Genomic DNA, 56,982 nt, shown 5'->3' with positions numbered 1-56,982 from the left:
AGCACGAGCACGGCATCGAGAGCGCGCTGCGGCACGTCGACGAGCTGCGCGGCGCGCTGTCCAACTCCATCCGCAACTCCGGCGCCTCGCGGGAACTGCTCGACTCGCTCGAACGCGACCTCGCGGCCCTGCCCGAGATCACGCCGCGCTACAAGCGGCTGAACGCGGAGGAGCCCTACCGGCTGAAGGTCACCTGCGTCCGGCAGAAGCTGGTCAACACCAGGGCCAGGCTCGCGGACGACGCGCCGCACGTGCCCGGCCGCGACTACCTGGGCACCGGCGAGCTGCTCGACGACCTGCGGCTGGTGCAGACCTCGCTGCGCGAGCACCGCGGCGGCCTGGTGGCCGACGGCCGCCTTGAGCGGGTGATGCGGACGCTGGCCGCGTTCGGGCTCCAGCTGTCCACGATGGACGTGCGCGAGCACGCCGACGCGCACCACCACGCGCTCGGCCAGCTGTTCGACCGGCTGGGCGAGGAGTCGTGGCGGTACGCGGACATGCCGCGCGAGTACCGCACCAAGCTGCTGGCGAGGGAGCTGCGTTCGCGGCGCCCGCTGGCCCCGACCCCGGCGCCGCTGGACGCGGCGGGCGCCAAGACGCTCGGGGTGTTCTCGACCGTGCGGCGCGCGCTCGACACGTTCGGGCCCGAGGTCATCGAGTCCTACATCATCTCGATGTGCCAGGGCGCGGACGACGTGTTCGCGGCGGCCGTTCTGGCCCGCGAGGCCGGCCTGGTCGACCTGCACGCCGGCTGGGCCCGCATCGGCATCGTTCCGCTGCTTGAGACCACGGACGAGCTGCGCATCGCCGACGAGCTGCTGGACGCGATGCTCTCCGACCCCTCCTACCGGCGCCTGGTGTCGCTGCGCGACGACGTGCAGGAGGTCATGCTCGGGTACAGCGACTCCTCCAAGTTCGGCGGCATCACCACCTCGCAGTGGGAGATCCACCGCGCGCAGCGCCGCCTGCGCGACGTCGCGCACCGGCACGGGGTGCGGCTGCGGCTGTTCCACGGCCGCGGCGGCACCGTCGGCCGCGGCGGCGGGCCGACCCACGACGCGATCCTCGCCCAGCCCTGGGGCACGCTTGAGGGCGAGATCAAGGTCACCGAGCAGGGCGAGGTCATCTCCGACAAGTACCTGGTGCCCTCGCTCGCCCGCGAGAACCTGGAGCTGACGGTGGCCGCGACGCTCCAGGCGTCCGCGCTGCACACCGCGCCCCGCCAGTCCACGGAGGCCCTGGCCCGCTGGGACGCCGCCATGGACACGGTCTCGGAGGCGGCGCACACCGCCTACCGGAAGCTGGTGGAGGACCCGGACCTGCCGGCGTACTTCTTCGCCGCCACGCCCGTGGACCAGCTCGCGGACCTGCACCTCGGCTCCCGGCCCTCGCGCCGCCCGGACAGCGGCGCGGGCCTGGACGGGCTGCGCGCCATCCCGTGGGTGTTCGGCTGGACGCAGTCCCGGCAGATCGTGCCCGGCTGGTTCGGCGTGGGCTCGGGGCTGCGGGCGGCCCGCGAGGCCGGTCTCGACGACGTGCTCGGGGAGGCGTTCGAGCACTGGCACTTCTTCCGCAACTTCCTGTCGAACGTCGAGATGACGCTCGCCAAGACGGACCTGCGCATCGCCAGGCACTACGTGGAGACGCTGGTGCCCGAGGACCTGCGGCACGTCTTCGCCACCATCGAGGCGGAGCACGCGCTGACGGTCTCGGAGGTGCTGCGCATCACCGGCGAGCACGAACTGCTCGACGCGAACCCGGCGCTCCAGCGCACGCTGCGCATCCGGGACGCCTATCTCGACCCGATCTCCTACCTCCAGGTGACGCTCCTGCACCGGCAGCGGGAGGCCGCGGCGCGCGGCGAGGAGCCCGACCCGCTGCTGTCGCGCGCGCTGCTGCTGACGGTCAACGGCGTCGCCGCCGGCCTGCGCAACACCGGCTGACCCACCCCCACCGCCCGCCCCCCGGCCCTCGGGCCGGGGGGCGGGCGGTGCCGGGGGTGCCGGAGGGAGGTCCGGTCAACCCGACCGTGCGCCCGGGAACCACACGCCGAACCACTGCGCGGCGCCGTCCCTTCCCGCCATGAGGAGGCAGCGTGTTCGCCATGCGCCCGGCGACAGCCGATGACGTCCCCGCTGTCGAGAAGGTGATTCTCGCCCGCTCCGGTTGGCTGGAGGAGCACGGGCTCCCGAGTTGGCGGGGGAACGCGGCCCAACTCGCGCGCCAGGCGGAGAACGCCGAGGGTGACGTGTGGGACCTTGCCGAGGATGACGGGCGCGTCATCGGGTGCACCACCGTTCAGGAACAGACTCCCCCGTGGGGCTGGACGGAGGAGGAGCTGAACGAGTCGGCTCACTACCTGTACTCGACCGTCACGGACCCCGCCTACCGCGAGATGAAGCCGGGAACCGTGATGGCGCTCTGGGCTGTGAACCGGGCAGCGGGTCAGGGGCGCACATGGGTTCGCCGTGGCTGCCACTTTCCCGGGCTGGTGAGGTACTACGAGACCCAAGGGTTCGAGCTGGTGCACGAAGTGCAGCGCACGCGCACCAAGGTCTACCTCATGGGCCGCCGAGCCGAGCGCATCACGGATCTGGAAGAACGATGCGAGGCGCTGTCGGGACCCCGCTCGAATCCCCGCACGAGCGTTTGGCCCCTCATGCTCCAGCTGTGAATCGTGATCTTCATGGTCCTCGAAGACCTCGGTGTCGCAGAGGAACCTTGGCCGTGACGATGCGGATGCCCCTTGTTACTCGTGGTGAGAGCCGGAAGAATCGGACGCGGCACGGGCCCAGGAGGGGGATCCCCGTCGAGACCATCCGGAAGGCAGGACGTGGCGACATCGACCAAGACGCTGGGGGACTGGTTCAAGGACTTCGACCGGGAGGCGTTCCGGCTGGAGACCTGGGACGACTACAGCAAGTCCGGTGGCGTTGCCGCCTATCAGGCGTTCCTCGCCGGCGAGCCGCAGCCGGAGGAGTACAGGACGGCCGGGTGGGTGACCACCGTCGGGAACGCGGTCGCATCGGGCAAGCGCGTCTACCGCGTCCACATCCTCGCCCGCCCGCTCACCGACTACCTGCGGTTCGAACTCTCCTGGGGCTACCGGCGCAATCAGCAGGCCGGGGAGGAGTTCTTCATCCTGGACACCACGGGCCAGGGGAACCCGATCCCTGACGCCCCGGACTTCTGGCTGTTCGACGAGCGGGTCGTCGGTGCCATGAACTACGACGCCGAGGGCGCCTACCTGGGCGTCGACTTCCTCGAAGGCGATCAGGTGTCCCGGTTCCTGGCGTACCGGGACACGGCGCTGGCGCGGGCCGTGCCGTTCTCCGCGTGGTGGGACGAGCACGGCGAGTGAACGCCCCGGCCCGCGCCGGGGCCGGGGGCTGGGGGGCCGGGGCTTGAGGCGGCGGGTCAGGGGAGGCGCTGGGCGCGGAGCACCGTGTCGTGGGTGTGGTGGGTGCCCGGCGGAGCGGGGCGGTTGCGGGGGCGGGTCTCGTCGACCAGGACGGTCCAGCCCTCGCCGAGGAGCCCGGCGATCTCGGCCGGCTGGTAGAAGGCGTGCGGGTCGAGGTCGCCCTCGGCGCGCGGGGGCAGGTCGGCGAGGTCGTGGCCGGTGAACAGCAGGGTGCCGCCGGGCGCGACGGCGTCGAGCAGGCCGCGCAGACCGGAGTGGTCCGCTCGGCGCGGCAGCGGGAGGTAGTGGACGGACACCAGGTCGAACGCGTTCGCCGGGGGCCGCGTGACGGTCAGGTCGGCCCGCGCCCACGCCATGCCCTCCGCGAGGCCCGCGGCCTCGGCGGCGCGGGCGGCGCGCCGCAGGGCGACCTCGGAGATGTCGACCGCGGTGACCCGCCAGCCCTGCCGGGCCAGCCAGAGCGCGTCGCCGCCCTCGCCGCACCCGACGTCGAGCGCCTGCCCAGGCGGCAGGCCGGTGATCTCGGTGACGAGCACTTCGTTGGGCTCGCCGCTGAACATCTGCTCGCGGCTGCGGTACCGCTCGTCCCAGAACTGGGCGTCCATGGTTGCCTCCTCGCCAGTGACCGGCTGTGCCCCCAACGTGCCCGAGCGCGGGGCGAGTCGGCAAACTTCGTTGCGGAACCGGCAATACGCGGGGCGCGCGGCCTCAGATCCACAGGGCGAACGTGGCCGCGAGCAGCGCGAGCGCGGCGGCGGCGACCGACAGCGCGGTCCTGGCCATGCGCAGCGCGCCGCCGATCACGACGGAGGCCAGCAGCAGCGCCCCGAACAGCGGCAGGCAGCCGTACAGCGCGCCCGCCCACCCGGTGCGCACCACCTCGCCCTCGCCGTCGGGCACGAGCGCGACGGCGAGGCGTTCGCCCTCCTGCCTGGCCACCGGCTGCGGGAGGACGACCGTCCGCCCGGTCGCGTCGAACGGCCCTTCGCACGCCGTGCGGTCGCAGTCGGCGAGCAGCATGGTGCCGCGTTCGCGCCCGTCGGTGAGCACCGAGTGCCGCGCGCTGTCCCACGCGGCCAGCGCGCCGGCGCCCACGAGCAGCAGGACCAGCAGCCACACGGCGATCACGCGGGCCAGCAGCAACGCGCCGTAGGCGCTCTCCCCGGCCCTGCGGGCCCGGCTGCGCTTCACGGTGGGGGACGCGGACGGCATGCCGCAGATCCTTGGCCACGGCCTTGCGCGCGGTCAACCCTGGCGGCGGTGCCCGTCAGCCGTTGTAGGCGCTCTGCGCGCGTTCCAACCCCTGGGTGACCAGGGCCTCCGCGGCGTCGGCCGCGCGGTCGACGAAGTAGTCGAGTTCCTTGCGCTCGGTGCTGGAGAAGTCCCGCAGCACGAACGTGGCCACGTCCATGCGGCCGGGCGGGCGGCCGACGCCGAAGCGCACCCGGAAGTAGTCGCGGCCGAGCGAGGCGGTGATCGACTTCAGGCCGTTGTGCCCGTTGTCGCCGCCGCCGCGCTTGAGCCGCAGCACGCCGTACCCGATGTCCAGTTCGTCGTGGACGACGACGAGGCGTTCGGGCGGCACCCGGTAGAACGTGGACAGGGCGGTCACCGGCCCGCCCGAGACGTTCATGAACGACATCGGCTTGGCGATGACCACCCTCGGCCCGCCCCCGCCGGGCGGGCCGAGGCGCCCTTCGAGCACCATGGCCCGGGACTTGTGGGTCTTGAACGTGCCGCCGACGCGGTCGGCGAGGAGGTCGGCCGTCATGAAGCCGACGTTGTGCCGGTTGCCCGCGTACTGCGGCCCCGGGTTGCCGAGGCCGACGATCAGCCAGGGTTCGTCCACGTTCCCGCCCTCCACGTCAGCGTTCCCGCCAGCCGGCCTTCCGGCGTCAGGCGGTGGCCTCTTCCGACTCCGCGGCGCCGGCCTCGGGCTCCTCGGCCTGCGGCTGGAGCACCTGGACGACGACGTCCTCGGGGTCGACGGCGAGCGAGACGCCCGACGGCAGGGTGACGTCCTTGGCGAGCACCGAGGCGCCCGGCTCAAGGCCCTGGACGGACACCGAGACGGACTCGGGGATGTGCGTGGCCTCGGCCTCGACCGGCAGGGCGTTCAGGACGTGCTCCAGAACGCCGCCGCCCGGGGCGAGTTCGCCCTCGACCTGGACCGGGATCTCGACGGTGACCTTCTCGCCGCGCTTGACGGTCAGCAGGTCGATGTGGACGAGGAAGCCGCGGATCGCCTCGCGCTGCACGGCCTTGGGGATCACCAGCTCCTGGCGGCCCTCGACGTCCAGGGTGATCAGGACGTTGGGGGTCTTGAGGGCCATCATCAGCTCGTGGCCCGGCAGGGTCACGTGCACCGGCTCGGCGCCGTGGCCGTAGATGACGGCCGGGACCCGGCCGGCGGCGCGGACGCGGCGCGCGGCGCCCTTGCCGAACTCGGACCTGGGCTCGGCGCTGATCTTCACATCGGACATGGTGCTGCACTCCTTCACGGGCACTTCTCGGAAAGCTCTCCCGGACGCCGTGCGCGGGCCCGGAGGAGCGGTGGACCGGATGATGCGGTCTCGGCGTCACCCGGCCCGGAGAGGACCTGCCACAAGGAGCGCGTCGATAACGGATGAGCCCCGTGGGCCCTCCCTCGCCGAGCAACCCCGCGAGTGTACCCGGCGGCCGGCCCGCCGGCCCAAACGGGCGCCCGCCGGCCGGTCCGCCGCGCCCGCGCGCGTTACGCGTCGCCCTCGAAGAGGCTGGTCACCGAGCCGTCCTCGAACACCTCGCGGACCGCGCGCGCGATCGTCGGGGCCATCGAGAGGACCGTGACCTTGTCCAGGGCGACCTGCCCGGGAGTGGGCAGCGAGTTGGTGAAGATGAACTCGCTGACCTGCGAGTTCTTCAAACGGTCGGCGGCCGGGCCCGAGAGCACGCCGTGCGTGGCCGCGACGATCACGTCCTCGGCGCCGTTCGCGAACAGCGCGTCCGCCGCCGCGCAGATCGTGCCGCCGGTGTCGATCATGTCGTCCACCAGCACGCACACCCGGCCGCGGACGTCGCCGACGACCTCGTGCACCGTGACCTGGTTGGCCACGTCGGGGTCGCGCCGCTTGTGCACGATGGCCAGCGGCGCGGCGAGCCGGTCGGCCCACCGGTCGGCCACGCGGACCCGGCCCGCGTCCGGGGAGACCACGGTCAGCTTCTCCCGGTCGACCCGGCCCGCGATGTAGTCGGTCAGCACCGGCAGCGCGAACAGGTGGTCGACGGGCCCGTCGAAGTAGCCCTGCACCTGGTCGGCGTGCAGGTCCATGGTGATGATGCGGTCGGCGCCCGCCGTCTTGAGCAGGTCGGCCATCAGCCGCGCCGAGATCGGCTCCCGGCCGCGGTGCTTCTTGTCCTGCCTGGCGTACCCGTAGAAGGGGATGATCACGGAGATGCTGCGCGCGGAAGCCCGCTTCAGCGCGTCGATCATGATCAGCTGTTCCATGATCCACTTATTGATCGGCGCGGTGTGACTCTGCATCAGGAAACAGTCGGCACCGCGCACCGACTCCTGGAAGCGCACATAGATCTCGCCGTTCGCGAAGTCCCTCGCCTTGGTGGGGACCAGGCCGACACCCAATTCGGCGGCGACCTCCTCCGCCAGCTCCGGGTGCGCGCGGCCGGTGAAAAGCATCAGTTTCTTCTCGCCGGTCGTCTTGATCCCGGTCACAGTCCGTCTCCTTGCCATCCGCGTCGGCGCTCGTTCACCCCACCGGGGCACCTCTACGGTACGCGCTTATCACTCTTCCTCGGACGTGTGCTTCGTCGCAGCTAGAGCAGCATCGGCCGCCTGCGCCGCCGCCGAGCCCGGGCGCTTGCGCGCGACCCAGCCCTCGATGTTCCGCTGCTGGCCCCTGGCTACGGCGAGTGATCCCGGAGGCACGTCGCGCGTGATGACCGAGCCTGCCGCGGTGTAGGAGCCGTCTCCCACGGTGACCGGTGCCACAAACATATTGTCCGAACCCGTCTTGCAGTACGAACCAATCGTCGTGTGGTGCTTCGACTCTCCGTCGTAGTTGACGAACACGCTTGCCGCACCGATGTTCGTGTGATCGCCGATGGTGGCGTCCCCGACATACGACAGGTGCGGGACCTTCGTTCCCTCACCGATCGTCGAGTTCTTCATCTCCACGAAAGTCCCGGCCTTCGCGTCCGCCCCGAGAACCGTGCCCGGGCGCAGATACGCGTACGGCCCGACGTTCGCGCCGGGGCCGATCCGCGCGCCGTCGGCCACCGTGTTGCCCACCACGGCGCCCGCGCCGACCACCGTGTCCTTCAGCCGGCAGCCGGGGCCGACCTCGGCACCCGCCGCCACGTGCGTGGCGCCGAGCAGCTGCGTGCCCGGGTGCACCAGCGCGTCCGGCTCGAACGTCACCTGCGCGTCGATCCACGTCGTCGCCGGGTCGACCACCGTCACCCCGGCCAGCATGGCGCGTTCCAGCAGCCGGTCGTTGAGCATCCGCCGGGCCTGCGCAAGCTGCACCCGGTTGTTGATGCCGACCAGCTCCCGGTGGTCGGCGGCCCGCTCCGCGCCCACCCGGTGCCCCGCGTCCCGCAGGATGCGCAGCACGTCGGGCAGGTACTCCTCGCCCTGGCTGTTGTCCGTGCCCACCTGCCCGAGCGCCTGCGCGAGCAGACGGCCGTCGAACGCGAACACCCCCGAGCTGACCTCGCGCACCGCCAGCTGCGCCTCCGACGCGTCCCGGTGCTCGACGATCTCGGCCACCGCGCCGTCCGGGCCGCGCAGCACCCGGCCGTAGCCCGTCGCGTCGGGCAGCTCCATCGTCAGCACGGTCACCGCGTTGCCCTGCTCCTGGTGCGCGGCGGCCAGCGCCCGCAGCGTCCCGGGCGTCTGCATCGGAATGTCGCCGCACGTCACCAGCACCGTGCCCGCCAGGCCCTGCCCGCCGTCCAGTGCCTGGAGCCCGGCCCGCACGGCGTGCGCGGTCCCGCGCTGCTCGTGCTGCACCGCGGTGCGCGCCGCCGGGTCGGCCTCGGCCAGGTGCGCGGCGACCCGCTCGCGGCCGTGGCCCACCACCACGACCAGTTCCTCCGGCTCCAGTTCACGGCACGCGGTCACGACGTGCCCGAGCAGCGAACGGCCGCAGATGTCGTGCAGCACCTTGGGCGTCGCGGACTTCATGCGGGTCCCCTCACCCGCTGCGAGAACGATGACGGCTGCCGGGCGGATGAAGCTCACGAGTTTCGCGTCCTTCGGTCCAGGGATCGGGACTCCCGAGGATACCGACGCCGCCGTGCGCGCCCCTGTCCGCCGCCGTGCGCGCCCCTGTCCGCCGCCGCGCCGCCCGGCCGCCCCGCCCGCCGTCACTCCTCGCGCCCGCCGTCCCGGCTCCCGCCGTCACTCCTCGCGCCGGGGCGCGGAGTGCGGCCCGTGAGCGCGGCCAGGGTGGTGCGGATGTGCGCCAGGTGCGCGCGCACCTGCTCGGACTGCTCCGCCAGCTCCCGCGCCGCCCGTTCGCTCTCGCGCTCCGCGCGCAGGCGCCGCACGCGCGCGTCCGCGAGCAGCTCATCGCGCCGCGCCTCGGCCGCGTCCTCCCGCTCCCGCGCGTGCGTCTGCGCCTCCTCGTACGCGCGGCGCGCCTCCGCGAGCGTCCGGTCCGCCAGCTCGGACAACTCGGAGACGCGCGCGTCGGCCGCCGCCTCGTCCGCCGCGAGCCGTTCACTCAACGCCCGCTCCGCCGCCGCCTGTTCGTTCCGCTGCTGCTCGCGAAGGCGCGCGCACCGCCGTTCCACCTCGGTGAACACCGCCGCCGCCTCGGCCCGCACCGCCTCCGCCCCGCGCCGCGCCTCCCCGACGACGCGGTCCGCCTCGGCCCGCGCCCGGTCGAGCAGCTCGTCCGCCGCCGCGTCGCCCGCGGCGCGCCGGGCGGCGGCCTCGGCCGCGGCCCGTTCCCGCAGCTCGTTCGCCGCCGCGACCGCGCTGTCGAGCAGCCGCGACGCGTCCGCTTCCGCGTCCGCGCGCACCTGCGCGGCCTCGGCCTCCACCTCGCCGAGCAGTTCAGCGGCGCGCGCGCCCAGCGTGTCGAACGCGGGTGGTGGCAGCGCCGCCACCACGGCCGCGAGCCGGGCCGCCTCCTGGGTCATCTCCTCGACCCGCGCGTTCAGTTCGGCCACGCGGCGCCACGCCAGCTCCTGGTCCTCCGTCAACCGCGCGAGCGCCCGGTCCACTTGATCGGGCCGGTAACCGCGGCCCCGCGCCGTGCCGAAACCTGTCCTGGGGAACGTCATGGGGACATCGTCCCCGCCGGGGCGCGGTTTGAAAGGAACACCGTCCGCCCGAGGGGCGCGCCCCGCCGAGCGGGCGGGACGGCCGCCCCCAGTCCCCTTACAGCAGCCCGTCCCACATCTGTTCCAGCAGGACCGACCACCAGCTCTCCGGATCGGCCACCGCCGTCGGGTCGAGCGAGCCGAGCTGCACCTGGAAGTCCGTCGTCCAGCGCCCGGCCTGCTCCGAGTTCAGCCCGAGCCGCAGCCGCCACATCCGCCCGAGCAGCGCCATGCAGCGCGCGAACTGGGGCAGCGACGCGTTGACGAACTGCGGGGGCGTCGGCTGCCCGCCGGGCCCGGCCTCAAGCGGCACCGCGACGATCGCGGCCGTTCCGTACTGCACGCACAGCTGCCGCCCGAAGTCCGTGCCTATCACCAAGTAGGAGCCCGCGTCGGGGGCGGGCTGCACGCCGCGCTCCATCGCCAGCTCGCCCAGCGTCGGCACCGGGCGGCCCGGCTGCGCCTGCGCCCAGAAGAACGGGCCGATCTCCAGCGGCAGCCCCGACCACACCAGGGTCTGCGCCACGATCTCGGGAACGCCCTGCCGCGACACCGTCTGCGGCGTGTGGCGGAACACCCCCTGCGGCCCGAACGCCTGCACCAGCTCCTGGCCGATCACGTCGAGGCCCACGGCGGGCGCGGCGTGCTGCTGCGGCAGCGGCGCGCGCACCGGCGCGGAACGCGGCGGCCCGTCGGCGAACTGCTGCAACTCGTCCTGGTGCTCCACCAGATGCCGAACGCCCGCCTGCCGCGAGGCCAGGTCGCGGCCGTAGGCGGCGGTGTGCGTGATCCGCACCTGCGGCCACGTCTCACGGATCATGCGGGCGCAGTAGCCGCCGGGCAGCTCGCACGACTGGAGCTCCGTGTGCAGCTCGATGACCTGCTGCGGCGGCACGTTCATGCTGCGCAGCTCGTGCAGTATCTGCCACTCCGGGTGCGGCATGCCGGGCGCCGAACGCCTGATCAGCTGCTGCTCCGAGCCGTCGGGCGCGCGGTAGCGCAGCACCGCCATGTACCCGGAGCCCACCGCGGGCTGCCCGGGCGGCGGGTAGCCGTACCCCGCGCCCGGCGGGGGCGGCGGCGGGGGGCCGTGCCCGGCGGCGGGGCCTGGCGGCGGCGGCAGGCTGCCGGGCGGCGGCGAGGACGAGTGCCCGGGCGGCGGGCCCGGCGGGCCCGGCGGGCCCGGCGCGGCCGGCGGGGTCGGCGGGGTCGGCGTCCCGGCGTCGCGCAGCGCGGCGACCACGTCGGGGTCGACCATCCGCGTCGGCACGTACGCGGGGTCCGTGTTCTCCTCGGTGCCCGCCGTGGCCGCGCCGGGCGCCGGCGGCGGCCCGGGGGGCGGCGGCACGCCGGGCCCGCGCCCGCCCCGGGCGGGCGGCGGCGCCGGGGGGCCGGACAGGGACGCGTCCGACTCCTCCGTCGCCGCGTCCCCGGCGCCGGGCGCGCCGGGGAACGGCGGCGGGGACGGCGGGGGCGGCGTGCCGCCGGCCGGCGGCGGCGTCGCCTGGTGCGTCCTGGTCCTCGGCAGCGCGCTGCCCTGCGGCATGATCGCGGTCCGCGCCTCGGACGAGGGCGGGGTGGGCGTCGAGGGCGGGGCGTCGTCGGCGGCGCTCACGGGCGCGGAGAACACCGTGGCGGGCGGCGCGACCGACTCCGCCTCGGTGTCGCTGCCCGAGGTGTCGGTGCCCGCCCAGGGGGAGGAGTCGTCCGCCGGCTCCCGCACGTCCTTGCCCGCCCACGGGCTGCTCGCGGGCGGCGGCGTGGTGTCCTTGCCCGCCCACGGCGACGCTTCCGGCGCGTTCGCGGGCGGTTCCGGCGCGGTGCCGAGCGGTTCAGGGCCGTTCGCGGGCGGTTCGGGCGCGTTCTCCGGCAGTTCTGGACCGTTGCCGGGCGATTCGGGCGCGTTGCCGGGTAGTTCGGGTGCGTTCTCCGGCGGTTCGGGTGCGCTCCCGGGCGCTTCCGGGGCGTTCCCCAGCGGCTCAGGACCGTCCCCGGGCGGCGCGGCCGGCGCGTCCCCGCCGCCGGGCAGGCCCGCCCGGTCGGCCGCGTCCTGGAGCCACTGCGGCGGCGTCAGCAGGAACGAGGTCGCGTGCAGGTCGGCCGAGGGCTCGGGCGCGGGGGCCGCGCCGCCCGCGCGGCCGTACTCCTCCTCGTAGCAGCGGATCACGTCGCCCACCGGAAGCGCGGGCCACAGCGTCGTGTCGCCGCTGTCCCTGGCGATCACCAGCTTCGTCCCGCCGACGGCACCGCCGTCCGGGTCCTCGGCCCAGGCGACGAACCCCAGGTCGAACTCCCGCACCCGCACCTCCCGGCGCGGCCCGGGCGCGCCAGGGGCGTTCACCCACCGCTCGGCGCGGTCCTGCGCCTGTGCGAACGTGACCACGTGCTCACCCCTCCACCGGAACGGCGTGCGCGAACCCGCCGTCCACCATCAGATCGGCCACGGTCGTCAACTCCGGCGGATTGCCCGCGAGCCGCAGCAGGAAGTCGTCGAAGTCGGCGCCGCACGGCAGCAGCAGCTCGTCGACGCGCTGCGCCACGGTCAGCCCGTCCCGGTCCCTGAAGTCGTCGGACGGGCACAGCCAGACCGAGCCGGCGCCCTCGCCCTTCACCCGCACCGCGAGGATGCCGCCCTGCACGAACGCGACGGCGAGGAAGTCCTTCGTCAGGTGGTCGCGCAGGCACTTGTTGATGTAGACGAGGTCGTTGACCGCGGCCTCCTCGCGCAGCGTGAAGAACGGCTGGTCGACCAGCAGGCCGAGGTCCGCGTCCAGCGCGACGCCCACCGGGGCGCAGCCGCCGCCCGCCTTGAGGAACGACCGGTACGCCTCGGGCAGCCGGTAGCCGAGCCGGTCCTCCGCCGCGCCGAGGCGTTCCTCCGGCACCGCGTCGGTGTGCGGCACCGCGAAGTGCACCGGCCTGGTCTCGGCCAGCGGCCGGGTGCCGCGCTTGGTCCGGTCGGCCCGCGTCGTGGACAGGCCGCCGTGGTGCCGCAGCAGCGCCTTGACCTCGGCGGGCACCAGTTCGAGACGCCTCGTCCCGGCCACGTGGTGCCACGTCCAGCCGTGCGGCGTCGCCACCGGGGACAGCGCGGCCCACAGCTCGTGCCCCGCCGCGTGCAGTGCGGCGTTCGCGGACACGTAGTCCGTCAGCCGCAGCTCGTCCACGCCGAAGCCCTCGGGGGGTTCCGCGATCTCGGCCGCCGCTCTCGCGTACGGCGAGAAGTCGGGGTAGCCGTTCGCGTCGACCCGGACGCCCTGCGGATAACGAGCCGCCCGCACCGGGTCGGGGAACTGCACGGTCTGCCCGGCATAGGCCCTGTTCGGTGGCGCGGCCTGCTGTCCGAGCCGACCTGTCGTCATGGCGGTACGCCCCCTGCTGTCACGTCACGCTGTTGGCGCACAGCCTATGGGCTGACGATGACGGTGGCACGATCGTCCACGTGATATCGGATACCCACGGCCCGCCGCCTGGCGATCCCGGCCCGCGACGCGGCCCCGGAGCGGCGCCTCCCGTGCTCCTGCACCGCCGCGACGGCATCCTGCCGACCACAGCGGCTGCCCTGTCCCTGCCTGCCCGCTCCCAGGCACTGACCGGTACGGCGAGCCGCAATCCCGCCGTTCCCGACCTGCACCCGCTGGTCGCGGAGATCCTCGGCGGCCTCGGCGCCGCACAGCGCGAGCGCCACCTCGGGCGCTGCCCCGAGCCCGCCCTGCTGTCGCGCTGCCTGGTCGAGGCGGGCGCGCACACGCTGGAGGAGGCGCGTGCCGCCCTGCACGACGCGGGCATCACCACGCGGCACATCCGCGAGGACGGCGACCCGCAGCACGGCGAGTACGCGCCGCACTGCCGGTCCTGCACCGCGCTGCTCGCGCGGTTCGGCGTGCGCAGCATCAGCTCGGGCGCCCCGCAGAACGGGCCCGGCGATCCCAGGGTCCCCGACGCCGCGCCGCCCGGCGCCCGTTCGCCGGGGTCGGTCGACGAGGCGCTGGCCGCGGCCGGCTGGGAGCCGGGCCGAAGACACGCGGTGCGGGCGGAGGGCTGGGCGGACGTGCTCAGCGCCCACCGCTCTCCGCAGGGCCACCCGCACAGCCTGTTCCCGGCGGCGTTCGAGGCCTGGGCGGAACTGGGCGCGCTGCGGCTGCACCCGGTGGGCCCCGGGCGGGAGTTCGCGGCCACGACGGTGGTCGTCGACCCGCTGCGCGGCCTGCACTGGGCCCGCACACTCGGCGACCTCGGCCGCGCGCTCGACACGCGGCTGAGCCCGCTGGGCGAGGAGGGCGGCGGCACCGCGCTCCTCGCGATCGACATGGAGGGCCGGACGTACGCGGTGGACCACACCGGCGACTGGTACCTGGGTCCCGACGTGCTCAGCGGCCTGACCACCCTGCTCACCGGCGCGGCCCCGCACCGCCTGCTGCCGCCCGAGGGCTACTGACCCGGCCCGCCCCGTGCCGTTCCCGCCTCCGGCCGGGGCGGAACGGCACGGGCGGAACGGCGCGGGGCGGAACGGCCGGGGCAACGCGGGCACATGCCGCGCCCCCGCCGATCGCCTGTCCGGTCGCGGCCGTTCCGCCGGGCGTCCCGGGGCCGGTGGGAGGATGACAACATGGCATTCCTCCCCCCGCCCCGGTCGGTGGCCTGGGCGCATCAGGACGCGCGGTCAGGGTTCGAGGTGGCGTTCTTCCTCCCGCGCCGCGACGGAGGCTACGACATCGAGGGCTCGACCGCCGCCGCGGAGGACGGCCGGCACTGGATCGTCGATTACGCGATCACCCTCGACGCCGCCTGGAGGACGCGACGGGCGCGCGTCACGTCGCGGTCGGAGGCGAACGCGGCGCGTTCGACGGTGGTCGAGGCCGACGGCACGGGTCGCTGGCACGTGGACGGCGCGGTCGCACCGCACCTGGACGGATGCCTGGACATCGATCTGGAGTCCTCGGCGTTGACCAACGCGCTGCCGGTGCACCGCCTCGGCCTGCCCGTCGGCGCGCGGGCGGAGGCCCCGGCGGCGTACGTCCGCGTCCTCGACCCGGCCGTCGAGCGGCTGGCGCAGTCGTACGCCCGGGTGCAGGACGAGGGTTCCCACCAGCGGTTCGACTACACGGCTCCGGCCTTCGACTTCGCCTGCCGCCTGGTCTACGACGCGTCAGGTCTGGTACTGGCCTACCCCGGTATCGCCGTCCGCGCCGCCGATTGAGGCGGCGGTCGCGGAGCCGTTCGCGCTGTCGTTCGCGGTGCGCGGGCGATCACCGGCCCGGCGCCGCGCCTCAGCCGCCCGCCGGACCCGCCGCGCCTCAGCCGCCCGCCGGGCCCCCCGCCCGCTCCGCCGCGCGGATCGCCTCGCGGTAGGCGCGGGCCGCGGCGCGCAGCGCCGCCTCCGGGTCGACGCCTGCCGCCTCGGCCTCGACGGCGAGCGCGAGCAGCCGCGTGCCGAAGTCACCGGCCGGCCCCGGCGCGTCCGCCCCGCCGGGCAGCGGCGCGTCGAGCCCGGCCGTGCGGGCCCGCGCGGCCAGCTTCGCGGCCAGCGCGAGGCCCGGCTGCCCCAGCGGAACGCCCTCGGTCACGGACGCGCGCCGCTTTTCCGCGGCCTTCTCGCGCAGCCACAGCGCCTTGACGTCCTCCGCCGTCTCGGCGTGCTCGTCGCCGAAGACGTGCGGGTGGCGGCGGATCAGCTTGGCGACGATGGTGTCCGCCACGTCGTCGATGTCGAACGGCTGCTCCGGGTCGTCCCGCGCGATGACGGCGTGGAAGACGACCTGGAGCAGCACATCGCCCAGTTCCTCGCGCAGCTCCGCGCGGTCGCCGGTCTCGATCGCCTCGACCAGCTCGTAGACCTCCTCAAGCCCGTACCTGGCGAGATCGGCCGCGGTGCGCGTCGAGGCCCACGGGCACACGGCGCGGATGCGGTCCATCACGCCGACGAGGTCGAGCAGCCGCGCGCCCGGCAGGTCGTAGGAGCCGGGCAGCAGCTCCAGTTCCGGCATGCCGTTCGCGCGCCCCGAACCGGCGAGCAGCGCGAGGCCGCGGGTCAGGTCCGGCTCGCCGTCGGCCGCCGCGAGCACCACCACGGTGCGGCCCCCGGCGCACGCGCCGATCAGCGCGGGCGCGTCCGCCAGTTCGGGCGCCCCCGTCTCCACCGTCACGCCGGCCTCGGCGAGGTAGGGCAGCTGCGGGTGGGCGGATGCGCGGCACAGGACGCGGTCGGCGCCGTGCAGCGCCTGCCAGGCGGCGTAGGACAGCAGTCCCGGCGCCACCCGGGCGGTCGTGGTGAGGAGAACGATGCGGCCGTCGGTCACCCGTCGAGCGTAACGGGCTGCTCCTGCTCGTCCGCGCCGCCCGCGTTCAGCCAGGGCGCGGGCGCGTCGGCCAGCACGACGCCCTCGGCGTCCCACTCGCCGTAGCGCGGGTTCACCTCGACGCCGACCTCGTCCGCGGTCTCCGCGAGGTACGCGGCGAGCTGCTGCACGCCACCGGCGTCCGGCGCGACGCCCAGCTCCTGCCCGAGGCCCTGGAACAGCAGCTGGATGCGCAGCATGCGGTCGATCTGCTCGTCGCCCGCCATGGGCGTGCCGCCCTGCGGCATCAACGCGGCCTGGGCGAGCGCGTCGGGCCCGCCGATGCTCTGCTCGGTCTGGGCCCTGGCCGTCTGCACGTCGCGGCGGGTGACCTCGACGCCGGCCTCGCGCGCCGCGTGTTCGAGCACCTGGGCGTACACGAGGAACTCGACCGTGTCGCGGGTGAGTCCTGGCGTCGACGACACCAGCTGGTCGCCCTGCGGCTGGGCGCGCTGGGCGTCGCGAACGGTCTCCACCTCGGCCTGGACGGTGGCGACGGAGATCCGCTCGCCGCCGACGACGGCCGCGGCACCGGGGTGGGCGTCGGTGGAGCAGCCGGTCAGCAGGGGGGCCGCGACGACGGCGAGGGCGGCGGCGGAGACGGACAGTGCGGACGTGCGGCGGCGCTTCACTGGGCCACTCCCGTGGGCGTTCCGGTAGGTCGGTCGATCTTATGCAGCCGCACCGGGCGCTGTCAGCACTGCGCGTGCGCCTTGTCAGCCCTGCGCGAGGCGGCGGATGACCGGCGCGACCCGCTTGCGCCCCACCCGGTACAGGCCGCCGGCGCCGCGCTGGATCAGCTTGCGCATCGCGGTCGGGTTCGCGGCGGAACCGCTGGGCAGCGGCCGTCCGCTCAGGCCGATGCCGTGCCGGCCGAGCAGCGTCTCCAGGTAGTCGGACGCGTTGCCCGGCGTGTAGTAGGGGCGCATGCGCGGCAGCGGCGTCACGCGGTCCCGCAGCTGGTCGAACCGGTCGCGCGCGGCGGCGAACGGGTCGCGCCTGCCGATGCCGTGCTCGGCGGCCCACGCGTGGTCGGCGCGCGGCACCAGGCCCTCGTCCAGTTGCGCGAACGAGGCGAGCGCGCCCGAGGCGACGAAGAAGTGGTTGCCGTGCGCCTCGCGCACGCCGTAGTCGGTGAGGATGGCGGTGGGTATGCCGCGGTGGATGGCCTCCATGGCCGCGGTCGAGCTGATGGTGACCAGCAGGTCGGTGCGGTCGAGGACTTCCGCCATGTCGCCGTGCACGGCCTTCAGGTTCTCCGGCGGGTCGGGCAGCTCCTCGAACAGCGCCTGGTACGGGTGCCGTTCCAGGCGCGTCGCGGTCTCGCCCGCGCGGGCGCGCAGCTTCAGCAGTACCTCGCGGTCGGGGTGCCGCCTGGCGTGCCGCTGGAGCTTGTCGAGCAGGCCGAGGCGCGCGGCCCGCCCGGCGGGCACGGTCGGCTGCACGGCGAAGCACACGGTGAACGGCCGGTCGCGGCCTGCGGCGGCCGGGTCGTGGCGCTGCCCGCCGAGGAACGGCAGCCCGGCCTCGACCACGCTGTAGGGGTCGGCGCCGACGCCGCGGTAGACCTCGCGGAAACGTTTCGCGTCGTGCGGGCTGTTGGCCAGGACGATGTCGGAGCCGACCCGGAGCAGCAGCCCGTCGACGACGTTCTCGTACACGACGCCGACGTATCCGGTCACGACCACGGGCCTGCGGCTCGCGGCCTCCCACGCCATCCCCAGGCTGTGGATGAGGGCGAGCGCGGTGCCGCCGGTCGTGCCGAGCACCAGCAGCTCGGCCTCCGCGAGGGACGGGTCGTCGATCAGCTCCGCGTGGGTGACGACCCGGCTGGTGTCGGGCACGATCCCGACCTCCGCGATCTGCCGTTCCGACGGGGTGGTGGCCGAGGCGAGGAACCGGGCGTCGAGCGCGTGCTTGGGGGCGAGCTGCCGGGCGACGAGCGCGGCCCACCGCCACCGGCTGTCGGAGTCCGCGAGTACGACGGCACGTGGCACAGCGCTTCCCATCGCCTGCATCCCTTCGGCGGAACGTGGACGTCCCTGAGCGTGCTGGGGGGTGGATCGGGGCACGGTGGTCCCACGCGGAGAGGCAAGAGTACCGTCTGCCTGCGGATTGACGAGCCGGTCGGCGGCCCCCGCCGGCCAGGACCGGAAACCCGTTTGCCCCTACCCCTACGGCATGGCTCATCCTCGTGTCGCGTCCCCTAGGGGGCGCGTGCGACTTTCCGCCGAGGAGCGGCTCGTCCCCTGGGGCGACGAGGTCGCGCCAGGCTGTCTCTAGTCTGCTGACACCAGGATGTTTCCGAACGTGATGCCGAGACCTGTTCTCGATAGGAGTGCAACGTGACAACCGCTGTAGAGGTTCCGACGACCGGGGGAAGCGGAGGCCACTCAGCGGTTGCCGCGCGGGCCGAGGGCGTCGTGAAGGCGTACGGCTCGGGCGAGACCCAGGTGCTCGCCCTCGACAACGTCAGCGTCGACATCGAGAAGGGCGTCTTCACCGCGATCATGGGCCCCTCCGGGTCCGGCAAGTCGACGCTGATGCACTGCCTGGCCGGTCTCGACACCGTCTCCTCCGGCCGCATCTGGGTGGGTGACACGGAGATCACCGGCCTGAAGGACAAGAAGCTGACGCAGCTGCGGCGCGACCACATCGGCTTCATCTTCCAGGCGTTCAACCTGCTGCCGACGCTCAGCGCGATCGAGAACATCACGCTGCCGATGGACATCGCCGGCCGCAAGGCCGACAAGGAGTGGCTGGAGCGCGTCGTGGCCACCGTCGGCCTGGGCGAACGCCTCAAGCACCGGCCGAACGAGCTCTCCGGCGGGCAGCAGCAGCGCGTGGCGGTCGCCCGCGCGCTGGCCGCCAGGCCCGACATCATCTTCGGCGACGAGCCCACGGGGAACCTCGACTCCCGCGCGGGCGCCGAAGTGCTCGGCTTCCTGCGCCGTTCCGTCGACGACCTCGGCCAGACCATCGTCATGGTCACCCACGACCCGGTCGCCGCCGCCTACGCCGACCGCATCGTCTTCCTCGCGGACGGCCGCATCGTCGACGAGATGCGCGAGCCCACCGCCGACCGCGTCCTCGACCGCATGCGGGGCTTCGACGCCCAGGGGCGCACGTCGTGACCGTCCTGAAGACCTCCCTGCGCAGCTTCTTCGCGCACAAGTGGCGCATGGTGCTGTCCGCGATGGCCGTCGTGCTGTCGGTGGCGTTCGTGTGCGGCACGCTGGTGTTCACCGCCACCATGAACACGACGTTCGACAAGCTGTTCAGCGACGCCGCGTCCAACGTCATGATCGCCCCGGCCGAGGAGGAGGGCGAGAGCACCTTCGACGCCGCGCCCGCCAACGGCGTCCCCGAGACCGTGCCGGGCAGCGTCGCCGACGAGGTGGCCGCCGTCGAGGGCGTCGAAAGCGCCACCGGCACCCTGTACTCCACCGGCGCCACCGCCATCGGCGCGGACAACGAGAACCTCGGCCCGGCCACCGGCGCCCCCACCCTCGTCGCCAACTGGTCCGAGATCGAAGAGCGGACCATGGAACTGGTCGAGGGCGACGCGCCGCAGGGCTCGGGCCAGGCCCTCGTCGACTCCGACACCGCCGACAACAACGACCTGGCGGTCGGGGACACGATCCGGCTGCTGACCGTGTTCGGCGACTACGAGATGACCATCACCGGCATCGCCGAGTTCACGGTCACCAACCCGGGCGCCGCCCTCTTCCACACCGACCTGCCCACCGCGCGGGAGATGCTGCTCGGCGGCGCGGACGGGTTCACCGAGATCTACGTCGACTCCGACGGCAGCCTGAGCGACGAGGCGCTGCGCGACGCCGTCGCCCAGGCCGTCGGCGCGGACGCGTACAAGTTGCAGACGGCGGACGAGTACATCGAGGAGAACCAGGACGAGATCGGCCAGGTGCTGTCGATCCTCCAGTACGTGCTGCTCGGCTTCGCCGGCATCGCGCTGCTGGTCGGTATCTTCCTCATCGTCAACACCTTCTCGATGCTCGTCGCGCAGCGCACCCGCGAGATCGGCCTCATGCGGGCCATCGGGTCCAGCCGCCGCCAGGTGAACCGCTCCGTGCTGATCGAGGCGCTGCTGCTCGGCGTGGTCGGCTCGGTCGTGGGCTTCGGCGTCGGCGTCGGCCTCGCGGTCGGCCTGATGGCGCTGATGAGCGCGTTCGGCATGAACCTGAGCACCGAGGACCTGACCATCGCCTGGTCGGTGCCCGTCATCGGCATCGTCCTGGGCGTCGCGGTGACGCTGCTCGCGGCCTACATCCCCGCCCGCAGGGCCGGGAAGATCAGCCCCATGGCCGCGCTGCGCGACGCGGGCATGCCGGGCGACGTCAGGGCGGGCCGGGTGCGCGCGGTGCTCGGCGCCGTGCTCACGCTGGCCGGCCTCGGCCTGCTGGCCGCGACGGCCTCGGTGGACGAGGCGGCGGACGGCGCCGGGTTCCTGGCGCTGGGCGTGCTGTTCAGCCTGCTCGGCCTGATCCTGGTCGGCCCCGCGCTCGTGGGCCTCGTCGTGCGCGGGCTCAGCGCGGTGCTGCTGCGCGGCTTCGGCCCGGTCGGCCGCCTGGCCGAACGCAACGCGCTGCGCAACCCGCGCCGCACCGGCGCGACCGCGTCGGCGCTGATGATCGGCCTCGCGCTGGTCGCGGGTCTTTCCGTGGTCGGCTCCTCGATGGTGGCCTCGGCCACCGACGAGATAGACGAGTCGCTCGGCTCCGACTACATCATCCAGACGAGCAACTTCACCCAGCTCCCGCCGCAGATCGTGGAGGCGGCCGAGGGCGTCGACGGCCTGGCCAGCGTCACCCCGGCCCTGTCGGTCATGGCGGACGTCACCGCCCCCGACGGCACCACGGAGGAGCGGAACCTGGCCGCCTCGCCCGCGAGCTTCGTCAACGAGATGGCGCTCGACGTCGCCGAGGGCGACGTGGCCGCCGCGTTCGAGCAGGGCGGCATGACGATCGCCTCCGACTGGGCCGAGGAGAACGGCGTCGGCGTCGGGGACCGGCTCACCGTCGCGTTCGAGGACGGCGAGAGCGGCGAGCTCGAAGTCCGCGCGATCATCAACACCGGCAGCGCGATCGCCGGCACGTGGTTCGTGGGCACCGACACGGTGGAGACCTACCTCCCGGCGGAGGCCATGCCGCTGCCGTGGACGCTGTTCGCCTCCGCCGAGGAGGGCACGGAGGAGGAGACCCGCGCGGCCCTCGAAGCCGCCATGGAGCCCTACCCGCAGGTCGACGTCCGCGACCAGGCCGAGTTCAAGGAACTCGTGCAGAGCCAGGTCGGCCAGCTCCTCAACATGGTGTACGGCCTGCTGGCGCTCGCGATCATCGTGGCGATCCTCGGCGTGGTGAACACCCTGGCGCTCGCCGTGGTCGAACGCACCCGCGAGATCGGCCTCATGCGCGCCATCGGCCTCTCCCGGCGGCAGCTGCGGCGCATGATCCGGCTGGAGTCGGTCGTCATCGCCCTGTTCGGCGCGCTGCTCGGGCTCGGGATCGGCATGGCCTGGGGCGCGGCGGGCCAGCAGCTGCTCGCGCTTGAGGGCATGCCGGTGCTCGAAATCCCGTGGGGCACGATCATCGGCGTCTTCATCGGCTCCGCCGTGGTCGGCCTGCTGGCCGCGCTGGTCCCCGCCTTCCGGGCGGGCCGGATGAACATCCTCAACGCCATCGCCACCGACTGACATCTGAAGGAGCGTCCCCGCCTCGCACGAGGTACGGTGCCCCCGCCCACGCCCCGCGTGGCCGGGGGCACCGCCACGTCAGCCCCCGCGCCCCGGCCCCGTTCCGCACCGGCTCACCCGGGCGAGCCCCGGGGGCCGGGCACGAACCCGGCCCCCGGGGGGCGTTCCGTCCGGGCTACCGCCCGGTCACTCGTAGACGCGGACCCAGTCGACCTGGAACTCGGCGGGGCGCAGGCCGCCGTCGCCGGTGAAGTTGTCGAGCTGGATGTTCAGGTGCCCCGAGGGCATGTCCTGGATGTCGCCGCGCTCGTCGTTCGCGCCGTCCGCGACCCGGAACCACTCCTCGCCGTCGACGTAGCCGACCAGCGCGTCCGGCGTCCACTCGAACGCGAAGTTGTGCCACTCCGTCATGTCCAACGGGCACAGGTCCCGGCGTTCCTTCTCGTCCGTCGGGCTCTGCGGGTAGTGCAGGAACGCGGTGAGGCACTGCGCGTCCGGGTTCGAGTACTCGACCCAGTCGTACTCGCCGTTCTCCAGCCGGTTGCCCTCGGTGGGCCAGATCAGGTGCAGCGGGTGGTAGAGCCCGCCGCTCGACCCGGTGTTCTGCGAGCGCGACCGGATCTCCCACCGCCCGTACTGCGTGTCGAGGCGCTGCCTGAGCCACCCGGAGTCGCCGTTGGCCTCGCCGGTCATCGTCATGATGCCGTCCTCGACGACGCTGTTCTTGGCGCACCTGCGGCCGTTGCCGTCGTGGCCCTCCCAGCAGCCCTGGGTGCCGCCCACGGTGCCCGAGGGCACCGCCCACTTCTCCGGGTCGACCGGGCCGGTGTAGTCGAACTCGTCCGAGATCGCCAACGGCGTGCCCCAGCCGTGCCGAACGGCCGCCTGCGTGCTGTCGGAGCCGTCACCGCCGCCGTTGTCGCCGTCGTCACCGCCGCCATCGCCGCTGCCGTGGGTCACGGCGACGTCGTAGATCTCGACCTCGCCGTAGTTGTCGTCGCTGCACGGCGAGGAGTTGCCGCAGTTGGCCTGCGTGTAGGCCCCGGCCTTGAAGTAGTTGCTCGAATCGCGGTGCTCGATGGTCGTTTCGAGATCACCGTTGTAGTAGATGTCGATCTCGCCGTCGCTGACGACGTACCGCACCTCGAAGACCGTGCCGAGTTCGTAGTCGTCGGTGATCAGGTGGTGGTTGCTCTCGTCGCCCTCGGTGATCCACAGTTCCGAGCCTTCGAGGCGGATCACGGTCACGTCGTCGTCGCCGCCGTGGATCTGCGCGCCCACGACGTGCGGCTTGTCCTCGGGCAGGTGGGTGAACGCCTCCCGCACCGTCATGGTGTGCGTGCCGGACGTCGAGGACCACTCGGTCTCGTCGCCGCCGCCCGGCTCCATCTCCCGCAGCTCCGAACGCGGGTAGCTGGAACCGCCGGTCGTGACGCCGTTCACGGGCGCGCGGAAGCGGACCGCGTCCCCGGAGTCGCTGACCCGGAAGAACTCGTCGTGCACGTACTCGTCGAGGTCGGGCTGGAAGATCTCCGTGGGGTCCCCGTCGTCCCCGATGGGCAGGGTGACCTTCCAGTCGCTCAGGTCGAGCACGTCGGACGGGAACTCCGCGTCGCCGCCGTCGTCCCCACCGTCGTCCCCGCCGTCGTCGCCGCCCGGGGTGCCCCAGACCTCGACCTCGGTCAGGCTGTTCCAGTCGCCCTCGCCGTCGCCCTCGTAACCGTGCCCCAGGTAGCGGACCTTGGACGTCTGCACGGGGTCGAACCTGAACGTCTCAAGTCCCGTCGTCTCCCCGCTGGTCTCGCCGTCGTGCACGGTCACCCAGCGCGAGCCGGTCCAGTACTGGAGCTCGAACACGTTGCGGCGCTCGGTGCCGTTGTGCACGGCGAGCTTCATGTGGGTGACGGTCATGGACGCGCCGAGGTCGAGTTCGAGCCAGGCGCCGTCGCCCTCGCCCGACCAGCGGGTGCGGTAGTTGTCGTCGACGGCGTTCGCGGGCACGTTCTCGTCGCTGGTGCTCGCCGTGACCGCGTCGCCGTCCGGAGTGATCTGCACGGGCGCGGCGTGCGCGGGCGTCGGCGCGAGCAGCGCCGCGACGACCGCCGCCAGCGCGGCGCCCGCCCACGGCAGCCGGGCGCGCCGGCGCGGTGCGGAACGAACCGGGGGTGTTCCCCTCACCGAGTCCTCCTTGTTCGCCTCGTCGGCCCCGTCGTCCGGGACCGTTCGCGAAACCGGCCGGGACCCGGGCGCGCGGTGCGGACCGGGTCACGGAACCGGGATCGGCCGCGACCCTAGGCCGCGCGTCCGGGAGGGGTCCCGGGCGCGGCAGGCAGGAACGCCCGGCCGCCGCGCCCGGGCACGCGCCGGCCCCGGCCGGCATGCGCCGACCGGGGCCAACAGGTGCTGATCAGAGGGTGGTTCAGGCCGCGTCGACCCGCGCGGAACCGGCGAACGACGACCGCCGGCCCGAGCCCGAGCCGGAACGGCGTGCCGCACCGGAACGGCTCCCGCCGCGCCGACCGCGGGGCGCCGCACCGCGCGGCCGGGGCGGCGCCTCCGCGGGCACCGTGATCGTGACGGGAACCCCGGAGGGCGCCTGCGCCCCGGTGATGCGGCGCAGCTCGGCGTCACCGGCGCGCACCCGCGTGGTCTGCGGGGCGATGCCCGCCGCGGACATCAGCCGCGCCATGTCGCGGCGCTGGTCCGGCGTGACCAGGGTGACCACGCGCCCCGACTCGCCGGCCCGAGCCGTGCGCCCGCCCCGGTGCAGGTAGTCCTTGTGGTCGGTGGGCGGGTCGACGTTCACGACGAGGTCGAGGTTGTCGATGTGGATGCCGCGCGCCGCCACGTTCGTCGCCACCAGCACCGTGACCTGCCCGTCCTTGAACCGGGCCAGCGTCTTGGTGCGCTGCGGCTGCGACTTCCCGCCGTGCAGCGCCGCGGCGCGCACCCCGTTGCTCAGCAGGTGCTTGGCGAGCCGGTCGGCCGCGTGCTTGCGGTCGATGAACATGATCACGCGGCCCTCGCGCGCCGCGATCTCGGTGGTCGTGGCCTGCTTGTCCGCCGCGTCCACGTGCAGCACGTGGTGCTCCATCGTGGTGACCGCGTGCGCCGAGGGGTCCACGGAGTGCACGACGGGGTCGGTCAGGTAGCGGCGCACGAGCATGTCGACGTTCCGGTCGAGCGTCGCGGAGAACAGCAGCCGCTGGCCCTCGGGCCGCACCTGGTCGAGCAGCACGGTGACCTGCCGCGTGAAGCCCATGTCGGCCATCTGGTCGGCCTCGTCCAGCACGCTGATGGCCACCTGGTTGAGCCGGCAGTCGCCGCGGTCGATGAGGTCCTTCAGCCGGCCAGGCGTCGCGACGACGATCTCGGCGCCGTTGCGCAGCGCGGCGGCCTGCCGGCCGATCGGCATCCCGCCGACGACCGTGGCCAGCCGCAGCCGCACGGAGCGCGCGTACGGGGTGAGCGCGTCCGTGACCTGCTGCGCGAGCTCACGGGTGGGCACGAGCACCATCCCGAGCGGCTGCCTCGGCTCGGCGCGCTGCCCGGCGGTGCGCGCGAGCAGCGCGAGGCCGAAGGCCAGCGTCTTGCCGGAACCCGTCCGGCCCCGGCCGAGCGCGTCCCGGCCCGCGAGGGTGTTGGGCAGCGTCGCCGCCTGGATCGGGAACGGCACGCTCACCCCCTCGGCGGCCAGCGCGGCGAGCAGCGGCTTCGGCAGGTCGAGCTCGGAGAACGCCTCGACGGCGGGCAGCGCCGGAGTGATGGTCTTCGGCAGCGCGAACTCGCCCTGGAGCGGCGCCTGCCGCCGCGCCGGACCACTGGAACGGCCGGCGGCGGGGGAACGGAAACGGCTGTTCCCGCCCGCACCCTCGGCGCGGCCGGAACGCGAGCGGGAGTATCGGTCGTTCGTGCGTGTGCGGTTCCTCATGCAGAACCTTCCTCGATGCGGCGCGTATCAAGGCATTCCCGCGGCAGGAGAGCCGCGTGGGACATCGCGAGAACGAGCCGAAATGAAAACAGAAGAGAAAACGGGCCGAGCGGCGTTTCGCGACCGCGGTCGGCGGGCTCATACGGAGTCGGTCTCCGGAGCCGGAAGATGTGCCGGGCGGCGGCGGAGGGCGGCGCGGGACGCCGCGGCCGAGAGCGCCCGGGAAGCGGGGCGGCACCGTGCCGCCCCATGCAACGAGCTGGGGCCCGTACCCCGAGGTGCGGGCCCCAGCTCGTGCTGTGCGCTGTGTCAGGCGGCAACGATGTTCTCGGCCGTCGGGCCCTTCTGGCCCTGCGCGATGTCGAAGGTCACCTTCTGGCCTTCGAGCAGCTCACGGAAGCCCTGGCCGGCGATGTTCGAGTAGTGGGCGAACACGTCGGGGCCGCCACCGTCCTGCTCGATGAAGCCGAAGCCCTTTTCCGAATTGAACCACTTGACGGTACCGGAAGCCATGTCATTACTCCTTGGGGCATGCTCCGGGCCCACACCGTGCGAGCCCGTGTCGCCGTGATGATTGCCCTGCCCGGAAAATGACCGGAAAAGAAAAAGTGCCCCCAGCGGCAGAAGCGCCGGCGGGTGCACTTGAAGCTCTGGGAACCACAACTGCAACTGAGATCGACAGTAGCACGGGGAAGCGGGAGGCGCGCGGGCAAAAATTGCCCGCGCCCACCCGCACCAGATATCGTCATCGCGCCCGGGCCCTCAATCTCACGTCGCGATCGCAGAAAAAGCGGCTCTCTCACGTGAGCATCGGTGCCGGGCCCGGCACCGCCGGACGCCGCCCAGCGGCTCAGGCATCGGCCCCCGGCCGGTCCCGCGCGGCCGAGCGGCGCAGCTCCTCGTTGATCCGCTGGGCCTCTTCGAGCTGGTCCTCAAGGATGATGATGCGGCAGGCGGCCTCGACGGGCGTGCCCTGGTCCACCAGCTCGCGGGCGCGCGCGGCGATCCGCAGCTGGTAGCGCGAGTAGCGCCGGTGGCCGCCCTCGGAACGCAGCGGCGTGATCAGGCGCGCCGCGCCCAGGGCCCGCAGAAAACCAGGGGTGGTACCGACTATCTCGGCGGCGCGGCCCATGGTGTAGGCGGGGTAGTCGTCGTCGTCGAGGCGGTCGTAGGGGTTCTCCGCGGTCATTCACACCTCAGGTCGGTCACGCGTCCGGGGCCCTGGTGCCGTACGGCACCAGGGCCCCGAGGAGTTCGCACACCGCCCGCCGCTCCGCGCGGAGGACAGTGACTCCGGCAAGCCTACCTCTCTACCTCCGCCGGCACAGGTTTTCTCCGGCGGGTGCCCCCCGCCCCGACCGGCCGGACCTGCGGCCCGGCCGATCGGGTGTGCTCGGCATCACGCCAGCTTGAAGGCCCGGCGGCCCGAACGGTCAGGCGCGGCGGTCGTCGAGCGCGGCGACGAATGTCTGCCAGGCGGCGGGCGCGAAGGTCAGCACGGGCCCGGCGGGCACCTTGCTGTCCCGAACCGGCACCGCACCACCCCCCACGACCACCCCCGGCGCCCACTCGACGCACGCCCCGCCGTTGATGCTGTGGGAGCTGCTGACCCACTTGGTGTCCGGTGCGGTGTAGTGCGCAGTCATCGGTGTTCCTCTGAGATCTTTCGCATAAGGTCCAGTGATTCTTCAGGAGAGACGGCGTGGGCGCGCAACCTCTCGTGCATTTCGGCCACAGTTCTCGCGGTCGCACCATGTTGGTAGAGCCGACCGCCCACCGGCCCGTCCGTCCACAACGCGGTGGGTGTGTCATCTGTAAAGGTCATGAGGGAGAACGCGGAAGCGTGGGATGCGGCCGCACCACCGGCGAACGGCATGATTTGGAGGTCGATTTCCGGTTTTTGCGCCAGGGTGATCAAGTGATCGAGTTGGCCGGCCATCACCCCGTCTCCGCCGACGCGAGATCTGATGCATGCCTCATAAATGACAGCCCACAGCCTTGCCTTGGGGGCGGACTCGAAAGCATCCGGGTATCTGCGCATCCTGTTCGTCACCATGGCGTCGATCGTGGCGGCATCCTGATGCGGATTACCCGCTCGCAAGATGGCGCGAGCATAATCTTCCGTCTGCAAAAGGCCGTTGAGGCAGTGCACCGACCAATCCAGGACGCGCTCGGCCTTCGCTTCGAGCTTCAGGTAGGTGACGGCCCAGGACGGCGCTTCTGTCTCGCTGATTCTCTGCCGCAGTCGTGTGAACAGTCCTCCGGTGCCGAAGACGAGGTCGCAACGCTCGGCGAAGCGTGCTGATGGCATCAGGACGCCGTTCTCCACTTTGCTGACGTACGCGACCGAGTAGCCCGTCCCGCTGGCCAAGTGCCGCTGCGTCTGCTTCCGGCTGTCCCGAGCGGCCTTCACTTCGACGCCGAAGTGAGTATTGGCGCTCAACTGCTGCTCGGGTGTCACCTGATCCATGCTGTCACCTGCCAAGTTACCGATTCGGGCAGTCATTCGAGTTGAGAGGTCTTCAGTCAACCATTCTCGATCGTAGCCCAGCGGTGTTGTCTGATCACGGGCGGTGCGGGGGGTGCGGCCCGCCAAGGGAAGGCAAGCAACTGATCGGCAGGTGACGAGATGACCACCCCACAACCTGAGCCCTCCGGCGAGGCGGACCTCGAACAGGGCGCCGCTGAGCGGGAGTTGGTGGACCCTTCGGAGACGATTGCTGAGCGGACGGCGGCGTTGCTGCGGGAGGCGGAGCGTCTTGCGGCGGCGGTTCGTGACCATTTGGAAGGGCGATAAGAACATGAGTCGGAAACGAGATGAGCGGCACGTTCCCGGCGCTCGCCGGGTCGAGGTGGTCGCGCAGGCCGTCACGGGGTGTGCGCTCGTGCTGGCTGTGACGCTCGCGGTGGTGGCGCGATGAGGCCGCCCGGTGTTCAGGTGGCCGTGGAGGTCAACGCCGCCACCGTTCGCCGTGGCGACCAGCTCATGATCGGCGGCCAGGTCTTCGTGATCAGCGACCTCACGAGCATGCATCGCGGTGCCAAACGCCTGCACTTCACTTCGGGCGAGAGCATGACGCTGCACCCGTCCACGATCCTGTGGGCCGCCCGCCGCACCGACCCCCGCATCGCCCGCCGCCGACCGTTCTGACGAACAACGCGGCCCACCCCTCCCGCTACGGTGACCGGCATGAGCGAACCAGGCGATCTGCCCGACCGCGTCGACGAATCCGAACTCCCCGCCGCTCTCGGCCCTGTGCTGACGCGCTCGGCCGAGGGCGGCGTCACGGTGATCACCCGGAACGGGGAACCCATCGCAGCGGTGGTGTCCATGCGGGACCTCGAAGCGGCGGAGGAGGAAGTCGACCGGCGCCTCGCCGCACGCGAGCCCCCCACCGACGACGGAACGCGCACCTCTCTCTCCGACCTGCTCGCCGAACACACCAAGGGCGATGAGTGAGCGGCTACGAGGTCGAATTCACCTCAGCCGCCGAGAGGGAGCTCAAAAAGCTGGACCGGGCGACTCAGGCCAAGATTCTTTCCGCCGTGGCGGCATTGGGGCGCGATCCGTTCGTTCCGGTCTTCCGCCTGACGATCTCGTAGGTCACCCGATAGCTGCCTGCCAACCGAGGAACTGAGCCGTGCACCATCTCCCGGTCCCCGAACTGCGGAGACTTGTATACCCATTCACGGGTGACGTGAGCGCGGTCGAGCCTGTGGCGCGTGCGTCCGGCTCGGACGTGGCGGCCGTCGTGGACGGGGAGCAGGGCCGCTTCTTCGTCAAGGCGATGCGCAACGAGCCGGGAGGGCGCCGGGACTCCATCAGGCGTGAGCAGGTCATCAATCCGTTCGTGCTACCGGTCTCTCCGGCCATGCTGTGGTCCGCGGAGGGCGACGACTGGATCGCACTCGGTTTTGAGTACGTGGAAGGTCGCCCTGCGGACTTCTCTCCTGGCTCGGCGGATGTAGCTCGGGTGGTGGATGCTCTCAGCCGTATCGGCGCGCTCGATCTGCCCGAGGTCGCGCGAGGATGGACAGAGGATCGGTGGGACTGGTTCACTGCGAGTGACGAGGAGGTGGCACTTCTCCGTGGAGAATCTTTGATTCACGGGGACATTCATCCCGCCAATTTCCTCCTCGGGGACCGCCGGTCGTGGGTGGTGGACTGGTCCTGGCCCACCCGGGGGGCGGCGTTCATCGATCCAGCGACGCTTGTCTCTCAGCTCGTGAGCGCCGGGCACAGGCCGGCAGACGCCGAAGAACTGGTCAGTGGGTGCCCGGCTTGGCGGCATGCTGACCCTCGGGGGATCGACGTGTTCGCCGCTGCGACGCTGCGGATGTGGCGAGAGATCGCTGAACGTCAGGGGAACCCGGGGTGGGCCCAGGAGATGGTGGGATCGGTGGCGAGCTGGGCCGAATACCGGAGGGCACACGCGGGATGAAGCCGCCCCGCTGGTGCTGGATGCCTTGACATCACTGCCCGGCAGGACGACGGACGAGGGGCTGGCCTCCGACGTTGGGGCCGGCCCGGTCCGTCGCTGAGAAAGGGGGAAGTCATGGGCAAGGGGCCTTATGAACTGACCGGAGAATTGCGGAGCTTGCTGCGTCCGCGTTCGAGCCGCTTGGTAATGAACCGGCGTGGCTCCTCCGTCTGGCGTGTCACCGATGAGCAGGGGAAGCGTCACGCTGTGAAGCTGGGGTACGTCTCCTCCCCGACACACACATTCACGGCGCTCGCTCCGGCAAGGGAAGCCATAATCCTCCGGCAGCTCGGACGTGACGGTATCCACTGGGGCCATTGGGAGCACGGGACCTGGGGCGTGCAGCCTTGGCGGGCGGGCGAAAGCCTTTGGGAGTTGTGGGAGGGGTATCGGAACGGTACTCGCCACACGGGCACGCGCATGGCTGAGGCGCTGTCGTGTGCGGAGGAACTTGCCCGTCTCCATGACGCCGGTTTAGTTCACGGTGATGTGCAGCCGCATCACTTCATCATCGACGATCAGCGCACGCACCTGATCGACCTCGGCCTGGCGCACGGGGGCCGCATTCCTGAAGCCTACGACTTCCCGTTCCGCGGTTGCCTTGTCATGTACGAAAGCCCCGAGATCTCTCGAAGTGTTGTCGAGCAAGGTTCCGCCGTGCCGACACGGGAGAGCGACGTCTTCGGGTTGGGAGCGAGTCTCTTCATCAGTGTGACAGGGCTCAGGGCCGTGGAGTTCCCACCGGAAGCGGAACGGGAGGAGCAGCGCCGTGTGATCGCGAAGGGGCACCACCGGGAGGTCACCATCCCCGGGCCGTTGGGTGCGATCGTCGAAGCGATGCTGAGTCCCGTTCCGGCCGAGCGGCCGACTGCCGCCGAGGTGTGCGACGCGCTGGCTTAGCCTCGCGCCTTCGTCCAGCGACGCGAAGTTCTCGCCCTGTTGGAGAGGAGAGGCGCATGACTGATGCGGAGTTGGTCGCCGGGCGGCTGCGGAGGCAGCTTGCGGACCGGTTGGACGAGGGCGGTCACGTGAAGGCCCCGGAGTGGCGGGCCGCCGTCGAAGCGGTTCCCCGACACGGGACGTGAATGTCCCGGCTGTCTTCGAGGGCCAGGCTGTGGCGGACCCACATGCGTCGGTCGTCGTTTTCGATGGAATCGATCAGCACCCCGACGTCGTACGAGTAGAGGATGTTCCCGCGGCCGAGGCTCCCAAGCCGCCGAGGTGCTCGGCGTCGGCTGCGGCCATCTCCGCGCGGGCAGCGGCAAGTTCTTCCGGGATGAAAGCGCCGTGTTCGGCCTGCCACTGCTGGACGACGGCCCGCCCGGCCCGCAGGCGAAGTTCGCGTTCGGCTGCTCCGGCGACGAGTCGGGAGAGCGGGATGCCTTCTTCCTCGGCGGCACCGGCCAGGACTTCGACCAATGATCCGTCGAGAGCGATAGTCACCTTCTTGGTGGCCATACAACAACCATAGCGCCATATGGCACCCCTTGCCGCTGGCGTGGCTCCGCAGGGACGAGTCCGAGAACCGCCGTTGCATCGCGGACGTGTACATGGAACTGTCGTGAAAACTCGGCTCCTTCGGTCCGCGTCGTTCGTGGATGCGGCCCGGTGGGAGCGTGATCGGTCAGTCCAGTTGCCATGGCAGGGGGCTCGTGGACGGGAACGATCCGCACATCCACGTGCAGGCGAAGGTGGTCCACGACGACGCGGCCGTCCGCAACGTGGTGGCGTCCACGTTCGGCCTGGCCGGTGACCTGCCGAGCCTCGTCACCACCGGGTGCGGGCTGCGGGTGCCGTACGCGATGACCTCTGCTCGCCCGGATCGTGTCACCTGCCTGGCCTGCCGCGAGCACGCTCGGCGCGAGCACCTGCGTTTCTCGCAGGAGATCGAACGCCTGAGCCGCATGGCCGGGTCGACCATCAGCCCGGCCCAGGGGAGGCTGGCCGCGGACCGGTATCGCGACCTCGCGCGAAGGTTCTCCGACGCGGGGGACTGACTCCGCGGCCGGGCAGCCGACCCGCCGGGCGGGGCAGCCGCACGAAGGCCGGCCAGTGGAATCCCGTAGAGGGGCTTTTTAGCAAAATGCGCTGCCCGGATGTGTGTGCTATCACTGGGTAATAGGCTGTGTGGCATGAGTGAATGGGAGGCGTGCTATGGCGAATGCGGCTTTCGCCAAGTTGTTGTATCTGGAGGCGCAGAGAACCCAGGACCCGGATGGTGCGGACGAAATCGTCATCAGCAGAGGTGACGGCGGCGTCTTCGAGAAGGTGCGGTTGCGGAAAGGGGAGTTCTACGAGTTCGACGAGCGGTTCGTTCCGTTCGTCAATCAGGCGCCGATCGACATCCTTCTGCACGAGATGGACGAGGCGAGCGGCCGGGTCTCCTTCATCGGGGGAGCGAAGATCATTGCCTCCGAGGTGGGACTCGGGGAACGGAAGCAGGCGATCGGCGCGCTGTCTCTCTCCCTGTACGAGCTGACCTACAAAGTCCTCTGACCCACCCGCCGCCGTCGCCGAAGAGCGCAGGGGCGGGGGAACCGGGCGGCAGGAGTTGATGTCGTAACTCACGTACCTACCCGCAACGTTGAGGAACGACACCACCATGACCACCATGCGTTTCAGTGACCGCCTGCTCGAACTCGCCCGGCCCCACATGGCGTGGGTCGCCGAACAGCTCGAACTCTTCGACCAACTGGTCCCGCACGGCGACGCGCGCTACGACCTTGAGCGGGCGACCGTGACGCGTTCGGGGATCACGCTCGACGGGCAGGTCGTCGGCTCGTTCGCGGCGGACGGGACGTGGATGTGGGGCTGGGCGAACTCGTTCGCCCACACGCCGGGGGCCGCCTATGTGCACCGGCTGCGGGAACTCGGCCGGCGCGAGGGCGTTCCCGAGCTGACCCGGCGCATGCCCGACCTCAGCGACTTCCCCGATCCGCGCCTGGCCGCCGACCACCTGCTGCTGATCTGCATGGGGCTGCTGGAGGCGCACGGGGCGGTGACCGTCGTGGTCGGCGGCGGTTCGCGGCTATTCCTGGTCACCGACGACCCCGTGGTGCCGCGCGCCGCGCCGAGCGCCGGGCGCCTCACCCGCGCGCTGCGCGCCGGGGCGGCCGTGCTGCCGGGCGACCCCGAGCCGGCGGTGCGCGGGTGGTTCGCCCGGCACGGCGCCGAGCCGGAACGGGACGGCGACGGGCGGCTCACCGGCGTGCTGGCCGACGGCGCCAGGGTCGTGGTCGAGCTGGGCGCCGACAGCGTCACCGACGTGGCCGTCACCGGCGGGCGGCAGCAGCAACAGGGCCTGGCCAGCCCCAGGCCGCAGCCGCGCCCCCGCCCGGAGCCGGCGCCGAGGCCGGACCCGAGCACGCAGCGCTGGTTCCCGGCGGCGCTGCTGCCGACGGCCGCACGTTCGATCGCGTACTCGGAGTGCGCCACGCGGGAGGCGCTGGCGTACGCGCGCGAACACCTGGGTTTCGAGGGCGCGGTGCCCGAGTGGGACGAGGCCGCGGGCGAGATACGGTTCCCCGGCGGCGGGTTGGCGGCGCGCCCGCTGTCGAGCTACGACGCGAACGAGGACAGGTTCGCGTGGGCTCCGGGCACCGAGGACATCCGGGCCGCGTTCCGTGCGGCGGCCGAGCTGCCGCCTGGCGTCGCGGTGCCGGAACTCGACGAGGAGCAGTTGGACTTGGAGCCCTACGTGGCGCCCGGGCCCGTGGCCATGGCACTGTCCCGCACCGCGGCGACGGTGGCGGGCCACACGTTCCTCTGGATCGGCGGACGGTTCTTCGCGGTGGCCGACGACCGGCTGCCGGAACCCGGAACCGATCCCGACCTGGCCGCGAGGGACATCAAGGAGGGCGCGGCCTGGCTGCACTGGGGCACGCCGGAGGAGGCGCGGCCCGAGACGATGCGGACGGTGGCCGAGGCGTATTTCCAGCGGCTGGGGCTGCCCGTGAACCACTACGGCATGCCCGACTTCCTCAGCGGCACGCTCGGCCTGTACGAAGTGCGGGCGCACTTCTCGCGGGACGGCGCGCTCGTGCGCACCACGAGCGGGATGTTCATGGCGCCCCAGTGACCGCGTTCCCGAGCCCCGACCGTGCGGCCGGCCGGGGTGTCGGTGCGGGCCGTTCAGGCGAGCCAGGCGCGGAGGCGTTCGCCGAGAACGACGTCGTGGGGCAGCTCGGCCAGTCGGTCCCCGGTCACGTCCACGCCCCGGTGCCTGAGGAGGCCGGCCAGGTGCCCCCAGTGGTCGTTCTCCATCTGCTCCCACGTTCTGCCGCCGAACGGCTCGTCCGGCCCGACCACCGTCCGGGCCGTGGCCTCGACCTCTTCGGCCGAGATGTAGGAGTGTGTGCCGGGCGGTCCCGACTGGGACCAGCCGCGATCGTCGAGCAGCACGACGCTCCGGCCATCCGCGAGCACGGCCTCAAGCCGAGCCGAGACCGACAACTGCCGGTCGTTCGTGGTGGCTTCCTCCAGCTCGGCATGGGTCACCAAACGGGTCACATCGGGCATAGCGCTCCCTCCGTAGTCCATGCCCCCGGCCCGGCGATCAACTGGGCGCGGAACGGGCGCCGGGCTCACTCCTTCGTGTGCATTCTCCTCCGGAGTCGGGCGTTTGAGGTCCGTTTTTCCTCTGCCGGACCGCGTGCCGTGCGTCCCACATGCAAGGGTGGGGCGGGATCGGGCGACGAGGCAGGGAGGCGTCGTGCTCCTCGGCTTCCGGGTGGCCAACCACCGTTCGCTTCGGCACGAGCAGCGGCTCGATCTGGCCGCCGTCCATGGCGTCGACCGCCCGGAGGGCAGTCGTTGGAAGGCCGTTCCAGTCGTCGGGCTGCTCGGGGCCAACGCCTCGGGCAAGTCGAATCTGGTGCGGGCCCTTCAGTACATGGCCCGGATGGTGACCTCATCGCACCGGGACGCCGAGCCGGAGGGCGGCGTCGAACGAGAGCCGTTCCTGCTGGACGAAGAGGCCAGGAAAGGGCCCTCGTGGTTTGTCGTCGATCTCCTGCTCAGCGGGGTCCGGCACACGTACGGGTTCGGTGTGGACGACCGGCAGGTGGTCGAGGAGTGGCTGTACAGCTTCCCGCGCGGCAGGGCACGCGAGTTGTTTTCGCGTGAGGGGCAGCAGATCCGGCCCGGGGACTCCCAGCACGCCGGGCGGCTTCGGCTCGTGCAGAGCCTTACCGAGCCCAACGTCCTCTTCCTGTCGGTGGCCGCGCGATCGAAGCAGACCGATGTCCGTCCCGTGTACGACTGGTTCACGCGGCGGCTTTGGTTCCGTGGCCAGTACGGTGCCCGACTTTCGCCGGACAGCATGCGGGCGTTGGAGGAAGCCGACAGGTATCCGGAGACGGTGGATCTGCTGCGGGCTGCCGATCTCGGCATCGAGGAGTACGGCACGCGGCGCCTCCCCGTGGACGAGGGGGAGGGCTCGCGGGAGGCGTTCAGGCGGTGGGTCGGGCACCGGGGTCGCGCTGGGATCGTGCGGATGGACCTGCGGGACGAGTGCTCGGGCACGTGGGCACTGCTCGACCTGGCCCCACGCCTTTTCGGGGTGCTGCGTACCGGGGGGACCTTTGTCGTCGACGAGATCGACGCCGGCCTGCACCCCCTGCTCACGGCCCGCTTGATCGATCTCTTCCACAGCCCGGGAACCAATTCGCACGGCGCGCAGTTGATCTTCACTACGCATGACGTGAGCCTGGTCGGCCGGCGTGAGGGCGGGGACATCCTCGAACGCGATCGCGTCTGGTTCGTGGAGAAGGACGGGCGCGGCGAGACAACGCTGCGGGCGCCGGCCGAGTACGAGCCGTGCGAGGAGGAGAACCGCGAGCGTCGTTGGCCGGGCGGCAGTTGCGGCGGTGTCCCGTTCATCGCTGACGCCGTCGCGCGTGCCGTGTCGGGGAAGCGTGAGGGAGGCGGGCAGGGCACCGGAGCCGAGTGGCAGGGCCGGGCGGAGCCGGAGGCGGCGGAGCCGCGCTGAGCGCGCGGCTCCGGCCGTGCGGGGTCAGGTGCGCGGTGGCGCGGCGTCGTCCGTCGCGGGGACGGCCGGCTCGGACTGCCGGGCGGTGGCCTTGCGGGAACCGACGGCGGGGGCGAGGAAGATCGCCACGGCCACGAAGGCGAGGACGGCGGTCATGGCCGCGCGCAGGCCGTAGTGGTCGCCGAGGAAGCCGAGTCCCGGCGGCCCGACGAGGAAGGCGACGTACCCGATCATCGCCACGAAGCTGACCCGGGCGGCCGAGTCCTCGCCCGAGTCGCCCGCCGCGGAGAGGGCGAGGGGGAAGCCGAGCGCGGCGCCGAGGCCCCACAGGAGCACGGCCGCGCCGGCGAACACCGCGTGGTCCACGAAGATCACCATCGTGAGCCCGAACGCGGCCGACACCGCGCTGCCCCGCACGACGGCCACGCGCCCGAAGCGGTCGATGAGGAAGCCGCCGGTGAACCGGCCCGCGGCCATCGCCGCGGCGAAGCCCGCGTAGACGGCGGAGCCCATGGTCGCGTCGAGGCCGTGGCCGTCGACCATCAGCAGGGGCAGCCAGTCGTTCGCTGCGCCCTCGGCCAGGGCCATCGCCAGGATGATGCCGCCGATCAGCAGCAGGCGCGAGTCGCGCCAAACGGGCGCGGGCGCGTTCGTTCCCGCTCCGGCGCCCTTGCCCTCGCGCGCGCGGATTCCGATGCCGGAGGGAATGTGGCGGTGGGCGTACAGCAGGATCGCCGTCGAGACGACCGCGATGGCCGCGAGGTGCCACTGCACCGGGAACTCCGTCGCCGTGAACACGATGCCGAGGCTCGCGCCGACCACCGTGCCGAGGCTGAAGAAGCCGTGCAGGGTCGGCAGAACGGTGCGGGCGGTGATGCGTTCGACCTCGGCGCCGTCGATGTTCATCGCCACCTCGCCGGAGCCCATGCCCGCGCCGAAGAGGAACAGGCCGGCCGTCACCAGGGGCGCGGAGGACAGCAGCGTGCCGCAGCCGATGGCCGCCATGCTGGCGATCACGAGTATGGTGCCGGTACCGATGACCGGCCGGGTGCCGAACCGGGCCACCAGCGCGCCGGAGCTGAGGATGCCGAGCATGGAGCCGACCGACAGGCCGAACAGGACGAGGCCCATCTGCGCGGTGGACGCGTCCAGCGCGTCGCGGATGTCGGGGGTTCGGGTCACCCACGAGGAGATCGAGAGTCCCGGCACCATGAAGAACAGGAACAGCGCGAGCCGGCGGCGGCGCGTGGCGAGATCCATGGGGCAGCGACTCTTCCAGTGAGGTGGGGTGGGGTGGCGGAGCAGGCGGTGGTGCGACGACCCCCACCCGAGTATGTACAAATGTACGGGGCCGGGTGGAGTGGCGGAAGGGGTGGAGGAACGTGACGGGTGCCTCACGTGGTCCGAACGATCCCGGGCGGCGCGACCGCATCATCGACGCGGCGCTCGACGTGATCGCCGAGCACGGCGTGGCCGGTACCACGCACCGGCGCGTCGCCGAGGCCGCGGGCGTCTCGCTCGGCTCGACGACGTACTACTTCGACAGCCTGCACCAGCTGCTCACCGAGGCGTTCAACCGCCTCGCCGAGTCGATGTCGGCGCGGTACCGGGAACTGCTCGACGAGGCGCGCGACGTGGCGCAGGCGCGCGCCGCCGTGGTGGAGATCATCTGCGGTCCGCGCTGGGGCAGCCCGCGCGAACTGATGCTGATCTACGAGCTGTACGCGTTCTCGTCGCGGAACCCGGACGTGCTCGACGTGACGCGGTCCTGGATGCGGGCCAGCCGCGCGACGCTCGGCAAGCACTTCGACGCCAGGACCGCCCGCGCGCTGGACGCGCTGATCGAGGGGCTGACCATCCACAACTCCATGGACACCGAGCCGATGAGCCGCGCCGACGTGGCCGCCGTCGTCGAGGCGGTCTCGCGCGGCGCCTGACCGGGGCGAGCGCCGTCGTTGTCGCTTTTCTTGTCTTTGGGATTCTTTAGTTGCGCGCTGTCGCGTCGCAACATGGCGGGATAGCGACCGTTCTTTCTGGTGAATTGCCCGATGGTGTGCGAATGGCCGTGTGCCGCGTGTGCTGTTCCGCGCTGTTCCGCGCCACGGCGCGTGCGGGGCCTTCCGCGCGCGGAAGGATATTGCTTGACAGGGCGCAGGACCCCCGGACAGCATGAACACGTGGGGGATTACGCGTCGTATATCGGCCGGGGTGGGCAAGGGCGGCAGGAGTCGCACGGTATTCCTTTTCGTACAGCCGAGACAGTGTCCCGGCGGCCGTCGCCCCCGGATCCCGGGTTCCGCTTTCTCCGGGGCGCCCGGCCGTGACCACCCGGCAGGAGGCCGGGGAACGCCCCCCGGCCGCGCCCGCGCCCGGCCGCCGGGAACGGCACGCGGATCGGAACGCGCCGGCCGTTGTGCTGATGGTGGCCGTGACGGCGGTGTGGGGTTCGACGTTCGTGGTGGTCCAGGATTCGGTCGAGCGGATGCCGGTGACGGGGTTCAACGCGGCGCGTTTCACGGTGGCGGCTCTGGTTTTGATCGCGTTACGGCCGCGTGCGGTGTTCGCGCTGGACCGGGGTGGTGTGGTGCGGGGTGTTCTGCTCGGTGTCGCGCTGGCGGCCACGTATGTGTTGCAGTCGGTGGGATTGCAGCACACGTCGTCGACGATTTCGGCGTTCGTGACGGGGATGTTCGTTGTTTTCACGCCGCTGATCACGGCGGTGTTCCTGCGGCGGAGGCTGACGCGGTGGGCGTGGGCGGGAACGGCGCTGGCCGTGGTGGGGCTCGGGCTGCTGACGCTGCGGGGGTTCGCGGTGGGGTTCGGCGAGGCGGTGACGCTGGTCTGCGCGTTGTGCCTGGCCCTCCAGATCGTGGGGACGGGGGAGTGGGTGGTGGGCCGCGACCCCTACGCGCTCGTGGTGGTGCAGTTGCTGACGGTGTCGGTACTGTGCGCTGCGGCGTCGGTGCCGGGTGGGTTCGAGGTGGTGCCGCCGGACGGCGCGGCGTGGTCGGGGGTGTTGCTCACGGGGGTGCTGGCGACGGCGGTGGCGTTCGTGGTGCAGACGTGGGCGCAGATCAGGATCAACGCGACGCGGATCGCGGTGGTGATGACGCTTGAGCCGGTGTTCGCGGCGCTGGTGGGGCGGCTGGCCGGGGACCGCCTGACGTGGATGCAGCTCGTCGGCGTGGCCGTGGTGCTCGCGGCCATGTACCTGGTCGAACTCGGCCCGTCCGACCGCGCCGAACAGGACGCATCCGCCGTGCCGTCCGGCGCCGGTCCGCCCCGCCCGGCCTGAGGCGGATGAGCCGGGGAGCGCCCGTTCGAACCTGCCCGCCCCGGCTGCCCCGCATGTCATGAAGTGATCAACGCACCTGTGAGTGACGAGGAGTTGTGTGATGTCCGCGGAACAACCCGACGCAGCCGAACGACCCGCCCCGACCGAACGACCCGCCGCGACCGTCCTCGGGCTCGGCGCGATGGGCACCGCCCTGGCCGCCGCGCTGCTCGACCAGGGGTACCGGGTCACCGTGTGGAACCGCACGGCGGCCAAGGCCGCGCCGCTGGTCGAACGGGGCGCCCACGCGGCGGCGACACCCGAGGAAGCGGTCGCGGCGAGCCCGCTCGTGGTCGCGTGCGTGCTCGACTACGACGCGCTGTACTCCGTGCTCGACCCGGGCGCCGCTGGACTCGCGGGCAAGACCCTGGTCAACCTCACCTCGGGCTCGCCCGAGCAGGCCGTCGAGGCCGTCGCGTGGGCCGAGGGCCACGGGCTCGACTACCTCGACGGCGCGATCATGACCACCCCCGAGGGCGTGGGCAGCGCCGAGCGGATGGTCCTGTTCAGCGGCGCGCGGGCCGTGTTCGACGCGCACCGCCCGGCGCTCGCGGCGTTCGGCGACCCGCTGTACCTGGGAGCCGACCCCGGCCTGGCCTCGTTGCACGACGCCGGTCTGCTCGGTCTCATGTGGGCCACCATGGCCGGCTGGCTGCACGGCGCCGCGCTGGTCGGGTCGGAGAAGATACCCGCGGAGTCGTTCACGCCCATAGCGATCCGCTGGCTGGCGACCGTCACCGAGATCATGACCGGGTACGCGTCCCAGGTCGACGCCGGTCGCTACCCCGGCGACGACGCCACCGTCGACGTGCAGATCGCGGCGATCGACCACCTCCTGCACGCCGCGGCGGCCAGGGGCGTGGACAACTCCCTGCCCGAGCTGCTGAAGGCGACCATGCGCCGGGCCGCGGCGGCAGGCCACGGCCCCGACAGCCTCGCGAGCCTGGTCGAGATCATGCGCAAGCCGCAACCCCCGGCCTGACCGGCAGCCGCCGGCCTGACCGGCAGCCGCCGGCCTGACCGGCAGCCGCCGGGCGCCGGGGCCCACCTGCCCCGGCGCCCGGCGCCGAGCGCGAGTGCGCCGCGCCGGGGCGGCGGGGCGTGGCCTGCGAACCCATTTGGGGTGATGAGGACCTACGGGCCCGGCGGGCGCTGTCTCTACGGGCCGCCGTTGCGAACCCACTTGGGGTGATGAGGGCCTTGGGCTTGGCACACCTACGACCGGGTGTCGGACACGTTGCGAACCCACTTGGGGTGATGAGGGCGCGCCACCTACCTCGTGTGGGGGACCGCATGACCGCGTTGCGAACCCACTCGGGGTGATGAGGGCTCGTCGGCGTCGGGTTGCGCGAGGGGTATGCCCCGTTGCGAACCCACTTGGGGTGATGAGGGCCGTGGAAGACGACGCGGGAGACGACGTGGGTCCCGCACACGTTGCGAACCCACCTGGGGTGATGAGGGCACCTCCGGCCGCCTGCTCATCGGACTCGTCCAGGGCGGTTGCGAACCCACTTGGGGTGATGAGGGCGCCAATTCATTTATCCAGGCGCATGGGGCTGATGCCCTGGTTGCGAACCCACCTGGGGTGATGAGGACGTGGATCAGTACCCAACCACGAAGAATGCGCGCGTGTTGCGAACCCACCTGGGGTGATGAGGACGGCCGCGGGCGCCGGGGTTGCGGCGGCGGAGTTGGGGTTGCGATCCCACCTGGGGTGATGAGGACCTGGACCCCCGGCATGCCCCCGTCGCACGCCGTGTCGCCGTTGCGAACCCACCTGGGGTGATGAGGGCCCGGAAGTCGTGCCGATGTGCAACGCCATGTCGCAGGGCAAGTTGCGAACCCACTTGCGGTGATGAGGGCCCCGCACACATCGACGACTGGCCGCACATCGCCCCCGGCATGTTGCGAACCCACTTGGGGGGATGAGGGCCTCGCCCTCGGCGCCCTGCTCCAGACCCTCGCCGTCCAGTTGCGAACCCACTTGGGGCGATGAGGGCCCAAGTCCGGATCCCTTCAAGCGCGGCGAGGGCGATAGGTTGCGAACCCACCTGGGGTGATGAGGGGACGTGAACGAACTCATCGGAATCATCAATGCGCGTTTGGCGTTGCGAACCCACTTGGGGTGATGAGGGGGCGCGCGATCGAGCAGACCCCGCTCGGCCGCTGGCTGCTGTTGCGAACCCACTTGGGGTGATGAGGGGGCGTCAAGGACCCCGGCGGGTTCCTCGGCATGGTCGCGTTGCGAACCCACTTGGGGTGATGAGGGGGCCCGAGGGTAAAGGGCCAGGTCGGTGGGGCTGTTGGGTGGTGGCTGGGGCTGGGTTTTGCAGTGACTCGTCGGTAGTGCATCAGTGCAGGTCACAGGCTCGGGTGGGGTGGAGGGGGGCGTTGCCGTGATCGCGGGTGCTTCGGGTCAGCTTAGGCGCATCCGGCGCTGCGGGTGGCCGAGTTCGAACAGCTCATGTCGGGCCGCGCCCTGATCGGTCCCGAGACGCCTGAGCGCCACGGCGAGTGGGTTCTCGCCGTGCCCCGGTCGGCCCACCGGGCGCCGACGGCCGACCGGTGCGTTCGATGGTGGAGGAGGCTTCGGCCGCCGGCCAGGTATTCGACCGTCGTCGCGCGCCTTGGCGACGAGGGCGCGACGAGGGGCGCGCGTTCCCGCGGGCGGCTCAACGGATGTGCAACGCGGACACGCCTAAACGGGCGCGGGGCCGGTGGATTCGCGGGGGATGAGGCGGGGCGGGCGGACCGGGACGGGGCCGGTCGCGTGCGGGACGGACAGCAGGCCGAACATGGCCGCCGCCGCCGCCCGGCCCAGCTGGACCAGGTCCTGCCCGATCGTGGTGAGGCTCGGGAACACCAACTCGCCCAGCGGCAGGTCGTCGTACCCGATGACCGAGAGGTCGCGGGGGACGTCGAAGCCGAGGCGGCGGGCGGCGTTCATACCGGCCACGGCCATCGTGTCGTTGGCGAACAGCACGGCCGTCGGGCGTTCCCCCGCGTCGGCCGCCAGCAGTTCGCGCATCGCGGCGACGGCGCCCTGCGCGGTGAAGTCGGAGATGAGCGTCCGGCCGGGCCGCAGCCCGTGTTCTGCCATGGCCTCCGCGAACACCCGGCGCCTGAACACGGTGTGCACCCGGTCCTGGGGCCCCGAGACGTACGAGATCCGCCGGTGCCCGAGGCCGTGCAGGTGCGCGACGGCCGCCCGCACGCCCGCGTCCTGGTCCGCGGCCCGCACGGCGACGACCGGGTCGTCCCGCCAGGGGGCCCCGACCAGGACCGCGGGCAGCCGCAGGCGGCGCAGGAGGTCGAAACGGAGGTCACCGACGCGGCTCTCGGTGAGGATGACGCCGTCGACGCGGCGTTCCTCCGCGAGCCGCCGGTAGGCGCGTTCCTCAGCGCCCGGCTCCTCGCCGACGATGTGCAGCAGCAGGCCGTGGTCGGCGGGGGCGAGTTCGCGTTCGATGCCGGAGATCAGCAGCGTGAAGTGCGGGTCGGTGGCCAGCACGTCGGGGGAGCGCCCCGCGACCATGCCGATGGCGCGCGTGCGCGCCCCGCGCAGCGCGACCGCCGTGGCCGACGGCGCCCAGCCGAGCTTCGCGGCGGCGTCGAGCACGCGCTGCCGGGTGGGCGGCGAGATGCCGTCGCGGCCGTTGACGACCTTCGAGACGGCGGACACCGAGACGCCGGCCAGCGCGGCCACGTCGGCGATGGTGGGCTTGGCCGGCCCGCTCCGGCGCGCGCTCCGGCGCGCCCGGTCGGGCTGCCCTTCGGTCGGCCCGGTCATCTCCACACCCCCTGGGAACCACCGCCCGCGCGGCGGGCGGTGGGACAGCGGCCCGCGCCCGGGGCCCGGCGGCGTCGCGGGGCGCCGGGGGACAGCACGCGCGGCGCGGGCGGAAACCGCCTCACCGTACCAGCGGCCGGGCCCGCACGCTCCCGTGGTGGAACGGTGCACCGCGCGGCCCGGCGGACCCCCGGCACGCGGTGATCTCGTCGCATGAATGGGTCGACACCGTTCAAGTAAAACGATATACCTGTCCGGGGCGGTCGGCCCGGCGCCGCCGGGCGCGGACCGGGCTCCCCGGGAAGGAAACGGACGCAGGCGATGAAGCGCAACGCGGCGAAGCTCGGCGACGGCACCCCCTGGGTGGGGGTGAACTACTGGTCCCGCACGGGCGGTCCGCTGATGTGGCGCGACTACCGCACCGACGTCATCGACGAGGAACTGCGGACCATGCGCGACCACGGGATCACGCTCACCCGCTCGTTCTTCTACTGGCCCGACTTCATGCCGGCCGAGAACACCCTCGACGATCAACTGGTCGCCCACTACGACGACTTCCTCGACCGGCACCACGCGCTCGGCATGACCACCATCCCCACGTTCATCGTCGGCCACATGTCCGGCCAGAACTGGGACCCGGCCTGGCGCGACGGGCGGGACATCTTCTCCGACCCGTCGTTCGTCGCCCAGCAGGAGTGGTACGTCCGCACCCTCGGCGCCCGCTGGAAGGACCACCCCGCCGTCGCGGGCTGGCTGCTCACCAACGAGATCCCCATCTACGGGCACTGGCAGTCGCGCGGCATCGGCACCATCGACGCGGACGCCGTCACCGCCTGGGCGAAGACCCTGATCGACGCGCTCCGCGACGCCGGCGCCCACCAGCCGGTGTCCGTCGGCGACGGCGCCTGGGGCGTGGAGATCACCGGCGCGGACAACGGCTTCCGCATCCGCGACCTTGAGCCGCTGATCGACTTCCACGGGCCGCACGTCTACCGCATGGAGACCGACGAGGTCCGCCAGCACCTCGGCGCCGCGTTCATCTGCGAACTGCTCGGGCCCATCGGCGGCAAGCCGGTGATCATGGAGGAGTTCGGCCTGACCTCGGACTACGTCTCCGAGGAGAACGCCGCCCACTACTACCGGCAGATCCTGCACAACACGCTGCTGGCCGGCGCGACCGGCTGGATTCCGTGGAACAACACGGACTACGACGAGCTGTGGCACCAGGAGCCCTACAGCCACCACCCGTTCGAGATGCACTTCGGGCTGACCGACGACCAGGGCCGGCCCAAGGAGCAGCTGCGCGAGGTCAAGCGGTTCACCGAGGTGCTGCGCGCGGTGGACGCGCCCCGGCTGCGCCGGGCGGACACGCGGATCGCGCTCGTGGTGTCCTCGTTCCTTGAGAAGCCGTACCCGTTCACCCAGCCCGAGGACCACACCAGCGTCTTCGCGCACACCAGGCAGGCGTACGTCGCGGCCCGCGAGGCCGACCTGCCGGTCGGCGTGGCGCGCGAGGCCGACGGGCTGCCCGACGACTGCGCGCTGTACCTGCTGCCGTCCGCGAAGCAGCTCACGGCGCCCGGCTGGCGGCACCTGCTGGCGCGCGCCGAGGCCGGGGCGACGGTCTACGCCTCCTACTACGTCGGCGAGCACCACGTGCAGCGCGGCTCGTGGTGGCCGAAGCTGGACGAGACGTTCGGCGTCGTGAAGCAGCTGCGCTACGGGCTCACCGACCCGATCGAGGACGACGAGGTGCGCGTCACGTTCACGCGCGACTTCGGCGGCATCAGGGCCGGCGAGGAGCTGGTGTTCCCGGTCGCCGGCACGGAGAACTCCCGCACCTACCTGCCCGTCGAGCCCAACGGCGCCGAGGTGCTCGCCACCGACGCGCACGGCCGGCCGTTCCTGCTGTCCCACGCGCGCGGCGCGGGCCGCGTGGTGCTGTGCACCTACCCCGTCGAGCACATGGCGGCGCTCACCCCCCGGGTCAACCCCGAGCCGACGTGGCGCCTGTACGCGGCGCTCGCGGCCGAGGCGGGTGTCGCGCCGGACGTCACGGTGGACGACCCGCGCGTGCTGGTGGGGCGGATGGAGCACGAGGACGGGCGCTCGTTCGTCTGGTTCGTCAGCCAGCACGCGGAGCCGCTGACCGTCAAGCCGCGCGTCGCCGACGGCACCCTGCGGGACCTGACCGGGCAGCACTTCCCGGCCGTCGAGCTGTTCCCCTACGGCGTCGTCGTCACCGAACTCACCCGAGACTGAGGAACGAGGAACATGCAGGCCGAGGCCATGAGGATCGAATCAGCCGAGGTGATCGTCACCAGCCCGGGGCGCAACTTCGTGACCCTGCGGATCACCACGTCCGACGGCAGGACCGGGCTCGGGGACGCCACGCTCAACGGCCGCGAGCTGTCCGTCGCGGCCTACCTGACCGAGCACGTCGTTCCGCTGCTCAAGGGGCGCGACGCCGCGCGGATCGAGGACACCTGGCAGTACCTGTACCGGGGCGCCTACTGGCGGCGCGGGCCGGTCACGATGGCCGCGATAGCCGCCGTCGACATGGCGCTGTGGGACATCAAGGCGAAGGCCGCGGGCATGCCGCTGTACCAGCTGCTCGGCGGCGCCTCGCGCACCGGCGCCCTCGCCTACGGGCACGCCTCGGGCCGCGACGTGCCCGAGCTGCTCGACTCGATCCGCGCGCACATCGAGGACGGCTACCGCGCCATCCGCGTCCAGACCGGCGTGCCGGGCCTCGACTCGGTGTACGGCGTGGCGGCCTCGGCCGCCGGCGGCGGGGAGCGCTACGACTACGAGCCGGCGCGGCGCACGGCGCTGCCCGTCGAGGAGAGCTGGGACACGCGCGCGTACCTGCGGCACATCCCGGGCGTGTTCGAGGCGGTGCGGGCCGAGTTCGGGCCGGAACTGCCGCTGCTGCACGACGGCCACCACCGGATGACGCCCATTCAGGCCGCGAAGCTCGGCAAGGCGCTCGAACCGTACGACCTGTTCTGGCTTGAGGACGCCACCCCGGGCGAGGACCAGGCGGCGCTGCGCCTGATCCGGCAGCACACGACGACGCCGCTGGCGATCGGCGAGGTGTTCAACTCGGCGCACGACTACACGGTGCTGCTGCGCGAACGCCTGATCGACTACGTGCGGTCGGCCGTGACGCACACCGGCGGTGTGAGCGCGATGAAGAAGCTGCTCGACATGGCCGCGCACTACGGCGTGAAGTCCGGGATGCACGGGCCCACCGACATCTCGCCGGTCGGCATGGCCGCCGCGCTGCACCTCGACCTGGCCATCCACAACTTCGGCATCCAGGAATACATGCGGCACTCGCCGCGCACGCTTGAGGTGTTCCGCACCAGCTACACGTTCGAGGACGGGCTGCTGCACCCCTCGGACACCCCCGGGCTCGGCGTCGAGCTGGACGACGAGGCGGCGGCGGCCCACCCGTACGAGCCGGCCTACCTGCCCGTCAACCGCCTGACGGACGGCACGGTCCACGACTGGTGACCGCGCGGGGCGGCGGCCGGGGTCGCGTCGGCCGCCGCCCAGGACCGGCGGCGGGTCTCGCGCCCGCCGCCGCGCGCGGCCCCGAGCGCGTCACCCGGGCCCGGCGCCGGGACCCGCGATGAGGCACCGCCAGCCGCCCACCGGCCACCGGCCGCGCGCCCGGGGAAGCGGTCTTTGGCCACACGTGCACCTGGATGACGGGCCAGTTCGCGACGGAGACGGGCGGGTGCGGCGCGTCGAGCGCGAGGGTGTCGCAGGACCGCCCGCCGGGGGCCGCCGCGCTCGCGGCGCTCACCGCGCGCCTGCCCGGGCTCCGGCCGGCCGGCGCGCCGGAGCGGCGCGGCGAGTTCGTCATCCGCGGGCTGCGCACCCTGCCGGTGACGGCCTGACAATGTCCCTCGGCGTCCCTCGGCGTCCCTCGGCGTCCCTCGGCCGGGCCCGCCGCCGTTTCCCGTGCGGCCCGGCACTGTTCTCCCATGGGCCCGCCGCCGTTCCCCGTCGGACCGGGGCGCGCGGGCGCGCGCTCGCCTACGCTGGGCCGATGTCCCAGCTGCTGACGCTGAACTACCCCGCGCCGCTGCCGGTCGGCCACCTGATCGAGGTCACCGAGTACGCCGACACCAGGCCGGAGAAGAAACGCAGGCGTTCCGGGCTGGGGGAGGCGTTCCAATATCCGATGGTCGTCGATCTCGACACCGGCATCCGCTACATGAACCACGTGCACGCGAGCACGGGCAGCAACGGCGGCACCGCCTACACGTCGAACGCCTACCCCCTCACCCCGCGTCCCGACCTGGTGGTCGACCGCGTGTACCGGGCGCGCGTGCGGGCGTGCACGCTGGTGTTCGTCGAGATCCTGTACACCCAGCACACCACGCTGGCCCTGGACCTGGAGGACTGAGGGGGCGCGGGCGCGCGAAGTGGCCCTCCCCCGCCGCCGGCCGGGTTGTGAGCACGACACGGGCGGCGGGGGAGGGTGCATGGTCCCCCGTGGAGCGGCTGGGGTCAGCAGCCGTTCAGCACGCGGGTCAGTGCGCTCTTCTCCGCGGAGTCGACCGAAAGGCCCCAGTGGTGCTTCACGTGCACCCAGGCCCGCGCGTACACGCAGTGGTAGGCGCTGCGCGGGGGCAGCCACTGGGCCGGGTCCTGGTCGCCCTTGGCCTGGTTGACGTTGTCGGTGACCGCGAGCAGCTGCGGCCGGGTCAGGTCGTTGGCGAACGCCTGGCGCCGCGAGGTCGTCCAGGAGTCGGCGCCCGAGTCCCACGCCTCGGCGAGCGGGACGAGGTGGTCGATGTCGACGTCGGAGGCGGCCGTCCAGGTCGCGCCGTCGTATACGGAGTACCAGCTGCCGCGGACGGCGGCGCAGGAGGCGTCGGTCTCGACGCCGGTGCCGTCGCGCCGCAGCACGACCTCGCGGGTGTTGCAGTTCCCGCCCTGGCTGCTCCAGTGCGGGAAGAGGTCGCGGTCGTAGCCGGTGCGGTCCTCGGTGGCGACCGGCAGGGCCGCGAGGTAGGCGCGGGCGGTGGCCGCGCTGACGGGTGTGGGCAGTGCGGCCTGGGCCGCGGGGCCGGTGAACAGCGCGGCCAGGGATATGAGACCGGTGAGGGCGGCGAGCGCGGCGAGGCGTCGACGCGCGTAGAAACCGCGCCGCGCAGGGGCGCTGTGGGGGCGGAACACGCGGAACTCCCTTGAGGTGGGGGTGGATTCGGCTCGGCAGAGTTGCGTGGTCGTGCGCACGCCATCATGGAGGTGAAACGTTTCTTCGCGGCATGCGCCAGGTAACGGATTGGCGGCATGCCCACGTCACCGCGCGGCCCCGAAGCCCTCGCGGGCGCGTGCGCGGGGCCGCCCGGCGCGGCGTCCGGGGCGCTCGCGCGCGGTCCGGGCGCCGGGGCGTGCGCGCGATCCCGGGTACCGTGGCTGCGTCGGCCCGGTCGGCCCGGAGGGAGCGCCACCATGTCGAGGACCCGCGAGCACACGTACGACGTCACCGTCACATGGACGGGCAACACCGGTGCCGGGACGGCCGGTTACCGCGACTACGCGCGCGACATCGACACGAGCGCGCCGGGGAAGGCCACGCGGCTGCCCGCCAGCGCGGACCCCTTCTTCCTCGGCGACGCGGAGCGGTGGAACCCGGAGGACCTGCTCGTGGCCGCGCTCGCGCAGTGCCACATGCTGTCGTACCTGGCCGCCTGCTCGCTCAAGAAGGTCGTGGTCACGGCCTACGAGGACACCGCGCGCGGCACGATGGCCGAGGCGGCGGGCGTGGGCGGCGGTTTCACCGGGGTCGTGCTGCGCCCGGTGGTGACGGTCGCCGACGCGTCGATGGTGGAGGCGGCGACGGCGCTGCACGAGGACGCCCACCGCAAGTGCTTCATCGCGAACTCGGTGAACTTCCCCGTGCGGCACGAGCCCGAGATCCGGGTCGCGGGCGACTGAACGGGACCCGGGGCGCAGGCGACCGGGCAGGCGACTGAACGGCCGCCCCCGGCGCCCCGGCCCGGGCGGCGCGGTGGCCCCGCGCGCCCCGTGCGCGCGACGGACCCGGCGCGTCACGCACGGTGACCGCCCGGTCGCCGGGCGCGCGCGCCCCGGGGGCGCGTACCCTGGGATGACCCCGGCCCGCGACGCGTGCCGGGTGTTTCGGGTTGCCCGCCGCGCCCCGGCGGAACGCCCGGCCCGCCCGGGCGGCGCTGCCGCCCGCCGACCGACAGATGCCCGACGACCCGGCCGTTGCCGAGCATCCGAGACGCCACCGGATGGAATGACCCATGAGCCTCACCGGCCTGCTCGACGCCGTAACCGAAGAGTCCGCCCTGGCCGAGGCGGTCCGCGTGGCCGCCGAAGGCGCCAGGCGCCACGTGGACCTCGTCGGCCCGCCGGCCGCGCGCCCGTTCGCGGTGGCCGCGCTGGCCCGTTCCGCCGGGCGGCCGGTCCTCGCGGTGACGGCGACCGGCCGGGAGGCCGAGGACCTGGCGGCGGCGCTGCGCTCGCTGCTGCCGCCGGACGGCGTCGTGGAGTACCCGGCGTGGGAGACGCTGCCGCACGAACGGCTCTCGCCGCGCGCCGACACCGTCGGCCGGCGGCTCGCCGTGCTGCGGCGGCTGGCGCACCCGAGCGCGGACGACCCGGCGGCCGGGCCGGTGTCCGTGGTGGTCGCGCCGGTGCGCTCGGTGCTCCAGCCGCAGGTGGCCGGGCTCGGCGACCTGGAGCCCGTCGCGCTGCGCGGCGGCGAGAGCGCCGACCTGGCCGACGTGACCGAGCGGCTGGCCGCCGCGGCCTACTCGCGGGTCGAACTGGTCGAGAAACGCGGTGAGTTCGCGGTCCGCGGCGGCATCCTGGACGTGTTCCCGCCGACGGAGGAGCACCCGCTGCGCGTGGAGTTCTGGGGCGACGACGTCGAGGAGATCCGGTACTTCAAGGTCGCGGACCAGCGGTCGCTCGAAGTCGCGGAGCACGGCCTGTGGGCGCCGCCGTGCCGCGAGCTGCTGCTGACCGACGAGGTGCGGGCGCGGGCCGCCGAGCTGGCCAGGAGCCACCCGGAGCTGGACGAGCTGCTCGGCAAGATCGCCGAGGGCATCGCGGTGGACGGCATGGAGTCCCTGGCCCCCGTGCTCGTGGACGACATGGAGCTGCTGCTCGACGTGCTGCCGGCCGGCAGTATGGCGGTCGTCTGCGACCCGGAGCGCGTGCGCGGCCGGGCCGCCGACCTGGTGGCCACCAGCCAGGAGTTCCTCCAGGCGTCGTGGGTGGCCGCCGCCATGTCGGACACCGGCGAGGCGCCGATCGACGTGGGCGCGGCCTCGTTGCGCGGCCTGGCCGAGATCCGCGAGCACGCGGCCGAGCTGGGCATGCTGTGGTGGTCGGTCTCGCCGTTCTCGCCCGACCTCGCGGAGGACGCGGAGGACGATACGCTGCGGCTCGGGTTGCGCGCCCCCGAGACGTACCGGGGCGACACGGCGCGGGCGCTGGCCGACACCAAGGGGTGGCTGGCCGACGGCTGGCGCGTGGTGTACGTCACGGAGGCGCACGGCCCGGCCGCGCGCACCGCCGAGGTGCTGGCCGGCGAGGGCATCGCCGCGCGCCTGACCACGCCGCTGACCGGGCAGGTCGCGCCCTCCGTGGTGCACGTGGCCTGCGGCGCCGTTGAGCACGGCTTCGTCGCGCCGGGGCTGCGGCTCGCGGTGCTCACCGAGACCGACCTGACCGGGCAGAAGGCGGCGGGCCGCGAGGGCGCGCGGATGCCGGCCAGGCGCCGCAAGACGCTCGACCCGCTCACCCTGGAGCCCGGCGACTACATCGTGCACGAGCAGCACGGCGTGGGCCGTTACGTCGAGATGGTGCAGCGCACGGTGCAGGGTGCCACCCGCGAGTACCTGCTCGTGGAGTACGCGCCCGCGAAGCGGGGGCAGCCGGGCGACCGGCTGTTCGTGCCCACCGACCAGCTCGACCAGGTGACCAAGTACGTCGGCGGGGAGGCGCCCTCGCTGCACCGCCTCGGCGGGGCGGACTGGACGAAGACGAAGGCCAGGGCGAAGAAGGCGGTCAAGGAGATCGCCGCCGACCTGATCAAGCTGTACTCGGCGCGGATGGCCGCGCCGGGGCACGCGTTCGGCGCGGACACGCCGTGGCAGCGGGAGCTTGAGGACGCGTTCCCCTACATCGAGACGCCCGACCAGATGACGACCATCGCCGAGGTCAAGGAGGACATGGAGAAGTCGGTCCCGATGGACCGGCTGATCTGCGGCGACGTCGGCTACGGCAAGACCGAGATCGCGGTGCGCGCGGCGTTCAAGGCGGTGCAGGACGGCAAGCAGGTCGCGGTGCTCGTGCCGACGACGCTGCTGGTGCAGCAGCACTTCGGGACGTTCTCGGAGCGGTACGCGCAGTTCCCCGTGAACGTGCGCCCGCTCTCGCGCTTCCAGACGGAGGCCGACGCGCGGGCGGTGACCGAGGGGCTGCGGGACGGGTCGGTCGACATCGTGATCGGCACGCACCGGCTGTTCTCGTCCGAGGTGAAGTTCAAGGACCTCGGCCTGGTGATCGTCGACGAGGAGCAGCGGTTCGGCGTCGAGCACAAGGAGCAGCTGAAGAAGCTGCGGGCCAACGTGGACGTGCTGACCATGTCGGCCACGCCGATCCCGCGCACGCTGGAGATGGCCGTGACCGGCATCAGGGAGATGTCGACGATCACGACGCCGCCCGAGGAGCGGCACCCGGTGCTGACGTTCGTCGGGCCCTACGAGGAGCGGCAGATCGGGGCGGCGATCCGCAGGGAGCTGCTGCGCGAGGGGCAGGTCTTCTACATCCACAACCGGGTGGAGTCCATCGACCGCGTCGCCGCCAGGCTGCGGCAGATCGTTCCCGAGGCCAGGATCGCGACGGCGCACGGCCAGATGGGCGAGACGGCGCTTGAGCGGGTCGTGGTGGACTTCTGGGAGAAGCGGTTCGACGTGCTGGTGTCCACGACGATCGTCGAGTCGGGCATCGACATCTCGAACGCCAACACGCTCATCGTGGAGCGCGGCGACACCTTCGGCCTCTCGCAGCTGCACCAGCTGCGCGGCCGGGTGGGCCGGGGCCGCGAGCGCGGCTACGCGTACTTCCTCTACCCGCCGGAGAAGCCGCTGACGGAGACCGCGCACGAACGCCTCGCCACGATCGCCCAGCACACGGAGATGGGCGCGGGCATGTACGTGGCGATGAAGGACCTGGAGATCAGGGGCGCGGGCAACCTGCTGGGCGGGGAGCAGTCGGGGCACATCGCGGGCGTCGGGTTCGACCTGTACGTGCGCATGGTCGGCGAGGCGGTGGCGGACTACCGCGCGACGCTTGAGGAGGGCGGCGGCGAGCCGGACGAGTCGCTGCTCGAAGTGAAGATCGAGCTGCCGGTGGACGCGCACGTGCCGCACGACTACGCGCCGGGGGAGCGGCTGCGCCTCCAGGCGTACCGGTCGATCGCGGCGGCGAACTCCGAGGACGACATCCGCGCGGTGCGCGAGGAGCTGGCCGACCGGTACGGCCCGCTGCCCGAGCCGGTGGAGAACCTGCTGCTGGTGGCCGGGCTGCGCATGCTGGCCAGGGCGTGCGGGGTCACGGACATCACGTTGCAGGGCAGCAAGGTCAGGTTCTCGCCGGTGGAGCTGCGGGAGTCGCAGGAGCTGCGGCTGAACCGGGTCTACCCGGGCTCGGTGCTCAAGCGTGCGACGGGCCAGGTGCTGGTGCCGCGGCCGACGACGGCGCGGATCGGCGGCAAGCCGCTGACCGGGCGGGAGCTGCTGGCGTGGACCGGTGAGTTCCTGACGACGATCCCGGGGGCGTGAGGCCGGCCGGCCGCCGCGCGGCCGGCAAGGGCTCCCCCGCCAGGACTCGAACCTGGACATACGGTACCAAAAACCGCAGTGCTGCCAATTACACCACAGGGGATGGTGAATTGGGCAGAACGTTCCGGCTGGAACGGAGCGCCTGCCCGACAGCGAACACTATGCCAGCCCGCCGACATCCGGCGCGACGTCACGGTCAACCCGGCGGTCACGCGCGGGCGCGCGAACGCTCCCGGGACGCCGGGACGCGGGCGGTCCCGGGCCCGGTCGCACGGCGGGGGCGGTGGCCCGTTCCGCGGCGGGGGCGGTGGCGGGTTCCGTGGCCGGTTCCCCGCCGGAAAAGAAGTGGCCCCCGCCCGTAGGCTGGTCGTCATGGAAGGGACGGGGGCCACCACGCCGGAACGGGGCTTCGCGCTGTGGTGGTGGACGCGGCGGCGCAGTGTGGCGCTCGACGGGGGGCTCGCGCTCGCCTCGGCGGCCGAGTGCGCGTTCCAGGGCATGGGCTTCGCCTCCCGCACCGGACTGCCGGTGTGGCCGGTCGTCGTGGCCGGAGCCCTGGCCGGTCTTGTCATGATCGTGCGGCGCCGCTCGCCGCTCGCCGTGGTCCTCGTCTCGTTCGCCGTCCTGCCCGCCAACATGGGCAGCCTGCTGGCCCTCTGCGGGCTCTACACCCTCGCCACCACCGAGGCGCCCAAGCGCCTGGTCGCCGGTCTCGCCTGCATGCACGGCATCGGCACCGTGATCGTCGTCTCGCTGCTGCTCGACCAGGACGCGGGCCTGCGCGAGCAGGCGCTGCCCGCCTGGTTCACGCCGCTGGTGTCCGTGCTCTTCGGGATCGCGGCCGTGGTGCCCCCGGTGCTGCTCGGCATGTACGTGCGGGCCAGGCGGCGGCTGGTGGAGTCGCTGCGGGACCGCGCGGACGGCCTGGAGCGCGAGCTGTCCCTGCTCGCCGACCGTGCGGAGGAGCGGGCCGAGTGGGCCCGCGCGGAGGAGCGGCGGCGCATCGCCCGCGAGATGCACGATGTCGTCGCGCACCGGGTGAGCCTGATGGTGGTGCACGCGGCGGCGCTCCAGGCGGTCGCGGTCAAGGACCCGGAGAAGGCCGCGCGCAACGCCACGCTCATCGGTGACATGGGACGGCAGGCGCTGACCGAACTGCGCACCATGCTGGGCGTGTTGCGGGCCGGCGACGCGGGCGCCAGGGAGGCCGGGCCCCGCCGCGGGGAGCGGGCGGGCGCCCCGGGGCCGCGCGAGCCGAGGGACGGGGAGCCCGCGCCGGCCGGGCCGGCGCCCGGCCGGCGGGGCGAGGGCCCCGGGCCCTCGCTGACCGGGGTGGCGGCGCTCGTCGACCAGTCGCGGGCGGCCGGGATGACGGTGGACCTCGCGGTGGAGGGCGAGCCGCGGGACTACGCGGCCCAGGTGGAGTCCACGGCGTACCGCGTGGTGCAGGAGGCGCTGACGAACGTGCACAAGCACGCGGCGGGCGCGGCGGCGCACGTGCGGCTGGCGCACCGGGAGGGCGAGGTCGCGGTGCTCGTGCAGAACGAGGCGCCGGCCGGCGGGGGCGGCGCGCGCCTGCCGAGCGGGGGCAACGGCCTGGTGGGCATGCGGGAGCGGGTGACGGCGCTGGGCGGCGGGTTCGTCTCGGGGCCGACGGACGGCGGCGGGTTCCGGGTGTCGGCGGTGATACCCGACCGCACCGCCGCCCGGGCCGGTGCCGGAGCACTCGGCGGCGCGGCCGTTCCCGGCGGCGCGGACGGCGTTGATGGTGTTGATGGCGTCGATGGCGTGAACGGCGTCCATGGCGCGGACGGTGTGAAGGGTGTGAACGGCGCACTCGGGGTGAACGGCGTGAACGGCGTGAACGGCACGGACGGCGCGGACGACCGGCGGCCGGCCCATGGCTGAGGAGCCGCCGGAGCTGTTCGGCCCCGCGTTCACGGCCGACCCCTACCCGGCGTACGCGTGGCTGCGCCGCAACGAGCCGGTGCGCTGGACCGTGCTGCCCAGCGGGGTCCCGGCCTGGCTGGTGACCCGCTACGCCGACGCGAGGCGGGCCCTGGCCGACCCCAGGCTCAGCAAGGACCCGCAGCGGCACCGGGCCGCCGAGCACGCCTCCGGCCGCGTCGGCATCCCCGGCGAGCGCCGCGCCAACGTCACGCCCCACCTGCTGAACATCGACCCGCCCGACCACACGCGACTGCGGCGCCTGGTCTCCCAGGCGTTCACGCCCCGGCGCGTGGCGGCGTTCGAACCCCGGGTGCGCGAGCTGGCCGACCGGCTCGTGGACGGGTTCGCGGCCAGGGGCTCGGCCGACCTGATCGACGAGTTCGCGTTCCCGCTGCCCATCTACGCGATCTGCGACATGCTCGGCGTGCCGGCGGAGGACCAGGAGGACTTCCGGCGCTGGGCCGGGATGATGCTGCACACCTCGGGTCGGCGCGGCGGGGTGGCGCGCGCGGTCAAGCACATGCGCGCCTACCTCGGCGAGCTGATCCACCGCAAGCGCGACGCCCTGGGCGACGACCTGATCTCGGGGCTGATCCGCGCCTCCGACCACGGTGAGCACCTGTCGGAGGAGGAGGCCGCGGCGATGGCGTTCATCCTGCTGTTCGCCGGCTTCGAGACGACGGTCAACCTCATCGGGAACGGCATGCTCTCGCTGCTGCGCGACCCCGGGCAGCTGGCGCGGCTGCGCGCGGCGGTCGCGGCGGGCGACGAGGAGTTCGTCGCGCTCGCGGCCGAGGAACTGCTGCGGTTCGACGGGCCGGTCGAGCTGGCGACCTGGCGGTTCGCGGCCGAGCCGCTGACGCTCGGCGGCCGGCGGGTGGCCGCGGGCGACCCGGTCCTCGTGGTGCTGGCCGCCGCCGACCGCGACCCGGAGAGGTTCGCCGCGCCGGACGCGCTCGACCTGGGCAGGACCGACAACCAGCACCTGGGCTACGGGCACGGCATCCACTACTGCCTGGGCGCGCCGCTGGCGCGTCTTGAGGCCAGAACGGCCTTGCGCACGCTGCTCGTTCGCCTGCCCGACCTCCGACTGGCCGGGGACGGGAGCCAGTTGCGCTGGCGCGGTGGCCTGATCATGCGGGGTCTGCGCGCACTCCCGGTGGAGTTCTCCCCCGAGCGGTGACCCGGCATCGCCGGTGTGATCTCCATGTGATCCGCATGGGATCGGCTTGTGATCGTGTGGACGGAGGGCTAGGTTCCCCTCAACCGCATCACTGTTCGCATGGGAGGCCCATCAGATGCGCTCCGGGACTGGTCGTCATCGTCGTCCGCGACAGGCTCCGGCCTTCATCGTCGCCGCAGGCGTTACGGGCGCGGGAATGGCCCTGCCCCTGCTGAGCGCGGGGTCGGCGCAGGCCGTGGCGGACGAGACGTGGGACAGGGCGGCCGAGTGCGAGAGCGGCGGGCTCTGGAGCGCCAACACGGGCAACGGGTACTTCGGCGGCTTGCAGCTCACGCTCGGCATGTGGCAGGCCTACGGCGGGATCGAGTTCGCGTCGCGGCCCGACCTCGCCAGCCGCGCCCAGCAGATCGCCGTGGCCGAGCGGATACTCGCCGACCAGGGCAAGGAGGCGTTCCCCTCCTGCGGCGTGCTCTCGGGTCTGTGGCAGGAGTTCCGCGAGGAGGCGGACGAGGTGGACCGGGCGGAGGAGGCCGAGGAGGCGCAGGTCGAGGAGGAGTTCGGCGGCGCCGAGGACTCGGCCGCCCCCGAGCCGCCCGCCGCCGGGACCGACGAGGGGACCGCGGCGGACGACGGCACCACCGGGTCGGCGCCGCCGGCGCCCGAGGAGCCGGCGGCCG

The 56,982-nt window shown here is 72.7% G+C and carries 51 protein-coding genes, 1 tRNA gene and 1 pseudogene (2 of these 53 only partly in view); 29 read left to right on the top strand and 24 right to left on the bottom strand.

Going from position 1 to position 56,982, the window contains the following annotated elements; translation table 11 throughout:
* The 3 genes from ppc to LC193_RS11495 form a co-directional block, all read left to right on the top strand.
* Nucleotides 1-1,943 carry the 3' portion of a phosphoenolpyruvate carboxylase gene (gene ppc, locus LC193_RS11505; RefSeq protein ID WP_404819392.1) on the top strand. It extends 844 nt beyond the left edge of the window, so the window shows 1,943 of its 2,787 coding nt (coding positions 845-2,787); its start codon lies beyond the left edge, outside the window; its stop codon occupies nt 1,941-1,943.
* Between the two features lie 161 nt (nt 1,944-2,104).
* Entirely contained in the window at nt 2,105-2,674 is a 570-nt protein-coding gene (locus LC193_RS11500) for a GNAT family N-acetyltransferase (protein ID WP_226078557.1), read from the top strand.
* 159 nt (nt 2,675-2,833) lie between these two features.
* Nucleotides 2,834-3,361 carry a DUF6879 family protein gene (locus LC193_RS11495; RefSeq protein WP_226073810.1) on the top strand — a complete coding sequence of 176 codons (528 nt, stop codon included), beginning with the start codon at nt 2,834-2,836 and terminating at the stop codon, nt 3,359-3,361.
* A gap of 56 nt (nt 3,362-3,417) precedes the next feature.
* Here LC193_RS11495 and LC193_RS11490 read toward each other — a convergent pair whose 3' ends face one another.
* The 9 genes from LC193_RS11490 to LC193_RS11450 all read right to left on the bottom strand — a co-directional run bounded on the left by LC193_RS11490 (nt 3,418) and on the right by LC193_RS11450 (nt 13,113).
* Complete coding sequence (locus LC193_RS11490) at nt 3,418-4,026, bottom strand: class I SAM-dependent methyltransferase (RefSeq protein WP_226073809.1); 609 nt, start codon at nt 4,024-4,026, stop codon at nt 3,418-3,420.
* Nucleotides 4,027-4,129: 103 nt separating this feature from the next.
* The gene (locus tag LC193_RS11485) at nt 4,130-4,633 is read right to left on the bottom strand and encodes a hypothetical protein (protein ID WP_226073808.1); all 504 of its coding nucleotides are present in this window, start codon (nt 4,631-4,633) and stop codon (nt 4,130-4,132) included.
* A gap of 55 nt (nt 4,634-4,688) precedes the next feature.
* Complete coding sequence (gene pth / locus LC193_RS11480) at nt 4,689-5,270, bottom strand: aminoacyl-tRNA hydrolase (RefSeq protein ID WP_176582935.1); 582 nt, start codon at nt 5,268-5,270, stop codon at nt 4,689-4,691.
* 46 nt (nt 5,271-5,316) lie between these two features.
* Nucleotides 5,317-5,904, bottom strand: a complete 588-nt coding sequence (locus LC193_RS11475; RefSeq protein ID WP_226073807.1) for a 50S ribosomal protein L25/general stress protein Ctc — start codon at nt 5,902-5,904, stop codon at nt 5,317-5,319.
* Nucleotides 5,905-6,155: 251 nt separating this feature from the next.
* Entirely contained in the window at nt 6,156-7,133 is a 978-nt protein-coding gene (locus LC193_RS11470) for a ribose-phosphate diphosphokinase (protein ID WP_226073805.1), read from the bottom strand.
* A gap of 69 nt (nt 7,134-7,202) precedes the next feature.
* Nucleotides 7,203-8,663 (bottom strand): bifunctional UDP-N-acetylglucosamine diphosphorylase/glucosamine-1-phosphate N-acetyltransferase GlmU, encoded by a 1,461-nt coding sequence (glmU, locus tag LC193_RS11465; protein WP_226073804.1) that lies wholly within the window; start codon nt 8,661-8,663, stop codon nt 7,203-7,205.
* Nucleotides 8,664-8,788: 125 nt separating this feature from the next.
* Nucleotides 8,789-9,712 carry a DivIVA domain-containing protein gene (locus tag LC193_RS11460; RefSeq protein WP_226073803.1) on the bottom strand — a complete coding sequence of 308 codons (924 nt, stop codon included), beginning with the start codon at nt 9,710-9,712 and terminating at the stop codon, nt 8,789-8,791.
* Nucleotides 9,713-9,809: 97 nt separating this feature from the next.
* Complete coding sequence (locus LC193_RS11455) at nt 9,810-12,134, bottom strand: SUKH-4 family immunity protein (protein ID WP_226073802.1); 2,325 nt, start codon at nt 12,132-12,134, stop codon at nt 9,810-9,812.
* Between the two features lie 4 nt (nt 12,135-12,138).
* On the bottom strand, nt 12,139-13,113 hold the full coding sequence (locus LC193_RS11450; protein WP_226073801.1) for an SMI1/KNR4 family protein: 975 nt from the start codon (nt 13,111-13,113) through the stop codon (nt 12,139-12,141).
* Between LC193_RS11450 and LC193_RS11445 the strand changes: the two are divergent.
* The 3 genes and pseudogenes from LC193_RS11445 to LC193_RS11435 all read left to right on the top strand — a co-directional run.
* Nucleotides 13,077-13,622 (top strand): annotated as a pseudogene (locus LC193_RS11445) (YwqJ-related putative deaminase); the annotation flags it as partial. The gene LC193_RS11450 and the pseudogene LC193_RS11445 sit on opposite strands and share 37 nt — an antisense overlap.
* A 21-nt stretch (nt 13,623-13,643) precedes the next feature.
* Nucleotides 13,644-14,189 carry an SUKH-3 domain-containing protein gene (locus tag LC193_RS11440; RefSeq protein ID WP_404819531.1) on the top strand — a complete coding sequence of 182 codons (546 nt, stop codon included), beginning with the start codon at nt 13,644-13,646 and terminating at the stop codon, nt 14,187-14,189.
* 171 nt (nt 14,190-14,360) lie between these two features.
* A complete protein-coding gene (locus LC193_RS11435; protein ID WP_226073800.1) occupies nt 14,361-14,951 on the top strand; it encodes a putative glycolipid-binding domain-containing protein in 591 nt (196 codons plus the stop codon).
* Between the two features lie 97 nt (nt 14,952-15,048).
* On the opposite strand, the gene LC193_RS11430 is transcribed toward LC193_RS11435, so the two are convergent.
* The 3 genes from LC193_RS11430 to LC193_RS11420 all read right to left on the bottom strand — a co-directional run bounded on the left by LC193_RS11430 (nt 15,049) and on the right by LC193_RS11420 (nt 18,098).
* Nucleotides 15,049-16,050, bottom strand: coding sequence for a nucleoside triphosphate pyrophosphohydrolase (locus LC193_RS11430; protein ID WP_226073799.1), 1,002 nt, complete (start codon nt 16,048-16,050; stop codon nt 15,049-15,051).
* Complete coding sequence (locus LC193_RS11425) at nt 16,047-16,721, bottom strand: SurA N-terminal domain-containing protein (protein WP_226073798.1); 675 nt, start codon at nt 16,719-16,721, stop codon at nt 16,047-16,049. The genes LC193_RS11430 and LC193_RS11425 overlap by 4 nt, the downstream gene beginning before the upstream one ends.
* A gap of 84 nt (nt 16,722-16,805) precedes the next feature.
* Nucleotides 16,806-18,098, bottom strand: a complete 1,293-nt coding sequence (locus tag LC193_RS11420; protein WP_226073796.1) for a DUF6716 putative glycosyltransferase — start codon at nt 18,096-18,098, stop codon at nt 16,806-16,808.
* 336 nt (nt 18,099-18,434) lie between these two features.
* On the opposite strand from LC193_RS11420, the gene LC193_RS11415 reads away from it, so the two are divergent.
* Nucleotides 18,435-19,223 carry an ABC transporter ATP-binding protein gene (locus LC193_RS11415; RefSeq protein WP_226073793.1) on the top strand — a complete coding sequence of 263 codons (789 nt, stop codon included), beginning with the start codon at nt 18,435-18,437 and terminating at the stop codon, nt 19,221-19,223.
* Nucleotides 19,220-21,802 (top strand): ABC transporter permease, encoded by a 2,583-nt coding sequence (locus LC193_RS11410; RefSeq protein ID WP_226073791.1) that lies wholly within the window; start codon nt 19,220-19,222, stop codon nt 21,800-21,802. The genes LC193_RS11415 and LC193_RS11410 overlap by 4 nt, the downstream gene beginning before the upstream one ends.
* Nucleotides 21,803-21,988: 186 nt before the next feature.
* On the opposite strand, the gene LC193_RS11405 is transcribed toward LC193_RS11410, so the two are convergent.
* The 6 genes from LC193_RS11405 to LC193_RS11380 form a co-directional block, all read right to left on the bottom strand.
* Entirely contained in the window at nt 21,989-23,980 is a 1,992-nt protein-coding gene (locus LC193_RS11405) for a polysaccharide lyase family 7 protein (RefSeq protein WP_226073790.1), read from the bottom strand.
* A gap of 241 nt (nt 23,981-24,221) precedes the next feature.
* Entirely contained in the window at nt 24,222-25,733 is a 1,512-nt protein-coding gene (locus tag LC193_RS11400) for a DEAD/DEAH box helicase (protein WP_226073789.1), read from the bottom strand.
* A 309-nt stretch (nt 25,734-26,042) separates the two neighbouring features.
* On the bottom strand, nt 26,043-26,246 hold the full coding sequence (locus LC193_RS11395; protein ID WP_086160139.1) for a cold-shock protein: 204 nt from the start codon (nt 26,244-26,246) through the stop codon (nt 26,043-26,045).
* Nucleotides 26,247-26,583: 337 nt separating this feature from the next.
* Nucleotides 26,584-26,922 (bottom strand): MerR family transcriptional regulator, encoded by a 339-nt coding sequence (locus LC193_RS11390; protein WP_226073788.1) that lies wholly within the window; start codon nt 26,920-26,922, stop codon nt 26,584-26,586.
* A 244-nt stretch (nt 26,923-27,166) separates the two neighbouring features.
* A complete protein-coding gene (locus LC193_RS11385) occupies nt 27,167-27,379 on the bottom strand; it encodes a DUF397 domain-containing protein (protein WP_226073787.1) in 213 nt (70 codons plus the stop codon).
* Nucleotides 27,376-28,203, bottom strand: a complete 828-nt coding sequence (locus LC193_RS11380; RefSeq protein WP_226073786.1) for a helix-turn-helix domain-containing protein — start codon at nt 28,201-28,203, stop codon at nt 27,376-27,378. The genes LC193_RS11385 and LC193_RS11380 overlap by 4 nt, the downstream gene beginning before the upstream one ends.
* 447 nt (nt 28,204-28,650) lie before the next feature.
* Between LC193_RS11380 and LC193_RS11375 the strand changes: the two genes are divergently transcribed.
* From LC193_RS11375 to LC193_RS29095, 5 genes are all read left to right on the top strand, one after another.
* Nucleotides 28,651-28,884, top strand: a complete 234-nt coding sequence (locus tag LC193_RS11375) for a hypothetical protein (RefSeq protein ID WP_226073785.1) — start codon at nt 28,651-28,653, stop codon at nt 28,882-28,884.
* Nucleotides 28,885-28,923: 39 nt separating this feature from the next.
* On the top strand, nt 28,924-29,193 hold the full coding sequence (locus LC193_RS11370) for a type II toxin-antitoxin system prevent-host-death family antitoxin (RefSeq protein WP_226073784.1): 270 nt from the start codon (nt 28,924-28,926) through the stop codon (nt 29,191-29,193).
* The gene (locus LC193_RS11365) at nt 29,190-29,336 is read left to right on the top strand and encodes a type II toxin-antitoxin system RelE family toxin (protein ID WP_226073783.1); all 147 of its coding nucleotides are present in this window, start codon (nt 29,190-29,192) and stop codon (nt 29,334-29,336) included. The genes LC193_RS11370 and LC193_RS11365 overlap by 4 nt, the downstream gene beginning before the upstream one ends.
* 95 nt (nt 29,337-29,431) lie before the next feature.
* A complete protein-coding gene (locus LC193_RS11360; protein WP_226073782.1) occupies nt 29,432-30,175 on the top strand; it encodes a phosphotransferase family protein in 744 nt (247 codons plus the stop codon).
* A gap of 459 nt (nt 30,176-30,634) precedes the next feature.
* On the top strand, nt 30,635-31,114 hold the full coding sequence (locus LC193_RS29095) for a protein kinase domain-containing protein (protein WP_318842147.1): 480 nt from the start codon (nt 30,635-30,637) through the stop codon (nt 31,112-31,114).
* A gap of 258 nt (nt 31,115-31,372) precedes the next feature.
* On the opposite strand, the gene LC193_RS11350 is transcribed toward LC193_RS29095, so the two are convergent.
* Entirely contained in the window at nt 31,373-31,672 is a 300-nt protein-coding gene (locus LC193_RS11350) for a hypothetical protein (RefSeq protein ID WP_226073780.1), read from the bottom strand.
* 194 nt (nt 31,673-31,866) lie between these two features.
* Between LC193_RS11350 and LC193_RS11345 the strand changes: the two genes are divergently transcribed.
* The 3 genes from LC193_RS11345 (at nt 31,867) to LC193_RS11335 (ending at nt 34,292) form a co-directional block, all read left to right on the top strand.
* Nucleotides 31,867-32,211, top strand: a complete 345-nt coding sequence (locus tag LC193_RS11345; RefSeq protein ID WP_226073779.1) for a hypothetical protein — start codon at nt 31,867-31,869, stop codon at nt 32,209-32,211.
* Nucleotides 32,212-32,368: 157 nt separating this feature from the next.
* Nucleotides 32,369-32,710, top strand: coding sequence for a hypothetical protein (locus LC193_RS11340; RefSeq protein ID WP_226073778.1), 342 nt, complete (start codon nt 32,369-32,371; stop codon nt 32,708-32,710).
* Between the two features lie 115 nt (nt 32,711-32,825).
* On the top strand, nt 32,826-34,292 hold the full coding sequence (locus LC193_RS11335; protein ID WP_226073777.1) for a DUF6882 domain-containing protein: 1,467 nt from the start codon (nt 32,826-32,828) through the stop codon (nt 34,290-34,292).
* A gap of 53 nt (nt 34,293-34,345) precedes the next feature.
* On the opposite strand, the gene LC193_RS11330 is transcribed toward LC193_RS11335, so the two are convergent.
* Nucleotides 34,346-34,732 carry a hypothetical protein gene (locus tag LC193_RS11330; RefSeq protein WP_226073775.1) on the bottom strand — a complete coding sequence of 129 codons (387 nt, stop codon included), beginning with the start codon at nt 34,730-34,732 and terminating at the stop codon, nt 34,346-34,348.
* Between the two features lie 193 nt (nt 34,733-34,925).
* On the opposite strand from LC193_RS11330, the gene LC193_RS11325 reads away from it, so the two are divergent.
* Nucleotides 34,926-36,203, top strand: coding sequence for an AAA family ATPase (locus LC193_RS11325; RefSeq protein ID WP_226073773.1), 1,278 nt, complete (start codon nt 34,926-34,928; stop codon nt 36,201-36,203).
* A gap of 24 nt (nt 36,204-36,227) precedes the next feature.
* On the opposite strand, the gene LC193_RS11320 is transcribed toward LC193_RS11325, so the two are convergent.
* Entirely contained in the window at nt 36,228-37,463 is a 1,236-nt protein-coding gene (locus LC193_RS11320; RefSeq protein ID WP_226073771.1) for an MFS transporter, read from the bottom strand.
* 122 nt (nt 37,464-37,585) lie between these two features.
* On the opposite strand from LC193_RS11320, the gene LC193_RS11315 reads away from it, so the two are divergent.
* The 3 genes from LC193_RS11315 (at nt 37,586) to LC193_RS11305 (ending at nt 40,519) form a co-directional block, all read left to right on the top strand.
* Nucleotides 37,586-38,140, top strand: a complete 555-nt coding sequence (locus LC193_RS11315) for a TetR/AcrR family transcriptional regulator (RefSeq protein ID WP_226073770.1) — start codon at nt 37,586-37,588, stop codon at nt 38,138-38,140.
* 383 nt (nt 38,141-38,523) lie between these two features.
* Complete coding sequence (locus LC193_RS11310; protein ID WP_226073769.1) at nt 38,524-39,498, top strand: DMT family transporter; 975 nt, start codon at nt 38,524-38,526, stop codon at nt 39,496-39,498.
* 100 nt (nt 39,499-39,598) lie between these two features.
* Nucleotides 39,599-40,519, top strand: a complete 921-nt coding sequence (locus LC193_RS11305; protein ID WP_226073768.1) for an NAD(P)-dependent oxidoreductase — start codon at nt 39,599-39,601, stop codon at nt 40,517-40,519.
* A 1,716-nt stretch (nt 40,520-42,235) separates the two neighbouring features.
* On the opposite strand, the gene LC193_RS11300 is transcribed toward LC193_RS11305, so the two are convergent.
* On the bottom strand, nt 42,236-43,327 hold the full coding sequence (locus tag LC193_RS11300; protein WP_226073767.1) for a LacI family DNA-binding transcriptional regulator: 1,092 nt from the start codon (nt 43,325-43,327) through the stop codon (nt 42,236-42,238).
* A gap of 321 nt (nt 43,328-43,648) precedes the next feature.
* Here LC193_RS11300 and LC193_RS11295 point away from each other — a divergent pair, with 321 nt between their 5' ends.
* The 4 genes from LC193_RS11295 to LC193_RS11280 all read left to right on the top strand — a co-directional run bounded on the left by LC193_RS11295 (nt 43,649) and on the right by LC193_RS11280 (nt 47,747).
* The gene (locus LC193_RS11295; protein WP_226073766.1) at nt 43,649-45,589 is read left to right on the top strand and encodes a glycoside hydrolase 5 family protein; all 1,941 of its coding nucleotides are present in this window, start codon (nt 43,649-43,651) and stop codon (nt 45,587-45,589) included.
* 27 nt (nt 45,590-45,616) lie between these two features.
* On the top strand, nt 45,617-46,846 hold the full coding sequence (gene manD, locus LC193_RS11290) for a D-mannonate dehydratase ManD (RefSeq protein ID WP_226073765.1): 1,230 nt from the start codon (nt 45,617-45,619) through the stop codon (nt 46,844-46,846).
* A gap of 194 nt (nt 46,847-47,040) precedes the next feature.
* The gene (locus tag LC193_RS11285) at nt 47,041-47,235 is read left to right on the top strand and encodes a cytochrome P450 (RefSeq protein ID WP_226073764.1); all 195 of its coding nucleotides are present in this window, start codon (nt 47,041-47,043) and stop codon (nt 47,233-47,235) included.
* Nucleotides 47,236-47,387: 152 nt separating this feature from the next.
* Complete coding sequence (locus LC193_RS11280) at nt 47,388-47,747, top strand: hypothetical protein (RefSeq protein ID WP_226073763.1); 360 nt, start codon at nt 47,388-47,390, stop codon at nt 47,745-47,747.
* A 104-nt stretch (nt 47,748-47,851) separates the two neighbouring features.
* On the opposite strand, the gene LC193_RS11275 is transcribed toward LC193_RS11280, so the two are convergent.
* Entirely contained in the window at nt 47,852-48,523 is a 672-nt protein-coding gene (locus tag LC193_RS11275; RefSeq protein WP_226073762.1) for an HNH endonuclease family protein, read from the bottom strand.
* A 279-nt stretch (nt 48,524-48,802) separates the two neighbouring features.
* Here LC193_RS11275 and LC193_RS11270 point away from each other — a divergent pair, with 279 nt between their 5' ends.
* The gene (locus LC193_RS11270) at nt 48,803-49,288 is read left to right on the top strand and encodes an OsmC family protein (RefSeq protein ID WP_226073761.1); all 486 of its coding nucleotides are present in this window, start codon (nt 48,803-48,805) and stop codon (nt 49,286-49,288) included.
* 332 nt (nt 49,289-49,620) lie between these two features.
* Nucleotides 49,621-53,172 carry a transcription-repair coupling factor gene (gene mfd, locus LC193_RS11265; RefSeq protein ID WP_226073760.1) on the top strand — a complete coding sequence of 1,184 codons (3,552 nt, stop codon included), beginning with the start codon at nt 49,621-49,623 and terminating at the stop codon, nt 53,170-53,172.
* Between the two features lie 31 nt (nt 53,173-53,203).
* Here the strand turns inward: mfd and LC193_RS11260 are convergent.
* Nucleotides 53,204-53,275: transfer RNA gene (locus tag LC193_RS11260), tRNA-Gln, on the bottom strand.
* Between the two features lie 269 nt (nt 53,276-53,544).
* Here LC193_RS11260 and LC193_RS11255 point away from each other — a divergent pair.
* The 3 genes from LC193_RS11255 to LC193_RS28975 form a co-directional block, all read left to right on the top strand.
* Complete coding sequence (locus LC193_RS11255; RefSeq protein WP_226073759.1) at nt 53,545-55,080, top strand: sensor histidine kinase; 1,536 nt, start codon at nt 53,545-53,547, stop codon at nt 55,078-55,080.
* A complete protein-coding gene (locus tag LC193_RS11250; protein WP_226073758.1) occupies nt 55,073-56,305 on the top strand; it encodes a cytochrome P450 family protein in 1,233 nt (410 codons plus the stop codon). Before LC193_RS11255 ends, LC193_RS11250 begins: the two co-directional genes overlap by 8 nt.
* Before the next feature lie 196 nt (nt 56,306-56,501).
* A protein-coding gene (locus LC193_RS28975) for a transglycosylase family protein (protein ID WP_318842146.1) crosses the window boundary here: on the top strand, nt 56,502-56,982 show its 5' portion. It continues 443 nt past the right edge of the window; the window shows 481 of its 924 coding nt (coding positions 1-481); the start codon lies at nt 56,502-56,504; its stop codon lies off the right edge, out of view.

Origin of the sequence: Streptomyces marincola, assembly GCF_020410765.1 — a bacterium.
Lineage (GTDB): Bacteria > Actinomycetota > Actinomycetes > Streptomycetales > Streptomycetaceae > Streptomyces > Streptomyces marincola.
Note: the sequence above shows the minus strand (reverse complement) of the source record. Positions and strands in the feature narration are given on the sequence as shown.

Bases quoted from the DNA above. Each gene is read 5' to 3' on its own strand.
- LC193_RS11500 (WP_226078557.1), top strand. From the start codon at position 2,105: ATGCGCCCGGCGACAGCCGATGACGTCCCCGCTGTCGAGAAGGTGATT.
- LC193_RS11490 (WP_226073809.1), bottom strand. From the start codon at position 4,026: ATGGACGCCCAGTTCTGGGACGAGCGGTACCGCAGCCGCGAGCAGATG.
- LC193_RS11485 (WP_226073808.1), bottom strand. From the start codon at position 4,633: ATGCCGTCCGCGTCCCCCACCGTGAAGCGCAGCCGGGCCCGCAGGGCC.
- LC193_RS11475 (WP_226073807.1), bottom strand. From the start codon at position 5,904: ATGTCCGATGTGAAGATCAGCGCCGAGCCCAGGTCCGAGTTCGGCAAG.
- LC193_RS11460 (WP_226073803.1), bottom strand. From the start codon at position 9,712: ATGACGTTCCCCAGGACAGGTTTCGGCACGGCGCGGGGCCGCGGTTAC.
- LC193_RS11450 (WP_226073801.1), bottom strand. From the start codon at position 13,113: ATGACGACAGGTCGGCTCGGACAGCAGGCCGCGCCACCGAACAGGGCC.
- LC193_RS11435 (WP_226073800.1), top strand. From the start codon at position 14,361: ATGGCATTCCTCCCCCCGCCCCGGTCGGTGGCCTGGGCGCATCAGGAC.
- LC193_RS11420 (WP_226073796.1), bottom strand. From the start codon at position 18,098: ATGGGAAGCGCTGTGCCACGTGCCGTCGTACTCGCGGACTCCGACAGC.
- LC193_RS11400 (WP_226073789.1), bottom strand. From the start codon at position 25,733: ATGAGGAACCGCACACGCACGAACGACCGATACTCCCGCTCGCGTTCC.
- LC193_RS11395 (WP_086160139.1), bottom strand. From the start codon at position 26,246: ATGGCTTCCGGTACCGTCAAGTGGTTCAATTCGGAAAAGGGCTTCGGC.
- LC193_RS11390 (WP_226073788.1), bottom strand. From the start codon at position 26,922: ATGACCGCGGAGAACCCCTACGACCGCCTCGACGACGACGACTACCCC.
- LC193_RS11385 (WP_226073787.1), bottom strand. From the start codon at position 27,379: ATGACTGCGCACTACACCGCACCGGACACCAAGTGGGTCAGCAGCTCC.
- LC193_RS11380 (WP_226073786.1), bottom strand. From the start codon at position 28,203: ATGGATCAGGTGACACCCGAGCAGCAGTTGAGCGCCAATACTCACTTC.
- LC193_RS11375 (WP_226073785.1), top strand. From the start codon at position 28,651: ATGAGGCCGCCCGGTGTTCAGGTGGCCGTGGAGGTCAACGCCGCCACC.
- LC193_RS11370 (WP_226073784.1), top strand. From the start codon at position 28,924: ATGAGCGAACCAGGCGATCTGCCCGACCGCGTCGACGAATCCGAACTC.
- LC193_RS29095 (WP_318842147.1), top strand. From the start codon at position 30,635: ATGGCTGAGGCGCTGTCGTGTGCGGAGGAACTTGCCCGTCTCCATGAC.
- LC193_RS11350 (WP_226073780.1), bottom strand. From the start codon at position 31,672: ATGGCCACCAAGAAGGTGACTATCGCTCTCGACGGATCATTGGTCGAA.
- LC193_RS11340 (WP_226073778.1), top strand. From the start codon at position 32,369: ATGGCGAATGCGGCTTTCGCCAAGTTGTTGTATCTGGAGGCGCAGAGA.
- LC193_RS11335 (WP_226073777.1), top strand. From the start codon at position 32,826: ATGCGTTTCAGTGACCGCCTGCTCGAACTCGCCCGGCCCCACATGGCG.
- LC193_RS11330 (WP_226073775.1), bottom strand. From the start codon at position 34,732: ATGCCCGATGTGACCCGTTTGGTGACCCATGCCGAGCTGGAGGAAGCC.
- LC193_RS11320 (WP_226073771.1), bottom strand. From the start codon at position 37,463: ATGGATCTCGCCACGCGCCGCCGCCGGCTCGCGCTGTTCCTGTTCTTC.
- LC193_RS11305 (WP_226073768.1), top strand. From the start codon at position 39,599: ATGTCCGCGGAACAACCCGACGCAGCCGAACGACCCGCCCCGACCGAA.
- LC193_RS11300 (WP_226073767.1), bottom strand. From the start codon at position 43,327: ATGACCGGGCCGACCGAAGGGCAGCCCGACCGGGCGCGCCGGAGCGCG.
- LC193_RS11295 (WP_226073766.1), top strand. From the start codon at position 43,649: ATGAAGCGCAACGCGGCGAAGCTCGGCGACGGCACCCCCTGGGTGGGG.
- manD (WP_226073765.1), top strand. From the start codon at position 45,617: ATGAGGATCGAATCAGCCGAGGTGATCGTCACCAGCCCGGGGCGCAAC.
- LC193_RS11285 (WP_226073764.1), top strand. From the start codon at position 47,041: ATGACGGGCCAGTTCGCGACGGAGACGGGCGGGTGCGGCGCGTCGAGC.
- LC193_RS11280 (WP_226073763.1), top strand. From the start codon at position 47,388: ATGTCCCAGCTGCTGACGCTGAACTACCCCGCGCCGCTGCCGGTCGGC.
- LC193_RS11270 (WP_226073761.1), top strand. From the start codon at position 48,803: ATGTCGAGGACCCGCGAGCACACGTACGACGTCACCGTCACATGGACG.
- mfd (WP_226073760.1), top strand. From the start codon at position 49,621: ATGAGCCTCACCGGCCTGCTCGACGCCGTAACCGAAGAGTCCGCCCTG.
- LC193_RS11255 (WP_226073759.1), top strand. From the start codon at position 53,545: ATGGAAGGGACGGGGGCCACCACGCCGGAACGGGGCTTCGCGCTGTGG.
- LC193_RS11250 (WP_226073758.1), top strand. From the start codon at position 55,073: ATGGCTGAGGAGCCGCCGGAGCTGTTCGGCCCCGCGTTCACGGCCGAC.